Source organism: Mesorhizobium sp. M0664 (assembly GCF_040320565.1).
GTDB lineage: Bacteria > Pseudomonadota > Alphaproteobacteria > Rhizobiales > Rhizobiaceae > Mesorhizobium.
The window spans coordinates 1-55,788 of sequence record NZ_JAMYPW010000031.1 but is presented as its reverse complement, the minus strand read 5'-3'; the positions used below and the strand labels follow the sequence as shown (position 1 = coordinate 55,788).

At 63.4% G+C, this 55,788-nt stretch carries 55 protein-coding genes and 1 tRNA gene (1 of these 56 only partly in view); 37 read left to right on the top strand and 19 right to left on the bottom strand.

All coding sequences use genetic code 11. From position 1 onward, the window contains the following. From NKI39_RS23415 to NKI39_RS23370, 10 genes are all read left to right on the top strand, one after another. A protein-coding gene (locus NKI39_RS23415) for an ABC transporter ATP-binding protein (protein ID WP_352834694.1) crosses the window boundary here: on the top strand, positions 1-475 show its 3' portion. 656 nt of this gene lie to the left of the window's left edge; the window shows 475 of its 1,131 coding nt (coding positions 657-1,131); the start codon falls outside the window, past its left edge; it ends in the stop codon at positions 473-475. Then, positions 456-1,619 (top strand): ABC transporter substrate-binding protein, encoded by a 1,164-nt coding sequence (locus NKI39_RS23410; RefSeq protein ID WP_352470751.1) that lies wholly within the window; start codon positions 456-458, stop codon positions 1,617-1,619. The genes NKI39_RS23415 and NKI39_RS23410 overlap by 20 nt, the downstream gene beginning before the upstream one ends. Positions 1,620-1,695: 76 nt before the next feature. Further along, positions 1,696-2,559: an ABC transporter permease gene (locus NKI39_RS23405; protein ID WP_352834691.1), complete on the top strand. Its 864-nt coding sequence runs from the start codon at positions 1,696-1,698 to the stop codon at positions 2,557-2,559. After that, the gene (locus tag NKI39_RS23400; RefSeq protein ID WP_352834690.1) at positions 2,559-3,371 is read left to right on the top strand and encodes an ABC transporter permease; all 813 of its coding nucleotides are present in this window, start codon (positions 2,559-2,561) and stop codon (positions 3,369-3,371) included. Before NKI39_RS23405 ends, NKI39_RS23400 begins: the two co-directional genes overlap by 1 nt. Positions 3,372-3,383: 12 nt before the next feature. After that, entirely contained in the window at positions 3,384-4,145 is a 762-nt protein-coding gene (locus NKI39_RS23395; protein WP_352834687.1) for an SDR family NAD(P)-dependent oxidoreductase, read from the top strand. 142 nt (positions 4,146-4,287) lie between these two features. Then, a complete protein-coding gene (gene pcaF / locus NKI39_RS23390; protein WP_352772203.1) occupies positions 4,288-5,493 on the top strand; it encodes a 3-oxoadipyl-CoA thiolase in 1,206 nt (401 codons plus the stop codon). A 152-nt stretch (positions 5,494-5,645) separates the two neighbouring features. Further along, positions 5,646-6,677: a BMP family protein gene (locus NKI39_RS23385; protein ID WP_352683733.1), complete on the top strand. Its 1,032-nt coding sequence runs from the start codon at positions 5,646-5,648 to the stop codon at positions 6,675-6,677. 274 nt (positions 6,678-6,951) lie between these two features. Then, a complete protein-coding gene (locus tag NKI39_RS23380; RefSeq protein ID WP_502898597.1) occupies positions 6,952-8,442 on the top strand; it encodes an ABC transporter ATP-binding protein in 1,491 nt (496 codons plus the stop codon). Continuing rightward, positions 8,442-9,497: an ABC transporter permease gene (locus NKI39_RS23375; protein WP_352834684.1), complete on the top strand. Its 1,056-nt coding sequence runs from the start codon at positions 8,442-8,444 to the stop codon at positions 9,495-9,497. Before NKI39_RS23380 ends, NKI39_RS23375 begins: the two co-directional genes overlap by 1 nt. Then, complete coding sequence (locus NKI39_RS23370; RefSeq protein ID WP_352574549.1) at positions 9,494-10,438, top strand: ABC transporter permease; 945 nt, start codon at positions 9,494-9,496, stop codon at positions 10,436-10,438. The genes NKI39_RS23375 and NKI39_RS23370 overlap by 4 nt, the downstream gene beginning before the upstream one ends. Before the next feature lie 14 nt (positions 10,439-10,452). Here the strand turns inward: NKI39_RS23370 and NKI39_RS23365 are convergent, their stop codons facing one another. Beyond that, positions 10,453-11,220, bottom strand: a complete 768-nt coding sequence (locus tag NKI39_RS23365) for an SDR family NAD(P)-dependent oxidoreductase (protein WP_352834681.1) — start codon at positions 11,218-11,220, stop codon at positions 10,453-10,455. A 264-nt stretch (positions 11,221-11,484) separates the two neighbouring features. On the opposite strand from NKI39_RS23365, the gene NKI39_RS23360 reads away from it, so the two are divergent. After that, on the top strand, positions 11,485-11,640 hold the full coding sequence (locus NKI39_RS23360) for a hypothetical protein (protein ID WP_023678176.1): 156 nt from the start codon (positions 11,485-11,487) through the stop codon (positions 11,638-11,640). A 130-nt stretch (positions 11,641-11,770) separates the two neighbouring features. After that, positions 11,771-12,718, top strand: a complete 948-nt coding sequence (locus tag NKI39_RS23355) for an LLM class flavin-dependent oxidoreductase (protein ID WP_352834679.1) — start codon at positions 11,771-11,773, stop codon at positions 12,716-12,718. A gap of 34 nt (positions 12,719-12,752) precedes the next feature. On the opposite strand, the gene NKI39_RS23350 is transcribed toward NKI39_RS23355, so the two are convergent. Genes NKI39_RS23350 through NKI39_RS23340 form a run of 3 tightly spaced genes read right to left on the bottom strand, consistent with a single transcriptional unit; the run spans position 12,753 to position 15,656 of the window. Then, positions 12,753-13,703 (bottom strand): dihydrodipicolinate synthase family protein, encoded by a 951-nt coding sequence (locus tag NKI39_RS23350; RefSeq protein ID WP_352834678.1) that lies wholly within the window; start codon positions 13,701-13,703, stop codon positions 12,753-12,755. After that, complete coding sequence (locus NKI39_RS23345) at positions 13,693-14,688, bottom strand: Gfo/Idh/MocA family protein (protein WP_352834676.1); 996 nt, start codon at positions 14,686-14,688, stop codon at positions 13,693-13,695. Before NKI39_RS23345 ends, NKI39_RS23350 begins: the two co-directional genes overlap by 11 nt. After that, positions 14,685-15,656: a Gfo/Idh/MocA family protein gene (locus tag NKI39_RS23340; RefSeq protein WP_352834673.1), complete on the bottom strand. Its 972-nt coding sequence runs from the start codon at positions 15,654-15,656 to the stop codon at positions 14,685-14,687. Before NKI39_RS23340 ends, NKI39_RS23345 begins: the two co-directional genes overlap by 4 nt. A gap of 97 nt (positions 15,657-15,753) precedes the next feature. On the opposite strand from NKI39_RS23340, the gene NKI39_RS23335 reads away from it, so the two are divergent. The 7 genes from NKI39_RS23335 (at position 15,754) to NKI39_RS23305 (ending at position 22,919) form a co-directional block, all read left to right on the top strand. Continuing rightward, positions 15,754-16,467 carry a FadR/GntR family transcriptional regulator gene (locus NKI39_RS23335; RefSeq protein ID WP_352834670.1) on the top strand — a complete coding sequence of 238 codons (714 nt, stop codon included), beginning with the start codon at positions 15,754-15,756 and terminating at the stop codon, positions 16,465-16,467. A gap of 32 nt (positions 16,468-16,499) precedes the next feature. After that, the gene (locus NKI39_RS23330) at positions 16,500-18,080 is read left to right on the top strand and encodes an ABC transporter substrate-binding protein (protein ID WP_352834668.1); all 1,581 of its coding nucleotides are present in this window, start codon (positions 16,500-16,502) and stop codon (positions 18,078-18,080) included. 66 nt (positions 18,081-18,146) lie between these two features. Further along, complete coding sequence (locus NKI39_RS23325) at positions 18,147-19,106, top strand: ABC transporter permease (protein WP_352681868.1); 960 nt, start codon at positions 18,147-18,149, stop codon at positions 19,104-19,106. Continuing rightward, positions 19,106-20,008, top strand: a complete 903-nt coding sequence (locus NKI39_RS23320) for an ABC transporter permease (protein WP_352681866.1) — start codon at positions 19,106-19,108, stop codon at positions 20,006-20,008. The genes NKI39_RS23325 and NKI39_RS23320 overlap by 1 nt, the downstream gene beginning before the upstream one ends. Before the next feature lie 18 nt (positions 20,009-20,026). Then, positions 20,027-20,944 carry a dihydrodipicolinate synthase family protein gene (locus NKI39_RS23315; protein ID WP_352681864.1) on the top strand — a complete coding sequence of 306 codons (918 nt, stop codon included), beginning with the start codon at positions 20,027-20,029 and terminating at the stop codon, positions 20,942-20,944. Continuing rightward, the gene (locus tag NKI39_RS23310; RefSeq protein ID WP_352681929.1) at positions 20,941-21,951 is read left to right on the top strand and encodes an ABC transporter ATP-binding protein; all 1,011 of its coding nucleotides are present in this window, start codon (positions 20,941-20,943) and stop codon (positions 21,949-21,951) included. Before NKI39_RS23315 ends, NKI39_RS23310 begins: the two co-directional genes overlap by 4 nt. Beyond that, positions 21,951-22,919 carry an ABC transporter ATP-binding protein gene (locus tag NKI39_RS23305; RefSeq protein ID WP_352834664.1) on the top strand — a complete coding sequence of 323 codons (969 nt, stop codon included), beginning with the start codon at positions 21,951-21,953 and terminating at the stop codon, positions 22,917-22,919. The genes NKI39_RS23310 and NKI39_RS23305 overlap by 1 nt, the downstream gene beginning before the upstream one ends. A 16-nt stretch (positions 22,920-22,935) precedes the next feature. On the opposite strand, the gene NKI39_RS23300 is transcribed toward NKI39_RS23305, so the two are convergent. From NKI39_RS23300 to NKI39_RS23290, 3 genes are read right to left on the bottom strand one after another with little or no spacing between them, the layout of a single operon-like run. Then, a complete protein-coding gene (locus NKI39_RS23300) occupies positions 22,936-23,880 on the bottom strand; it encodes a haloacid dehalogenase type II (protein ID WP_352834661.1) in 945 nt (314 codons plus the stop codon). Next, positions 23,822-24,142: a DUF167 family protein gene (locus NKI39_RS23295; protein WP_352834659.1), complete on the bottom strand. Its 321-nt coding sequence runs from the start codon at positions 24,140-24,142 to the stop codon at positions 23,822-23,824. Before NKI39_RS23295 ends, NKI39_RS23300 begins: the two co-directional genes overlap by 59 nt. Positions 24,143-24,155: 13 nt before the next feature. After that, entirely contained in the window at positions 24,156-24,446 is a 291-nt protein-coding gene (locus NKI39_RS23290; protein ID WP_023678162.1) for a YggT family protein, read from the bottom strand. Positions 24,447-24,611: 165 nt separating this feature from the next. On the opposite strand from NKI39_RS23290, the gene NKI39_RS23285 reads away from it, so the two are divergent. The 5 genes from NKI39_RS23285 (at position 24,612) to NKI39_RS23265 (ending at position 30,279) form a co-directional block, all read left to right on the top strand. Beyond that, positions 24,612-24,687: transfer RNA gene (locus NKI39_RS23285), tRNA-Ala, on the top strand. A gap of 243 nt (positions 24,688-24,930) precedes the next feature. Continuing rightward, positions 24,931-25,389 (top strand): hypothetical protein, encoded by a 459-nt coding sequence (locus NKI39_RS23280; protein WP_352683710.1) that lies wholly within the window; start codon positions 24,931-24,933, stop codon positions 25,387-25,389. Between the two features lie 120 nt (positions 25,390-25,509). Further along, a complete protein-coding gene (locus NKI39_RS23275) occupies positions 25,510-26,529 on the top strand; it encodes a winged helix-turn-helix domain-containing protein (RefSeq protein ID WP_352834657.1) in 1,020 nt (339 codons plus the stop codon). Beyond that, a complete protein-coding gene (locus NKI39_RS23270; RefSeq protein WP_352834654.1) occupies positions 26,483-28,717 on the top strand; it encodes an AfsR/SARP family transcriptional regulator in 2,235 nt (744 codons plus the stop codon). Before NKI39_RS23275 ends, NKI39_RS23270 begins: the two co-directional genes overlap by 47 nt. A gap of 224 nt (positions 28,718-28,941) precedes the next feature. Then, a complete protein-coding gene (locus NKI39_RS23265; protein ID WP_352834651.1) occupies positions 28,942-30,279 on the top strand; it encodes an LGFP repeat-containing protein in 1,338 nt (445 codons plus the stop codon). Between the two features lie 380 nt (positions 30,280-30,659). On the opposite strand, the gene NKI39_RS23260 is transcribed toward NKI39_RS23265, so the two are convergent. The 4 genes from NKI39_RS23260 to NKI39_RS23245 all read right to left on the bottom strand — a co-directional run bounded on the left by NKI39_RS23260 (position 30,660) and on the right by NKI39_RS23245 (position 34,601). Next, positions 30,660-32,714, bottom strand: a complete 2,055-nt coding sequence (locus NKI39_RS23260; protein WP_352834708.1) for a M3 family metallopeptidase — start codon at positions 32,712-32,714, stop codon at positions 30,660-30,662. Positions 32,715-32,804: 90 nt separating this feature from the next. Further along, a complete protein-coding gene (locus NKI39_RS23255) occupies positions 32,805-33,215 on the bottom strand; it encodes a nuclear transport factor 2 family protein (protein ID WP_352834649.1) in 411 nt (136 codons plus the stop codon). Between the two features lie 10 nt (positions 33,216-33,225). Further along, positions 33,226-33,870, bottom strand: coding sequence for a carbonic anhydrase (locus NKI39_RS23250; RefSeq protein ID WP_352681849.1), 645 nt, complete (start codon positions 33,868-33,870; stop codon positions 33,226-33,228). Positions 33,871-34,064: 194 nt separating this feature from the next. Then, entirely contained in the window at positions 34,065-34,601 is a 537-nt protein-coding gene (locus NKI39_RS23245) for a TetR/AcrR family transcriptional regulator (protein ID WP_352683701.1), read from the bottom strand. Positions 34,602-34,750: 149 nt separating this feature from the next. On the opposite strand from NKI39_RS23245, the gene NKI39_RS23240 reads away from it, so the two are divergent. Continuing rightward, entirely contained in the window at positions 34,751-36,028 is a 1,278-nt protein-coding gene (locus tag NKI39_RS23240; protein WP_502898596.1) for an efflux RND transporter periplasmic adaptor subunit, read from the top strand. Further along, entirely contained in the window at positions 36,025-39,111 is a 3,087-nt protein-coding gene (locus tag NKI39_RS23235; protein WP_352613219.1) for an efflux RND transporter permease subunit, read from the top strand. Before NKI39_RS23240 ends, NKI39_RS23235 begins: the two co-directional genes overlap by 4 nt. A 47-nt stretch (positions 39,112-39,158) precedes the next feature. Here the strand turns inward: NKI39_RS23235 and NKI39_RS23230 are convergent, their stop codons facing one another. Continuing rightward, complete coding sequence (locus tag NKI39_RS23230; RefSeq protein ID WP_352834647.1) at positions 39,159-39,623, bottom strand: L,D-transpeptidase; 465 nt, start codon at positions 39,621-39,623, stop codon at positions 39,159-39,161. 600 nt (positions 39,624-40,223) lie between these two features. Here NKI39_RS23230 and NKI39_RS23225 point away from each other — a divergent pair. Continuing rightward, positions 40,224-40,391 carry a hypothetical protein gene (locus NKI39_RS23225; RefSeq protein ID WP_023721318.1) on the top strand — a complete coding sequence of 56 codons (168 nt, stop codon included), beginning with the start codon at positions 40,224-40,226 and terminating at the stop codon, positions 40,389-40,391. 76 nt (positions 40,392-40,467) lie between these two features. Here NKI39_RS23225 and NKI39_RS23220 read toward each other — a convergent pair whose 3' ends face one another. Then, positions 40,468-41,154, bottom strand: a complete 687-nt coding sequence (locus tag NKI39_RS23220) for a winged helix-turn-helix domain-containing protein (RefSeq protein ID WP_352834644.1) — start codon at positions 41,152-41,154, stop codon at positions 40,468-40,470. A gap of 46 nt (positions 41,155-41,200) precedes the next feature. Between NKI39_RS23220 and NKI39_RS23215 the strand changes: the two genes are divergently transcribed. Both NKI39_RS23215 and NKI39_RS23210 read left to right on the top strand, forming a co-directional pair. Beyond that, complete coding sequence (locus NKI39_RS23215; protein WP_352492215.1) at positions 41,201-41,980, top strand: response regulator; 780 nt, start codon at positions 41,201-41,203, stop codon at positions 41,978-41,980. A gap of 39 nt (positions 41,981-42,019) precedes the next feature. Beyond that, positions 42,020-44,107 (top strand): PAS domain S-box protein, encoded by a 2,088-nt coding sequence (locus tag NKI39_RS23210; RefSeq protein ID WP_352834642.1) that lies wholly within the window; start codon positions 42,020-42,022, stop codon positions 44,105-44,107. Positions 44,108-44,195: 88 nt separating this feature from the next. On the opposite strand, the gene NKI39_RS23205 is transcribed toward NKI39_RS23210, so the two are convergent. Continuing rightward, entirely contained in the window at positions 44,196-44,600 is a 405-nt protein-coding gene (locus NKI39_RS23205) for a hypothetical protein (RefSeq protein ID WP_023678146.1), read from the bottom strand. A gap of 419 nt (positions 44,601-45,019) precedes the next feature. Between NKI39_RS23205 and NKI39_RS23200 the strand changes: the two genes are divergently transcribed. After that, positions 45,020-46,222 carry an aromatic ring-hydroxylating oxygenase subunit alpha gene (locus NKI39_RS23200; protein WP_352834640.1) on the top strand — a complete coding sequence of 401 codons (1,203 nt, stop codon included), beginning with the start codon at positions 45,020-45,022 and terminating at the stop codon, positions 46,220-46,222. An 11-nt stretch (positions 46,223-46,233) separates the two neighbouring features. Here NKI39_RS23200 and NKI39_RS23195 read toward each other — a convergent pair whose 3' ends face one another. From NKI39_RS23195 to NKI39_RS23185, 3 genes are all read right to left on the bottom strand, one after another. Beyond that, entirely contained in the window at positions 46,234-47,001 is a 768-nt protein-coding gene (locus NKI39_RS23195; RefSeq protein WP_352683763.1) for a DUF429 domain-containing protein, read from the bottom strand. 77 nt (positions 47,002-47,078) lie between these two features. Further along, on the bottom strand, positions 47,079-47,963 hold the full coding sequence (gene pdxY, locus NKI39_RS23190) for a pyridoxal kinase PdxY (RefSeq protein ID WP_352834639.1): 885 nt from the start codon (positions 47,961-47,963) through the stop codon (positions 47,079-47,081). 9 nt (positions 47,964-47,972) lie between these two features. After that, positions 47,973-48,224: a hypothetical protein gene (locus NKI39_RS23185; protein ID WP_023678142.1), complete on the bottom strand. Its 252-nt coding sequence runs from the start codon at positions 48,222-48,224 to the stop codon at positions 47,973-47,975. A 162-nt stretch (positions 48,225-48,386) separates the two neighbouring features. Here NKI39_RS23185 and NKI39_RS23180 point away from each other — a divergent pair, with 162 nt between their 5' ends. The 6 genes from NKI39_RS23180 (at position 48,387) to ppa (ending at position 52,862) form a co-directional block, all read left to right on the top strand. Continuing rightward, entirely contained in the window at positions 48,387-49,025 is a 639-nt protein-coding gene (locus NKI39_RS23180; protein WP_352834637.1) for a LemA family protein, read from the top strand. A 227-nt stretch (positions 49,026-49,252) separates the two neighbouring features. Further along, positions 49,253-50,047, top strand: a complete 795-nt coding sequence (locus NKI39_RS23175) for a TPM domain-containing protein (RefSeq protein WP_352834704.1) — start codon at positions 49,253-49,255, stop codon at positions 50,045-50,047. 52 nt (positions 50,048-50,099) lie between these two features. Beyond that, positions 50,100-50,942 (top strand): TPM domain-containing protein, encoded by an 843-nt coding sequence (locus NKI39_RS23170; RefSeq protein ID WP_352834701.1) that lies wholly within the window; start codon positions 50,100-50,102, stop codon positions 50,940-50,942. Positions 50,943-50,952: 10 nt separating this feature from the next. Next, positions 50,953-51,591, top strand: a complete 639-nt coding sequence (locus tag NKI39_RS23165) for a TPM domain-containing protein (protein WP_352540896.1) — start codon at positions 50,953-50,955, stop codon at positions 51,589-51,591. 117 nt (positions 51,592-51,708) lie between these two features. Next, a complete protein-coding gene (locus NKI39_RS23160; protein ID WP_023678138.1) occupies positions 51,709-52,215 on the top strand; it encodes a GNAT family N-acetyltransferase in 507 nt (168 codons plus the stop codon). A gap of 116 nt (positions 52,216-52,331) precedes the next feature. Next, complete coding sequence (gene ppa, locus NKI39_RS23155) at positions 52,332-52,862, top strand: inorganic diphosphatase (RefSeq protein WP_352451245.1); 531 nt, start codon at positions 52,332-52,334, stop codon at positions 52,860-52,862. Positions 52,863-52,879: 17 nt separating this feature from the next. On the opposite strand, the gene NKI39_RS23150 is transcribed toward ppa, so the two are convergent. Next, positions 52,880-53,470 (bottom strand): hypothetical protein, encoded by a 591-nt coding sequence (locus NKI39_RS23150; RefSeq protein ID WP_352767490.1) that lies wholly within the window; start codon positions 53,468-53,470, stop codon positions 52,880-52,882. A 98-nt stretch (positions 53,471-53,568) separates the two neighbouring features. After that, positions 53,569-54,174: a TetR/AcrR family transcriptional regulator gene (locus NKI39_RS23145; protein WP_352540898.1), complete on the bottom strand. Its 606-nt coding sequence runs from the start codon at positions 54,172-54,174 to the stop codon at positions 53,569-53,571. Positions 54,175-54,256: 82 nt separating this feature from the next. Between NKI39_RS23145 and NKI39_RS23140 the strand changes: the two genes are divergently transcribed. Further along, positions 54,257-55,540 carry an MFS transporter gene (locus NKI39_RS23140; RefSeq protein ID WP_352817462.1) on the top strand — a complete coding sequence of 428 codons (1,284 nt, stop codon included), beginning with the start codon at positions 54,257-54,259 and terminating at the stop codon, positions 55,538-55,540. Positions 55,541-55,788 lie beyond the last annotated feature (248 nt).

The following is a 55,788-nucleotide window of genomic DNA, read 5'->3' as shown; positions in this document are numbered from 1 at the left end:
GCTTGGGCAGCCGAGCGAAATCTACGATGAACCCGCCGACCTCTTCGTCGCCGATTTCGTCGGCAAGACCAATCTCTTGAGCGGCAAGGTCGTCGGGCTCTCGGGCAAGCTCGTCGAGATAGCGCTTGCCGACGGCACCGTCATCGCCGCGCGCAAGCGCACTTCGCTAGCCCAGGGCGAAGCCGTCTCGGTCAGCCTGCGTCCTGAATCCTTAAGTCTCGGCGCGCCCGGAAGCGGCCGGCTGAACGGGCTTGTCCGCAACCGGATCTTTCTCGGTTCCACCGCGGAATATGCAATCGAGGTCCAAGGCATCGGGACACTGCTCGCCAAGGCCGATCATCTGGTTGGCGGTGGAAATCTCTTCAAGCCGGGTGAAGCCGTCGCCGTCGGCTTTACAGCCGGAACGCCGCTGGCGTTTCCGGAGAATAACGGGACCAACCAGAGGGAAAACAAAAATGTCGAAATCGTATCGTGACGGACTGCCGATAAGCCCTGAAAAATTCGTCGACCAGTTGATGCGCCTCAAGCGCGGTTCCATCGGCCGCCGCGAGTTCCTTGGCCTCACCGGCCTAGGCATCGCAACGGCAGTAATGGCCCGCGAACTCGGCATCATGCCGTCGCCAGCCTTCGCCCAGGAGGGGCTTGGCGACCGCATGTCGATTGCCACCTGGCCCAATTATCACGACCCGGCGACGTTCGAGAATTTCAAGGCCGAAACCGGCGTTGCCGTCGAGGTGAACGTGTTCGGGTCAAACGAGGAGATGCTGGCCAAGCTGCAGGCCGGCGCCTCGGGCTGGAGCCTTTTCGTTCCGACCAACTACACGATCTCGACTTACAAGAAGCTTGGCATCATCGAGGCGCTGGATATGGCCAAGCTTGCCAATTATGACGGCTCGCAAGAAGACCCGCGCTTCACTGGGGAAGGCACGATCGATGGCGTGACCTACGCGGTGCCGAAGAATTGGGGCACCACCGGCTTTGCCGTCAACACCAAGAAACTGACCAAGCCGATGACAAGCTGGAAGGAATTCTGGGACACGGCCATGGCGGAGGGCGACGGCCGGACCATGGTTCATGATTACCAGCTGACCACGATCGGCAACGCGCTGAAATATTTCGGCTTCTCGTTCAACTCGCTGAAGCCGGACGAACTCGCCAAGGCGGAGGAATTGCTGCTGAAGGTCAAGCCGCATCTGTTCGCGGTCTCCAGCGACTACCAGCCGTCGATGCGTGCCGGCGACGCCTGGATGACGATGTGCTGGACCAATGACGGGGCGCAGCTCCACCGCGACATCCCCGAAATCGCCTACGTGCTTGGCAAGGAAGGCGGCGAGATCTGGACCGACTTCTACGCAATACCCAAGGATGCGCCGAACAAGCCTGCCGGCTATGCCTTGCTCAACTATTTGATGAACCCGAAAGTCGCGGTCAAGGAGCACCTGGCCAACGGCGCGCCTTCCACCGATGCGCGGGTCAATGCGCTGCTGCCCAAGGAGGTGCTGGACAATCCGATCCTCTATCCGGCGGCGGATCTGCTGAAGCCGCTCGAATTCGGTGCGGCTGCAACGCTAACCGATCCGGGCCGGGCCGAATTGATGGCACGCTTCAAGTCGGCTTGAACCTGGCAGGCCACAGGCTCGTTGCAGGCAACTCCCCGGCGGACAGATGTCCGCCGGCACCGGGGCGGTTTTTTCAATGCGCAGCAATGTCCTTCGTCACAATCTCCTGACCGCCCTGCTGCTCGGTCCAGCAACTGCGTGGCTGGTGGTGTTTTTAGTTTTGCCGTTCGTGGCGATTGCCGTTTTCAGCGTCGGCGAGCGGGCGCCGGAAGGCGGCTATCAGGCCGCTTTCACCTTGGCGCAGTTTGCCAATCTTCCGGCGCGGGCGACCGCCTTCTGGAACACCATGGTGCTGGCGCCGGCGGGCGCACTGGCCTGTCTTCTCGTTGCCTATCCGGTCGCCTATTACCTCGCTTTGCGCGCACCGGAACGGTGGCAGCTGATCCTGCTGGCACTTGTCGTCATCCCGTTCTGGACCAGCCTGCTGATGCGAACCTATGCCTGGATGTATGTGCTTGGCGGGCGCGGCATCCCAGCTCTCCTGGCCTATGTCGGGATGGAGGACGTGCGGCTGATCAACACGCCGGGAGCGGTTCTGCTCGGCATCGTCTATGGTTATCTGCCGCTGATGATCCTGCCGATCTATGTCAGCCTCGAGCGGCTCGACCGCCGGCTGCTGGAGGCCTCCGCCGATCTCGGCGCGACGCCGATCTCGACATTCCTCGGCGTGACGCTGCGGCTGTCGCTGCCAGGTGTGATGACCGGCTTCTCGCTGGTCATGATCCTGCTGCTCGGCGAATATCTGATCCCGACGCTACTCGGCGGCGGCAAGGTCTTCTTCATCGGCAACGCGCTGGTCGATCTGTTCCTGCAATCGCGCAATTGGCCATTCGGATCGGCAATCGCCATCACACTTGTGGCGGTTTCAGTGGTCGTGCTGCTTGCCGCGAACCGCATTTCGACCCGGCTTTCGGGTGCCCGCCGGGTGGACCTGATCTGATGCGTGCCTTCGTCGTTGCGGTCTTTGCCTTTCTCTACCTGCCGATCGCGCTGGTGGTGCTGTTTTCGTTCAACGCCGGCCACCACGCCAGCGAGTTCACTGGCTTCTCGGTGCAATGGTACGGCAAGGCACTGGCAAACCCGTTCCTGGTCGAAGCGCTGAAGAACAGCCTGTTCATCGCCACGACCAGCGCCTTGCTGGCGGCGCTGTGCGGCACGGCCGCCGCGCTTGGCCTGGCGCGTGTCGGCGCGCGGACGCGAGCCGTGTTCGATGCGCTTTTGGGTGCTGCGATCGTCGTTCCTGGTGTCGTCATCGGCATCTCGACGCTGGTCGCGCTGGTCCAGCTATTCGGGGTGGTCAACCCGTTTGTCGCTTCGCTGTGGCCGAACGACCAGCCACCGCGCCTGGCGCTCGGCTATGGCTCGATCATCGCCGCGCACGGGCTGTTTTCGATGGCGCTGGTGGCGATGATTGTCAGCACGCGCCTCGGCAGCCTCGACCGCAATCTGGTCGAGGCCTCGAGCGATCTTTACGCCACCCCGCTGACGACGTTCCGCAGCATCGTGTTGCCGCAGATCATGCCGGCGGTGATCGCCGGCTTCCTGCTCGCCTTCACATTCTCCTTCGACGATTTCATCGTCGCTTTCTTCGTCGCCGGCGCACAGACGACGTTGCCGATCTATGTCTTCGCCTCGATCCGGCGCGGGGTCACGCCGGAGATCAATGCCATCGCGACGATCGTGCTCGTCGCCTCCGTTGTGCTCGTGGTGGTTGCCCAATGGCAACTGCGGCAACGAAAACCATCACACTGAAAGATAAAAAACATGATTCTGAGAGATCGCATCGCCGTGGTGACGGGTGCCGGGTCGGGGATCGGGCGTGCCGGGGCCATGATGATGGCCAGGGAAGGTGCGCTCGTGGTGATCGCCGACAGGGACCAGGCGGCGGGGGAAGCAACCGCTTCCGACGTTCGTGCGGCCGGCGGTCGGGCCGAGGCCGTCGCCACCGACGTCGGCGAGGATGCGGCGGTCGAGCAGCTCATTGCGAGAACGCTGGGCCGGCATCGGCGGATCGACATCCTGCACAATCATGCCGGGATCCAGGTCGGCGGCACGCTGACCGAAGTCGGCGCCGACGGCATGGATGCCTCCTGGCGGATCAATGTGCGGGCGCAGTTCCTGGCGGCCAGGCTGGTCATGCCGTCGATGATCGCGCAAGGCGGCGGGGTGATCCTGAATACCGCCTCAAATTCGGGTGTGTTCTACGACCGCGAAATGATCGCCTACGCAACGTCAAAACATGCAGTGGTGGCGATGACCCGGCAGATGTCGCTCGACTATGCCAAACACAATGTCCGCATCAACGCGCTGTGCCCCGGCTGGGTCGATACGCCCTTCAACGAGCCGTTCATCGCGCAGATGGGCGGGCGGGCGGCGATCGAGAACTATGTCCGCACCAAAATTCCCATGCAGCGCTGGGCCAGCGCGGAGGAAATCGCCGAAGCGATCCTGTTCCTCGTCTCCGACCGCTCGTCCTTCATGACCGGCCAGGCGCTGGTGATCGACGGTGGAGAAAGCATCGGCTGATCCGCCGCTCCCGGCGGGCGGCAGCTGAAATTCTCTTTGGCCTAACGGCCGGCGGCGAGATGTGCTTTCGTCTCAAGGAGAATGCGGCCAACATGGCTGGGTCGGGAGCAGAAATCATCAGCGCAACCGGGAAGGCTGTATAATGGCCGAGGCCTATATCTGCGACTACATCCGCACGCCGATCGGACGCTTCGGCGGTTCGTTGTCGGCGGTCCGTGCCGACGATCTCGGCGCTATACCTCTGAAGGCGCTGGTCGAGCGCAATCCAAACATCGACTGGGCTGCCATCGACGACATCGTCTATGGCTGCGCCAACCAGGCCGGCGAGGACAACCGCAATGTGGCGCGCATGGCGCTGCTGCTGGCCGGCCTGCCGAAGGAGGTTTCGGGCTCGACCGTCAACCGTCTCTGCGGTTCGGGCATGGATGCGGTGATGATTGCTGCCCGCGCCATCAAGGCCGGCGAGGCGGAGCTGATGATATCAGGCGGCGTCGAATCGATGAGCCGCGCTCCGTTCGTGCTGCCGAAGGCAGAGACCGCCTTTTCGCGCAATGCCGAGATTTACGACACCACGATCGGCTGGCGCTTCATCAATCCGCTGATGAAGAAGCAATACGGCGTCGATTCGATGCCGGAGACCGGCGAGAACGTGGCGGAAGAGTTCGCTGTCTCCCGCGCCGACCAGGACGCATTTGCCGTGCGCAGCCAGGACAAGGCTGTAGCCGCACAAGCCAATGGCCGGCTGGCAAAGGAAATCACGCCGGTGACGATCGCGCAGCGCAAGGGCGATCCGGTCGTTGTCGACAGAGATGAGCATCCCCGCGGCGGCACGTCGATCGAAGCGTTGGCCAAGTTGCCGACGCCGTTCCGGCAAGGCGGCACGGTTACGGCCGGCAATGCCTCGGGCGTCAATGACGGCGCCGCGGCGCTGATCGTCGCCTCGGAAGCAGCCGCGAAAAGATACGGGTTGACGCCGATCGCCCGTATCCTCGGCGGTGCCACCGCCGGCGTCGCGCCGCGCATCATGGGCATCGGTCCGGTGCCGGCCACGCAGAAGCTGTGTGCCCGGCTCGGCCTGAAGCCACAACAGTTCGATGTCGTCGAGCTCAACGAGGCCTTTGCCTCGCAAGGCATCGCCGTGCTGCGCCAGCTCGGCATTGCCGAGGATGCGGAGCACGTCAACCCGAATGGCGGTGCCATCGCGCTCGGCCATCCGCTCGGCATGTCCGGCGCGCGCATATCAGGCACGGCGGCGCTGGAGCTGCGCGAACGTAGCGCCCGCTATGCACTTGCCACCATGTGCATCGGGGTCGGCCAGGGGATCGCGGTGGCGCTGGAGAGATTGTGAGCAAGCGTCGATTTGCCGGACCATTTAATGGCGCGTTCCGCCCACTCAAATTTGACCATGTGGACAAAAGCCGGGCACCGTTCCATAGTTCCTTCGCTGATATTCCAGAGAAGAGAGCCGGCTCGACACGGCGCCAATCAGAGGGGCATGCAATGGACAACGGGAAGAGCAGAATCCAATCGAAACGCGAAGAGCTTTCGCGCCGCAACGTGCTGGAGCTGGGCGCGCTCGGCCTGGCGGCGGCGATGCTGCCGGGCAGCGCCTTTGCCAAGACCAAGAAGCTGAAAGTGGCGGCTATCTTCGCCACGCCGATCGAGGAGCCGTGGGACAACCAGATCCACGTTGCCCTGCAGAAGGCCGAGAAGGAACTCGGCATCGAATACAAATGGTCGGAGAAGGTGCAGACGGCCGATTTCAGCCGCGTCATGCGCGAATATGCGCAGGGCGGCTATGAGCTGGTGCTGGGCGATGCCTTCGCCGCCGAGCGCGAATCGCGCAGGACCGCCAAGCAGTTCCCGAAGACCGCCTTCCTGTTCGGCTCCGGCGCCGGGCCGGCCGAGCCGAATTTCGGCGTCTTCGACAACTGGATCCACGAGCCGGCCTATCTGTCCGGCATGATCGCCGGAAAAATGTCGAAATCGGGCACGATCGGCGCCGTCGCGGCGATGGGCATTCCGGAAGTGAACCGGCTGGTCAACGCCTTCTTTGCCGGCGCCAGGGAGGTCAATCCCGACATCAAGAAGAAGGTCGCCTTCATCGGCTCGTTCTTCGATCCGCCAAAGGCAAAGGAAGCGGCGGTCGCCCAGATCGACGCCGGCGTCGACGTCATCTATGCCGAGCGCTTCGGCGTCATCGAAGCGGCGGCGGAGAAGAAGATCCTCGCTATCTCCAACATGTCGGACCAGTCGAGCCTCGGCCCCGACACCGTGATCACCGGGCCGGTCTGGGACATGTATCCGACCGTCGAGCAGGCGATCAAGCTGGTCAAGGCCGGCGTCTTCACCGCGCAGGATTACGGCGATTTCTCGCGCATGGCCAAGGGCGGCTCCTATCTCGCGCCCTACCACAAGTTCGACAAGACGCTGCCGGCCGAGGTCAAGGAACTGGTCGAGAAGAAGAAGGCCGAGATCCTCGACGGCAATTTCCGCGTCGACGTCGATGAGAATACGCCGGTCTCGGACTGAGCGCTGTCTTTTGGGGGTCCGGTGCTTGTCGCACCCCCCTCTGGCCTGCCGGCCATCTCCCCCTCAAGGGGGGAGATTAGCAGCTTCGCCGACAGCACCTCTTCTTCAGCGCTGACGATTTGCGAAAGCCGAAGTGACATCCGATCTCCCCCCTTGAGGGGGAGATGGCCGGCAGGCCAGAGGGGGGTGCAGCGCATTCCCGTCGATCAAACCTGAACCGTAAAGCCAATTCCGATCGGGAGCACCCTTGTCAACGCCTGCCCCTCTCATCGAAATGCGCGGCATCTCCAAGAGCTTTGGCGCCGTCCAGGCGAACGAGGCCGTCGATCTCAGCGTCGCGCCGGGTGAAATCCTCGGGCTGCTCGGCGAAAACGGTGCCGGCAAGACGACGCTGATGAACGTGCTGTTCGGCGCCTATGCGCCCGATGCCGGCGAGATCCTGGTGCAGGGCCGGTCGGTGGCGATCAACAGTTCGGCCGATGCGCTGGCCGTCGGCATCGGCATGGTGCACCAGCATTTTCATCTCGCACCACGGCTTTCGGTGCTGGAGAACCTCTTGATCGGCATTCCCGGCAGATCGGGCCGGATCGACCGCGCCGGCGGGCTGGCGCGGCTCGCCGAGATCGGCCGCCAGCACGGGCTGACGCTCGACCCGGACCTCCCCGTCTCGGCGCTGTCGGTCGGCGAGCAACAGCGGCTCGAAATCGTCAAGGCGCTGTTTCGCGGCGCAAGGCTGCTGATCCTCGACGAGCCGACGGCGGTGTTGGCACCAACCGAGGTCGACGGGCTGTTTTCGGCGCTGCGCTCGATGGCGGCACAAGGGCTCGGCATCATTTTCATCTCGCATAAGCTCAACGAGGTGCGAGCGCTGACGCATCGCTGCGTCGTGCTCCGGCATGGGCGCGTTGCCGGCCGCGTCGATGCGCCGGCCAGCACCACGTCGTCGGAGATGGCGCGGCTGATGTGCGGCCACGAGATCGTGCCTCCGGCCAGAGGACCGTCGATGCCGGGTGCGGCCGTGCTGACCCTCGACGGTATCTCGACATCGCATCATTCCGGCATGGCGCTGCGCGATGTTTCGCTGTCGGTTCGTGGCGGCGAGATCCTCGGCATCGCCGGCGTCTCCGGCAATGGCCAGCGCGCGCTTGCCGAGGTCATCTCCGGCGTGCGTGCGCCCGATGCCGGGAAGATGACCATAGCCGGCAAAACGGTTTCGCGGTTCTCGCCGAGCACAGTGCAGGCGCTCGGCCTTGGCCGCATCCCGGAAGACCGTATGACGACAGGGCTGGTCACCAATCTGCCGCTCGCCGATTCGATGGTGCTGCCGCGCATCGGCACGGCGGCGTTCAGCCGCAACGGCCTGCTCAAGCCGGATGGGATCCGCGCCTTCGCCGAGGCACAGATCAAAGCCTACGATATACGTTGCCCCGGGCCGATGACGCGCGCCGGGGCGCTTTCCGGCGGCAATCTGCAGAAGGCGCTTTTGGCGCGCGAACTCGCCTTCGATCCGAAGGTGCTGATCGTTTCGCAGCCGACTCGCGGCCTCGACATCGGCGCCGCGCGCTTCATCCACGAAAAATTCCTCGACATGCGCGCCAAGCGCTGCGGCATCATTGTCATCGGCGAGGATCTGGAAGAGTTGCTGATGCTCTCGGATCGTATCGCGGTGATGTATGAAGGCCGCATCGTCGGCACGCTGAACAGCGCCGACGCCAGCATCGCCAGACTCGGGTTGATGATGACCGGAGCGGAGGGCCATGCCTGATGTTCCGTCTCGAGGCCCGCACCTCAACGCCCGCCTGGTTCAATCTGGCGCTGCCGCTGCTCGCTATCGGCGCGACGCTGATCCTGTGCAGCGGCCTCATCGCACTGGCCGGCGCCGGCGTCGTCGAGGCTTATGGCGTTATGTTTTCGGCGTCTTTGGGCGACAGCTACGCCATCACCGAAACGCTGGTGCGTGCCGCGCCGATGATCTTCACCGGACTGGCCGTGGCGGTCGCCTTCCGCGCCAAATTCTGGAACATCGGCGCCGAAGGGCAATTGCTGGCTGGTGCGGCGGCGAGCTGTGCCGTCGGTGCAATCCCGATGCCGGGGCCGCTCGCCATGCTGCTGATGGCGCTGGCGGGCGCTGCCGCCGGCGCGGCCGTCGCCCTGATCCCCGCCACGCTGAGGGTAAAATTCAGGGTCGATGACGTGGTCAGCTCACTGCTGCTCAACTCGGTCATTTTCTATGCACTGATGGCGCTGATCGAGGGGCCATGGAAGGACAGTTTCAGCGGCTACCCGATCTCGCCGCCGATCGAGGATACGGCCAATTTTCCGGTGCTGCTCGAAGGCACACGGCTGCATCTCGGCGTCGTCGCGGCGCTGGTCGCGGCACCGGTCATCTGGTTCGTGGTCGCGCGCACCACGCTCGGCTTCCGCATCAGGGTCACCGGCGAAAACCCCGAGGCGGCGCGCTATGGCGGCATCAATGTCGAGCGGGTGCTGATTTCGACGGCGCTGCTGTCTGGCGCATTGGCCGGCCTTGCCGGCGTCGGCGAGGTCGGCGGCGTGCATTTCCAGGTGATGAGCGACATCTCGCCGGGCTATGGCTATTCCGGCATCGTCGTCGCCATGCTGGCGAGGCTCAATCCGCTCGGCGTCGTGCCGGCGGCGATCTTCCTTGCCGCCGTCATGACCGGCGCCGAGGCGATGTCGCGGGCGACCGGCGTTCCGGCCTTCCTCAGCGATGTCATCCAGGGAACGGCGCTGCTCGCCATGCTGGTGGCGCTGCTGTTCACCGCCTATCGCATCCGTCGCGTGGGAATAGCCAAATGAGCGTGGTGCTGGAACAGATCTTCCAGGTCGGCTTCCTGGCCGCCATCATCCGCATCGCCACGCCGCTGGCCTTCGCGACGCTGGGCGAGATGTTCTCCGAGCGCGCGGGGGTGCTCAATCTCGGCATCGAAGGCATCATGCTTTTGTCGGCGATGACCGGCTTCACCGCGGCGAGCCTCAGCGGCAGCCTCTGGCTTGGCGTGCTAGCGGCGGTGCTGACCGGGGCGCTGATGGGCGCCGTGCACGCGCTGTTCACGGTTGCGCTCGGCCTCAGCCAGCATGTCTGCGGCATCGGCGTGACGCTGTTCTCGTCGGGCCTTGCCTATTTCCTCTACCGGCTGATCTTCGGCCAGCAATCGGTGCCACCGAACATCAAGGGGTTCGAGACGCTGCCGATCCCGATCCTGTCCGGCATTCCGGTGCTCGGGCCGGCGGTGTTCAACCAGTTTTCGCTGGTCTACATGGCGATGCTGGCCATTCCCCTGGCCGCCTTCGTGCTCTACCGCACGCCTTGGGGCCTGTCGGTCCGCATGGTCGGCGAAAACCCGCGCGCCGCCGATTCGGCCGGCGTCAGCGTCATTGCAACACGCTTCCAGGCGGTGATCCTCGGCGGTGCCTTGATGGGACTGGCCGGTGCCTTCCTGTCGATGGCGCAATTCAACGCCTTCACCTTCGGCGTGGTTTCGGGGCGTGGCTGGGTGGCAATCGCGCTCGTCGTTTTCGGCCGCTGGGATCCGTGGCGATCGGCAGGCGCGGCACTGCTGTTTGCCTTCGTCGATGCCCTGCAGTTGCGCATGCAGGCGAGCGGGCTTGGCCATATCCCCTACGAGGCCTTCCTGATGCTGCCGTTCATCTTCACCATCGTCGCTATGGCGGTGATGTCGCGCAATGCGGTGGCCCCGTCGGCGCTGCTCAAGCCGTTCCGGCGCGAAGAGCGGTAGCGGCGCTTCGCCTTTCACATCGCGGTGAAGCCGTTATCGACGAACAGATGGGCGCCGTTGACGAAGCTGGCCTCGTCGCTGGCCAGGAACAGGGCTGCCTTCGCGACCTCTTCCGGCTCGCCGATCCGCCCTTGTTGCGCCGCCATTGCCGCGTCGGAGACATCGACGCCGAGTTTGTCGAGATCGGCGACCTCGCGCAGGCCATGCGGTGTCCTGATGAAGCCTGGACAGACCGCATTGCAGCGGATGTTGCGGTCGCGGAACTCGACGGCGATGGCGCGCGCGAACATGTGGCAGGCGCCCTTGGTGGTGTCGTAAAGCACCTCCATCGGCGTCGCCGCCACCGCCGAGATCGACGAGGTGCAGACGATGGAACCACCGCCGGCGGCGATCATGCCGGGCAGCACGGCGCGCGCCATCAGGAACATCGAACGCACATTGACGGCATGCAGCCAGTCCCATTCCTGCAGCGTGGTCTCCAGGAAGGGTTTGATGACGAGGGTGCCGGCGTGGTTGAACAGAACCGTGACCGGGCCGAATTTTTCCGTCGCGCCCTTCACCGCCGCTTCGACCTGTGCCTCATCCGATACGTCGGCGACCCAGTGTTCGGCGACATGGCCGCGTTGCCTGATTGCCGCTGCGGTGGCCGCCGCCGCTTCGCCGTTGCGGTCGACGATCGCCACCTTGGCGCCCTCGGCCGCGAAAAGCTCCGAGGCCGCACCGCCCATTCCTGTCGCGCCACCCGAAATGATGGCGACCTTGCCGGCCAGTCTTGTCCCCATGGTTTGCTCCCTGCTGCCTTGCCGTGACGTCGCGGCTTTCCGCTGAAGCGATGCTATCCCTCATCCATTGGATGGCCAAGGAGCCACAGACACATGGACCTGACGTTTCCTGCCGTCACCCCGGCATGCCGCAAAAGGCAGCGCTAAGCAGTAAAAGCACTAACTTGTCCGCCGTTTGGAGAAAATTGTTCTAAGGATCGCGCGAAAATAGCACTCGACAAAGTCTACTGATTTTATAGATTAAGCGCCGAGACGGAGGTCGATATGTCCTATAGCCAGAACGCTCAGACTGCCCGCAAAGGCCAAAGGCTGGGTTCCGACCAGGTGTGGCGGCCGGCCTATGCCGGTGCTTTCGCCTATCTCGTCTTTGCCCTTGCGTTTGTATTCACCGGGGCAGTGGTACTGGGGCTGATCCCCTGATTGTCAAGGCTCTGATCATCGAGGCTTCCTCGGGATAGCGGCCTGCCGTTTGCAGAAATTCCGGAGTTGATGAACCGAATGCCGGTGTGCATTTGCGCGCCCTGATTCCAACGTGATGGAGGAGATGGCAATGCCGATCGAGTTCACGCATGTTCCCGGTAAGATCCACGCTGCCGACGCCAGCTTTTTCTATGACTTTGTCGAGACCGCGACGAAGCTGTCACTGATCGAGGATGCTGGATTCCAGAGGATCGTCATCGACGACCAGGCCGGGCTGCTGACCAATATGGACCTTGCCGCCCAGACGCTGGACCGGACCTCGTCCCTGGAGGTCGTGCTCACGCATTGGGCAGGCGTGATCGAACCAACCGTGGCGGCGCGGCAGCTCGCTGCCCTCGACGCGAGAAGCGGTGGCCGGCTGTCGCTCAGGATGCTCAGCGAGCCGCTGAGCGACGACGATGCCGAGGCACGTCCGGCCGGCCACACAGTGGTCTGGCAACGCATTGATGAATATCTGGTGCTGCTGAAGCGGTTGTGGTCGAACGACAGGCCGTTCGACCATGAAGGCACCTTTTACAGCATCAAAGGCGGCTATGTGCCGCGCAAGGGGCCGCATGGTGCCGATGTGACCATCCGCATGGGCGGGCAGTCGGGCACTGCGCTCAGGGTCGCGGGCAGGCATGCGGACGTGTTCGAGCTGGCGCCTGGCTCGCTTGCAGAAATTCACCAGTCAATGGAGCGCGTACGCGGCGCTGCTGCCGAACACGGCCGGGCCGGCAAGCTGCGTTTCGCGCTTCCCGTCCGAATCCGTTCGGAAGACAAATCGGCCGCTTCCTGCCAGAAGGCGCTCGAACTTGCCGGGCCGCCGGCGCAGGTCGCGCTGTCGCTGCTTTCCTACGCCGCTTTGGGGATCAAGGAGTTCATGATCGTCGGCGTCGACAGGCCACGCGAGATTGCGACCGCCGGCCGCGAGGCGATCGCGCTCTTGCGCAATTCACTGGCACGGCGCGAGGCCGATGTCCCTCAGCCGGGGGCGTTTGCGTCACGCGCGACACAGGGAGCACGCGCCGGCTGCTGAAGAGCCACCGTCGTCCCGCGCCTTGGTGACGGGTCTACCACCATTCCGGGAAAGCCGCGTAAGCGGCCTTGGCCAGCGTCGGGATCTCCTCGTCGGGAACCGAGTTGTAGGGCCAGAGCAATCGCGGACCGAGCGGCGCCCAGCCGCCGGCCGCCGCCATCGCCTTGTCGAGTGCTGCATCGCTGACATCGTAACGGGTGCGAAACGGTAGAACATGTGCGGCGAGGAACGCCCATATGCGGGCCTCGACCTCGGCAGCTGCGACCATGTCGGTGCGGATCATCTGCCACCACTGCACCGCGCCCTTCGGGTTGAGGCAGGCAACGTTGGAATAGCTGCCATGGGCACCTCCAGCATAGCCTGTTGCCAGCGTGTGGCCGGGGACGAAGACGGAAAATCCGTCCAGTTTGCGGCGCATGTCGGCATACCAGCCGGCGTCGCCGCCCGGCAGCTTGGCGCCGACCAGCGATGGCACGGCCGCACGCAGACTGGCGATGCCGTCGAGCGTCAGGTGGCGCTTGGCGTGCGGCGGATTGTAGAGCACCAGCGGTGTTTCAGGCGCGGCCTCGCACAGGCCGCCGGCAAAGCGCATGACCTCGTCGTCGCTGGGCGGCCACCAGTCGGGCAGCGTGAACTGCACCGCCGCCGGGCGAAGTCCGGCGACCCGCGTCAGTCGCTCGAGCGCGACGCGCGGATTGGACTGGCTGATGCCGATCTGGAAAGGAAGGCGCGCGCGGCCGGCTATGGTTGCGACCAACTCACAAAGCCGGTCGAATTCGGGCTCGGTCTGGCAATGGAATTCGCAGGCCGTGCCATTGGAATAGACGCCGTCGATGCCTGAGGCGCAGAGCCGGGCGATCGTCTCTTCCGTCGCCTGCCAGTCGATCGCTCCGCGATCGTCGATGGCCAGCATCACCGCGCCCCAGATGCCGCGCGGTGCGTGTGCGGGCAAGCGGGCCAGATGGTCGTCGAGGTCAGCGTCCACCGGCGATCTCGTGTTCGCGGCGGGTTTCGTTCGACGCGAAGGCAGCCTCGATAATGGCGACGATCTTGCGCGCATAGATGCCGTCGACCGGCACCGGCGTGTCATCGGCAATGGCATCGCGCATTGCGCTCCATTCGCGCACCAGCGCGTTATGCATCCAGTTCGGCTCAAAGGAACCGGGCAGCTCGGTCCAGACCGTCTCGCGGCCAAGCATGGTGCCGCGGTCCATGTCGATGCGCAGCGTTCCCCGCTCGCAGACCAGATCCATGGCATAGGTGGTGGCGCCGGTGCGATAGCCGACGCTCTGCACCTGGCCGATGCCGCCGCCGGCGAAGCGCAATCCGAGCAGAGCGCTGTCGTCTGCTTCCTGGTCATGGAACTTGGCGCCGAGCATGCCGCTCACCGACACGACATCGTCATCCATCAGCCAGACCAGGCGATCGACCGCGTGGATGCCGGCCGTCAACAGCATGCCGCCGCCGGTCGCCTTGCGCAGATGCCAGTCGCGGCGATTGTGCTCCATCCACAGCTTGATGATCCAGCTCGATCCGGCGAGCGGCCGGCCGAGCTCGCCTTCCTCCAGAATTTGCCTGGCCGCCATGCAGGGCAGGGCGAAATGCATCAGGTGGGCGACCATCAGCTTGACGCCATCCTTGGCCACGGCGGCGTTGATCGCATCGCAGGCAGCCACCGTCGGCGCCATAGGTTTTTCGAGCAGGATATGCTTGCCGGCCTTTGCCGCGCCGATGGCCATTTCGGCATGGAGATGGTGCGGGCTGGCAATGAGGACCGCATCGACCTCCTTGTCGTCCAGCAGCCTTCGCCAGTCCGCGTAGCCGCGGCCGCCATGTTCAGCGGTGAATTGCTGCAGTGCGTCGGCATTTCCTCGAGAGGCGGCGACGAGGCGAATGCCGCCAACCTCACGGATTGCCCGCGCATGGGCTGCGCCGAAATCGCCGGCGCCGATAATTCCTATTCCAATCATGGTCCTGCCTTTTGATAAGCGGCGTCGATCAGCGACATCGCCGCAACATAATCTTCGATGGACACCGGCGGAGGCGCCTTTCTGGCCAGCCGGTCAAGCGTATCGCGTATGAACAGACGGTAGCGCGTTGCCGGCAGTTCGACCGGCAAGTCGACGATTGCCGCGTCGTCGAGCGTTGCGCAGATAACATGGTCGCCATGATCGATGAGGGTGGCATTGGCACTGACGATGCGCCACTCGAAGTCACCGCCGGGGCGCATCGAAGCAAAGGAGTAACCGGCCTCGACGATGAACAGCGCGCCGGCCTCGTCTTCCAGCACCAGAAGTGCGTGATCCTCGACCGGGCCGGGATGGATGCGGTTCGCGATCGAAACGCTTTTCAGGCCGAGTTTGCCGGTTGCGAGGCTGAGTGCCGCGTCGACGCCGTGTATGCCGAGATTCCTCAACGCACCCCCGCCACCAACCGCCGGGTCGAGCACCCAGGCGACACCGTCGGCGATGTAGCGTTGCGGTGGGCCGTTGACCAGCCGGAACTGGCAATGCGCCACGGGGCCGGCGCGACCTTGCCGGCGCAGCCGTTCAAGGCCGGCAACGGCCGGCCCGAAACGGTTGGGCAGGGGAACAGCGACAAAAGCCTGGTACTGCCTGGCAAGGTCGCGCAGCGCCATCAGTTCCCTCGTATGGCTGGCCGCCGGCTTCTCCAGGATCAGCGGTATCCTTGCCGCGATGATCGCACGTGCCCGCGCCGGCACCATCGAAGGGTGCCCCATCAACAGGATCACATCCGGCGGGCTGGAGAGTATCTCCTTGAAATCTTCGATAAACGGCAGGTCGTGGTGCGCGGCGAACGCATGCGCTTGGCCAGGGTTCTCGTCCCAGATACCGGCGATCTCCGCACCGTGAAAGCGTGCGGCGTCGAGGTGCATTTCGGCGTGCCAGTGGCTCGAGCCGGCGAGGATAATCTTCATTCGGAGGCAGCACGTTTGCTATGGGCTTGCAGGATATCCTACAAGTGGCTATACGACAAGCGGCGGGCAAGCTTCAGCGGATGATGAAAGCAGTGGGATGGCGGAACTGAAGTCGATCGAACCGTTGAGCAGACCACCGCTGCTGCACGTCACCGTGCAGGAAAGCCTCAGGGCCTATATCGAAAGCAACCAGCTCAAGGCCGGCGATCCTTTGCCGCCGGAGACGTTCCTGGCGCAGCGGCTCGGCGTCGGCCGCAACTCCGTGCGCGAAGCCATCAAGGCGCTGGAATCGATCGGCATCCTGGAGACGCGACGCGGCATCGGCGTGTTCGTCAAGGAGTTCTCGTTCAAGCCGCTGCTGGACAACCTGGCCTACGGTTTGCAGGATTCGCTGCGCGACGTCGAAGAGCTGCGCGAAATCCGTCGCGTGCTGGAAACCGGCCTCATCGCCAAGACGATCGAGATGATCAGCGCCGAAGATATCGAAGCGCTGCGCCAGTTGACCGAGCGCATGCGGCAACGTGCCGAGCGCCATGAGAGCTTCGCCGAAGAGGACCAGCAATTCCATCAGCTGCTGTTCCGCTGCCAGAACAATCGCATGCTGAGCGCGCTGATCGACATCTTCTGGATGGCGTTCAACAAGGCCTCGAATTTCACCAATCTCGACAATCCGACGCCGCTGGCGACATGGCGCGACCATCACGAGATCGTCGAGGCTGTCGCCGCCAAGGATGTCGACCAGGCGCGTCGGCGGCTCGATGACCATTACCGGGGGATCCAGCGGGTTATCGCCAAAAACCGAGCAAGCTGAAGAACAACCTGACTATGCCAAGGGAGGAAACCATGCGCATCAGGACCATCGCATTCTCAGTCGCCGGGCTGCTGCTCGCCAGCATTGCCCCATTGACCAGTGTCCAGGCACAAAGCGCCAAGACCATTGCGGGCGGCTTCGACGTCGGCCCCGGCGGTTTTCCCAAGAACTTCAACCCGCTGGTCGCGACCGGCGGCTACACCTGGCTCAGCACCTATTTTGAACCGCTGGTCATCTACAATGCCGGGCTGACCGAGATCGAAGGCGACCTCGCCAAGGACTACAAGATCAGCGACGACCAGCTGAGCTATACGTTCAACCTGGTCAACGAGACCTGGCACGACGGCAAGCCGTTCACCTCGAAGGACGTCAAGTTCACCCTCGAGCTTGCCAGGAACAAGGCCTCCGGCAGCCTGTTTGCCGCCCGCCTCGCCGACATCGCCTCGATCGATGCGCCGGATGACCACACCGCAGTGGTGAAGCTATCGAAACCGAACGGCTCGTTTCTATCCATCCTCTCGCAGCTGATGATCCTGCCGGAGCATGCCCTGGCCGCTCTGCCGCCGGAATCGCTGGCGACAAGCACCTGGTGGTCGACCACACCGGTCGGCACCGGCCCGTTCAAGTTCAAGCGCTACGTGACCGACCAATATGTCGAACTGGCAGCCGATGACGATTATCGCGGCGGCAAGCCGAAGGTAGACGTGCTCATCAACCGCTATTTCGAGTCGCCGGCGGCGGCCGTTGCCGCACTCCGTGCCGGCGAAATCCAGTTCACCTATGTCGAGCCCGACGATGCGGCATCGTTCAAGAGCGACAGCAATTTCAAGGTGATCGAAGGTGCCTCGTACGTGGTCAACTATATCGGCCTGAACCAGAAGGTCGACCTGTTTAGGGATATCCGTGTCCGCCAGGCGATCATGTACGCGATCGATCGCAACGCCATCATCGACAGCCTCTACGGCGGTGCCGCCGAGCCAGCCAATTGCGGCTATGTCGCGCCGCATCTCGTTCCCGCAGGCCTCGAACCCTATGCCTACGATCCGGCAAAGGCCAAGGCGCTGCTGAGCGAGGCCGGCTGGGACAAGATCAACGGCGACAAGCCGATCACCTTGCTGACCTATTACGGCTCGCCGCAAGCGGCCAATGTGATGGCCGCTGTCCAGTCGATGCTGGCCGAGGTCGGCATCAATGTGGTGCCGCGGGTCGTCGATACGCCGACCTACAACGGCATCGTCTACAAGCAAGGCACGCCGGACTGGAACGCCTTTCCGATGGTCTATGCCGGCCTGCAGAACGGCCCCAACCCGGCCGGCCTCAATCCCGGCCTCAACAAGTCGCAGATCCCGCCGGCAGGCTTCAACACCATGCGCATCGAGTTCGACGATCTGAGCACCGCATTGGACGCCGCGCTAGGCCAAACCGATCCGGCCAAGCTCGATCAATCCTGGCAGGGGGTCTGCAAGGTGATGAACAAGGAGCTACCCTGGGCGACGTTGTGGGTGGCCAACCGCTATGGCGTAGCCTCCAACAAGCTGCATGACTTCGTCTGGACGCCGGCGCCGGGCGGCGGCCCCTACGCAGCTCACCCCGAGCGCTGGGACATCCAGTAAGAAACCCGCAAGCAAGCGAGCAGGCGGGACCACTTTGCCGCCGCCTGCCACCGCCACGGAAAGCCCATGTTGAGCTTCATCGCCCGCCGCAGCGCCACAGGATTGCTGATGCTGGTCGCGCTCAGCGTCCTCATCTTCATCCTGTTGCGGCTGGCGCCGGGCGATCCGATCGACGCCTATATCAACCCATCGGTCCCCATGTCGGCTTCCGACCTCGAGGGCCTGCGCGAACGGCTCGGGCTCGATCGGCCGCTTCCCGTGCAATATCTCGCCTGGCTGCGCGCGGCGCTGAGCGGTGACTTCGGCTATTCGATCCAGCGCAGCGGCGTTGCCGTGCTGCCACTGGTCATGGAACGCATCGGCCCGACGGCGCTGCTGATGGGTACGGGCCTGGCGATCGCCATCGTGCTCGGCATTTCCGCCGGCATTTTCAGCGCGGTGCGCCGTAACGAACCATCCGACATCGCGCTGTCGGTGCTGTCGTTTATCGGTATCTCCAGCCCGGCTTTTCTGACAGCGCTGCTCGGTCTCTATTTCTTCTCGGTGCTGCTGCGCTGGGCGCCGTCCGGCGGCATGCAGACCGCGGGTGCGCCGTTCTCGGCGACGGATGTGCTTGCGCACCTCGTCCTGCCCGCCTGCCTGCTGTCCGTCGGCCATGCCGCGGTGATCATGCGTTACATGCGCGCCTCGCTGCTGGAAGTGCTCAACCAGGATTACGTGCGGACGGCGCGTGCCAAGGGCGTGCGCGAGTTCTGGGTGATCATCAAGCACGCGACCCGCAATGCGCTCTTGCCGGTCATTACCTTGATCGGCTCGACTGTCGGCATCGCCATCGGCGGCGCCATCTTCCTGGAAAGCGTGTTCAACTGGCCGGGCATGGGACTGCTTCTGGTCAACGCCGTCGGCACCCGCGATTACCCGGTGATCATGGGCGCTACCCTGGTGATCGGCGTTTGCGTCATCCTGGTCAACCTGTTGACCGACGTCGTCTATGCCGTCGTCGACCCGCGCATTCAGGTGGCATGATGGCAATCACGGCGCCAGATCCTACAGTTGACCCGACAGCCGTGCCGCAAACCAAAGGCCCGCTTCGCCGCGCGCTCGACCGCTTTTTTGAAAACCGCGCGGCGCGTGCCGGGCTTTTGGTCGTCATCCCGATCCTGCTGGCGGTTTCGACGTATCCTTTGTGGTGGGCGTTCGGTCCTAACACCATCGACCTCCGAGCAATGAACAAGGCGCCGTCGGCCATTCATTGGCTGGGCAGCGACGGCGTCGGGCGCGACGTCATGGCCCGGTTGCTGCAAGGCGGGCGGATCTCATTGCTGGTTGCCGTCAGCTCGGTCGCCATCTCCACCGTCATCGGCTTCCTGGTCGGTGCCGTCGCCAGCTTTGGCGGGCGTCTTGTCGACGGCACGGTGATGCGCCTGGTCGACCTGGCGATGACGCTGCCGCCGGTGATCTTCCTGCTGGTGCTGGCTTCGATCGCCGGCACCGGCATCGCCCCGACCATCCTGGTGATCTCGCTGCTCTCCTGGCCGGTGCTGTCGCGCATGGTGCGTGCCCGGCTGCTCGAACTGCGCGAGCGCGACTTTGTCGTCGCCGCCCGCGGCATGGGGGCAGGGCTGCCGCATCTCTTGTTCCGGCACGGCCTGCCCAATTGCATCGATATCCTGGTCGTCTACGCCACCTTACAGATCGCCAACGCCATCCTGCTCGAGGCCGGCCTGTCCTTCCTCGGCCTCGGCATCGCACCGCCCGAAGCCAGCTGGGGCAACATGCTCAATCTCGCCCGCTCCACCGTCGTGCTTGAAAATTACCCCTGGCAATGGATGTTCCCGGGCGCCGCACTGGTGCTCACCGTGCTCGCCATCAACTTCATCGGCGACGGCCTGCGCGATGCATTCGACCCCCGCTCCGATCTCAACTGACCTCAAAGGTTCATCAAAATGCCCCTGTTTACCGGCGTCGTGCCACCTGTCGTCACCCCGCTCAATGCCGATTTCAGCATCGACTTCCCGTCGTTCACCCGCACTATCGAGAACCTGCTCGACGGTGGTGTTCACGGGCTGTTTGTGCTCGGCTCGACCAGCGAGGTGGTCTTCCACGACGAGGCGGGCCGCAGGGCCATCCTCGAGCACGCGGTCAAGGTCAATAACGGCCGGGTTCCGATCTTCGCTGGGGTCATCGACCCGACTACCGACCGCGTCATCAACCACGCCCGGATCGCCAGATCGGCCGGCGCCGACGCCATCGTCGTCACCGCGCCGTTTTATACCCGCACCAGCCAGCCGGAGATCGGCGACCACTTCCGCTATATCAAGGATGCGATCGACATTCCGGTCATCGCCTACGATATCCCGGTCTGCGTTCACATCAAGCTGGAGCGCAAGACCACGGTCGGCCTCGCCAGGGAAGGCGCCATCGCGGGCATCAAGGATTCCAGCGGCGATGACGGCAATCTGCGTTACGTGCTCAAGGACATGGCCGACGATCCCAGTTTTTTCGGCATGACCGGTTCCGAGATCCTGGTCGACAGTGTGCTGGCGATGGGTGCGCATGGCGTCGTGCCGGGCCTCGCCAATGTCGACCCGCATGGTTATGTCAGGCTGTGGAAGCTGACGCAGGCGGGCCAGCATGCCGAAGCCCGCCTGGAGCAGGAGCGGTTGTTGAAACTGTTCGAGATCGTCTGGATCTCGCTCGGCAGGACCAGCGCCGGCTCGGCCGGCGTCGGCGCCTTCAAGGCGGCGATGAAGAGCCTCGGCATCATCGCCTCGAACACCATGGCGCGGCCGCAACGCAGCCTGAACGAGGAGGAAACCGCGAAGGTCGACGCGATCCTTCGCGATGTGGGGCTGCTCCGCTGAGCGTCGCGCCGATCCTCTCGATTTCCGGCCTGCGCTCGGTGTTCCGCATCGCGGGCCGCGACATCGCGGCGGTAAGGGATGTCGACCTGACGATCGGTGCCGGCGAGACGGTGGCGCTCGTCGGCGAATCCGGATCCGGCAAATCCGTCACCAGCCTGTCGATCATCGGCCTGTTGCCGAAAAGGGTCGGACATATCGCAGAGGGGTCGATCGCGCTGCGGCGCAAGAACGGCACGGTCACCGAGCTGACCAGCCTCGATGCCGAGTCGCTGCGCAAGATACGCGGCAACGAGATCGGCATGGTGTTCCAGGAGCCGATGACCAGCCTAAACCCGGTCTACACGATTGGCGAGCAGATCGCCGAACCGATCCGCATCCATCTCGGCAAATCGCACCGCGAGGCAGAAGCAGACGCGGTGCGGCTGCTGGAACAGGTCGGCATTCCCGATCCGAAGCGGCGGGCGCGGCAATATCCACACGAACTTTCGGGCGGGATGCGCCAGCGTGCTACCATAGCCATGGCCCTGTCCTGCGATCCAGGCTTGCTGATCGCCGACGAGCCGACGACCGCGCTGGACGTCACCATACAGGCCCAGATCCTCGATCTTTTGGCCGAACTGCAGGCGCAGCGCGGCATGGGCATCCTGTTCGTCACCCACAATCTCGGAGTCGTCGCCGAAATCGCCGACCGGGTGGCGGTGATGTATGCCGGGCGTATCGTCGAATCGGGTCCGGTGAGCGAGGTGTTCACCCGTCCGCGCCATCCCTATACCGCAGGGTTGATGCGCTCGGTGCCGCGGCTCGGCCAGGCCACGGCGCTGAAGGCGGCGGGAACGCCGCTGCCGACCATTGCCGGAAATGTTCCGTCGCTCGCCTTGCTGCCCAAGGGCTGTTCCTTCGCGCCGCGTTGCCCGATGGCTATCGCTGCCTGCCGCGCCGCGGTCCCGCCATTGTTTGGGGCGACGCCGACCCAGCAAAGCCGCTGCCTGCGTTGGGAGGAGCTCTGATGGCCGACGCCCCTTTCCTCGCTGTCAAAAACCTGACCAAGCATTTTGCGCCGACAGCGTTCTCGCGCGGACCCGTCGTAAGGGCGTTGGAGGATATTTCTTTCGATATCGGGCGTGGCCAGGTGGTCGGTCTGGTCGGCGAATCCGGCTCCGGCAAGACGACGATCGGCCGCTCGGTGCTGCGTCTGATCGAGCCGACATCCGGCCAAATCAGCTATGACGGCACCGACATCACCAGGCTGGGTGCCGCCCAGTTGCGCCGCCAGCGCCGCAAGATGCAGTATATTTTCCAGGATCCCTTCGCCAGCCTGTCGCCGCGCATGACGATCGGGCAGATCCTCACCGAAGGCCTGGACATTCAAGGCATCGGCAAGAAGTCCGAGCGGCGGGTGAAGGCCGAGAAGGCACTTGCCGCGGTCGAGTTGCCGGTCGACGCCTATGACCGCTACGCCCATGAATTTTCGGGCGGCCAGCGCCAGCGCATCGGCATCGCCCGGGCGCTGACGCTCGAGCCGGAATTCATCGTTGCCGACGAGCCGGTCTCGGCACTCGACGTCTCGATCCAGGCGCAAATCATCAATCTGTTGCGCGACCTGCAGCTCCGGCTCGGCCTGACCATGCTGTTCATTTCGCACGATCTGGCTGTCGTCGAGTACATCTGCGACACGGTCATCGTGCTCTATCTCGGGCGCATCATGGAGGTTGCGCCGGCGGCCGAGCTTTATGCCCGTCCCCAGCATCCCTACACGCGCGCGCTGCTGTCAGCCATTCCGTCGCTCGATCCGCTGGCCAGGCAAAGCCGGCAGGTGCTCAAAGGCGATATTCCAAGCCCGGCAAACCCGCCGTCGGGCTGCGTTTTCCGAACCCGTTGCCCGTTCGCGCTGGAAGCTTGCGCCGGGGCTGTACCGCCGCTGAGGGCGACAGCCGAGGGCCATCTGAACGCCTGCATCCGCGACGACATCGCTTAGGTTTTCTGCCCTCGGCCTACGGGAGAACTTGGGCGAGATGGACAAGGTCGTCGGCCACAAAGTCCCAGCTCTCAAGAGGCGAGAGATCGGTCGTCTGCGTCGGGCCATGCTCTTTTGGCCGAGCAACAAAGGCGGTTCCGATACCGCATTTTCGTGCCGCGGCCAGGTCGTCATTGTGCGCGGCGATTAACACGGCCTCCGCAGGTCGCACCCCCAGGATCTCCACTGCGCGGAGATAAGCCTGCGGCGCAGGCTTGTAGGTGCCGAACACATCCGAGCCAAGGACGGTGTCCCAAGGCAGGCCGGCGCGCTTGGCCATATCCAGCAACAGCCGGGTATTGGCCCCTGATAAGGGCACGATGATGAAGCGTTCCTTCAGCCTCGCAAGGCCTTTCAGCGAATCGGGCCACGGCTCCAGCCGGTGCCAGGCGAGGTTGAGTTCCTCAAGTTCGGCGGTCGGCAGCTCGGATGGGGCCAGCCCGAACTGGACGAGGGTGGCGTCCAGATTCTCCCTGTTGATTACGTCAAGTGACACGAAAGGCCGCTGCCCCGTCCGCATCGCCTCGGTCGAGGCGTCATAGCGCGACGCCCACGCATCGGCGAATTCACCGGGATCGACCTGCTCTGCACCAACTCGCGCGAGGAAGGCGCCGGCCTCCCTTGCGATACCGCTGCGCCAATCAACGACGGTTCCCAGAACATCGAAGAATAGGACTCGAGTAGTGGTCATTGAGCTTTCCTCCGACCTCATTGAAACGTCGCCGACGCCAACCCATATGCAATGCGCGTCGGATGTTTCCTCCCATTCGTCCGGCGCGTTCCCCTCTGAAGGTTTTCGACCTTCACATCTGGCCGGGCTTTGCAGCCCGGCCTTTTTTTGCGGGTAAGTGAGCCAGCCGAGATCATGGCGCAGGTGTGCCCAGCGTATCGATGCGTTTCGCCAGCGCCGCGGGATCGCCAAGCACGCGCAGCGCCTTCAGCCGAGCTGTGCCGCCGGCAGCGATCGAGACGCCCGATGCCGGCACCCCAAGCGCCTTGGCTACCAGCCTTTCCAGCGCTCGATTGGCGGCTCCGTTTTCCGGCACGGCGCGGACGCGAGCCTTCAGATGGCTTCGTCCATCCGCCGATGTTTCGATGCCTTCCAGCCTGTCCATCGCTGATTTCGGCGTCAGCCGGACAAACAGGTCGATGCCGTCGGCGCGCGTGCGGAACGGCGCACTCATCGACGCTCTGGGCTCAGACGACCAGCGAAAGCACGGTGGTGAGCAGGAACTGCCGGATGAAGAACAGGATCAGCAGCAGGATGATCGGCGAGATGTCGATGCCGCCGAGGTCGGGCATGAAGCGGCGGATCGGCCGCAGCGCCGGCTCGGTCAGCCGATAGAGCATGTTGCTGATGGTGTCGACGAACTGGTTGCGGGAGTTGACGACGTTGAAGGCGTAGAGCCAGGAAAATATCGCCGAGGCGATGATGATCCACCAGTAAAGGTCAAGCGCCATGACAATGGTCTGAATGAGGGCGATCATGCCGGTCTCCGATTGTTGCCGACATGTAGCCACTGTAGGTGAAAGCGGCAAGAGCCGCCTTCTGCCGCATGGGCGAGGGCGCACGAACGGCCGAGCGGCATTTCGGCAGCAAGCGCAGCCTTGACAGGAAACCGCAGCGGCCGATAAAAGCCCCATCCGCTGGACGGGGCTGTAGCTCAGCTGGGAGAGCGCGTCGTTCGCAATGACGAGGTCAGGAGTTCGATCCTCCTCAGCTCCACCAGCGGATTTTTTCCGACCCTTTGCCTGGATGAATTCCAAGGAAGTCCTCCTTGGATTCACGGCGTCTCTCAGACGAAGCTCGCGAACGCATTGCAGGCCTGCTGGCGGCTTGGCACTATCGTTGCCGGGTGGATTCACATCGGCGACGTAAAGACCCTCTACAGCAGTAGCGTATGCGGCCTATTGCCACTGCGCCTCGTCCTTGCCAGACTTGGTCCGTCTTCAAAACCGAGGGGAATTCACCATGACCAGCACGACAAGGCGTGATTTTGTAGGTCTTACAGGAATGGCAGCGACTGCCCTGGCCGGTGCTGTTGCAACACGAGCTACCGCCGCGGAAAGCGATGTAGCGCCATCGTTCGATGAGGTTCTTCAAGAGTACAACCAAAACAACACAGAAAGGACTAGATCAAAGCTGGCGATCTATGTGGTGCTTTCTCATCTGCACGCCAGTCTCGAGGAGGAATTTAGCGACCTTGGGTTAGAGCTGCCTTTAGGGAAAAAGGCCTTGCCATCGAACCTGCCGGCCAATTTCGCCGACGCGCAGGTTGCACCCCTTCCTTGGCTCTTTAAGCCCTCGGAAGTTACCGACCACGAACGAAACGGCTATGCGGCGATTGCAATGCGAATGAACGCAGTGATGGCAAGACACACCGCCGACGTGAGTGTCGGGGTTTCGCATATCATGTCGCACAAGGGATAACCGCGACCTTGCCGGCGAGAACGGCACGTCAGGCGAGCACAACGCCGGCCGGCGATTTGTTGTTGCGGGCGAACCGATTACCTGTTTTGGCGAGGCGACTGCGCTGCGAGAGTCCTCACAATGGATAAATACTTCCGGGACGCGCCGCGCGAGATAGCAAAGCTCTCGGCACCCCGGCCAGTGGGAATTGTCAGCCGTCCGCGCGTAGTGGCGCTGCTTTCGCAGGCCCTCGACAGCGGTGCATGCTGGCTGGCGGCGCCTGGTGGATACGGCAAGACCACCGCGGTGATCGACTTTCTGGAACACGGCGGGCTGGAACAAGGCGGGCTGAAGCAAGGCGAATCGGCGTACAACTGGTATCGGGTCGACACCGAGGACCAGGACGTTGCGCGCCTTTTCCACTATCTGACGCTGTCGCTCGACGGCAGGCATGCCGGCATGCCGGTCTTTGGTCCGGAATATGCCGACAATTCCGACGATTTCGCGCGGCTGTTCTTCCGCACCTATTTCTCGCGGCTTGATCCGGGCACGATCCTGGTCCTCGACGATCTGCATCGTGCCGATGCGCCAGGCTTTCGCCGGACGCTGGCGATCCTGTTGCGCGAACGCCCCAACACTGTCCGCTGCATCTGCACATCGCGGATGCTGCCCGAGGGCGACGTCGCCGACCTCGTGCTGTCGGGACAGTTGCCGGTGCTCAACCAAACGCTGCTGGAGTTTTCGCCTGGGGAGGCTCGCAACCTCGTCACCGCCCGCTCGCAATCGCCGTCCGAGGTCGGCGACATTTCGGAGGCGCGCGGCTGGGCGGTGGGCCTTCTCCTGCTGGCCAACGCCGGAATGTACTACCCGCTTTCGCAGACCGGCCTTGCCGGGGGAGCCGGCCTTCGGGAGATTGTCGGACGTTATTTCCTGCGCGACATCGCGCCGGAGGACCAGGATCTGCTTATCAGGCTCAACGTTCTGCCGGAGATCAGCACGGAGCTTGCCGATGCGTTCCTGGGCTCGCCGCAGGCTGCTCGCCTGCTGGTGCGGCTGCAGCATCGCCAGCTGCTGATCACGCGCGACGGTCCGGGCGGCGCCGCCTTCCAGCTGCATGACTGTTGCGCGAATACCTTGCCGGCCTACTGGACCGGCGCGTGACGGAAGCGGACCGTTCCAGGCTGCGCAGGCAGCAAAGGTCCTGCACGAGGCAGACAAAACCGACGCGGCAATCGTGCTGGCGTTGCAGGCGGGCGCCTGGCCGCTGGCACGCCAGCTCATTCTGGAGTGCGCTAACGGCGTTCTCACGCAAGGGCGCAGGGCCAGCTTCGTCGAATGGTGCAACAGGCTGCCCCCCGACCAGATGGACGGGTGGGTCCATTATTGGCTGGGCGTCGCCTTCGCATCGGACGATGCGAAGGCCGAACCGCACTTCTCCAAGGCATGGCAAGCATTCGAGAACACCGACATGCGCGGCCAATGCCTGACGGTGGCGCGGGCGGTCGTAGTCAAGACCGCCAGCTGGCGTACGCATGAGGGGCTGGCGGATTGGACGCGCCGAGCCTCACAGGTTCTTGCCAAGGGATTGCCGGAGTTGGATCCGGAGGAACTCATGATGGTCAGGCTCGGCATCCTGCGGGCCGTCGATTTCGCCGAACCTGGCGAATTCGACGCCCATGACGCGAAGCGCCTCGTGAATGATATCCAGCAGCGCCTGACACATCTGCCGATCGAGGATTCGGTCGAGTTGCGCCTGCTGGCAAGCGAAGCGCTCATCGACTACGCGACCTCGTCGGGGCAGCGCGACATTTTTGCCAATGCCGTGGACAGCGTTGCCGCCGATCTCGAACATCCGGATATCCCGCCGTTGGTGCTCGGCATGTGGCTGGTGTCCTTTGGCTCGGCCAGCGGCCGTTACTTCCCCTATTCGCGGCGCGGTTTTGTCTATGCCTCGGCCGAGGATGCGTTGCGACGCGCAACGGCGATAGGCGAGCAGCACGCCTTACGGGGCGTCGAGTTCAGCGCGCTCTATCAGCTTCAATTGCTGATGAAGCTTCACAACAGGTTCTCGGAATTCAATGCGCTCGTCTCCCGGCTGGGCGAGATCGCGGACAGCAGGTTCACAACCCAGGTCGCTGTAGTCGCCGACTGCCACGCGGCGATGCACACGCGCAACGGCGACTTCGTCAAGGCTTATCTCGACTGCGATGCCTTCATGGATGCGATCGAGCGGGCGAATGAGCCGATGATCGAACGCTGGCCGCATTACGTCACCAAATACCAGGTCCTGCTGGCCGATCGGCGTCCAGCGGAGGCCATTGCGCTACTCCAGGAGATCGTCGAAAGGCTGAGCGGCGGCCCTCGCCAGCGCGTCGAACTCAACATTCTGGCCGCTCGGGCCCTGGAGCAGAAGTGGAACGGCGGCGCGTCCTATGGCAGTCGTCTGGCTGAATTCATGGAGGCGTTGCGCCAGGTCAACCCCTCCGCAATCCTGCTCAACCTGCCGGACCTATTGGCCGATCTTGTCGCCGATGCGCTGGAGCGAAAGATCGACGTCGATCTCTGCCGCCGTGTCGTTCGGGCGCGATATCTGGTCCCGCCCGCTGGCCGACCCGTCCAGTGGCCTTGGCCGCTCAGGATCCACTTGATGGGAGGCTTCCGCCTCGAAATCGATGGTGCCGAGGTCGCGCCCGGTGCCAAACCTACCCGCGCGCTCGACATATTGCGCATTATCTGCCTGTCGAGGGACCAGGTCTGTTCGGTGGAAACCCTGCAGGATTGGCTCTGGCCCGACCTCGACGGCGACCAGGCCAAAGCGGCCTTGGAGCAGGCGCTGCATCGTCTGCGCAAATTGCTCGGGCAAGGCGAACTCGTAACGCTGAGAGAAGGCCGTTTGCGGCTCGCTGCCGACAAGGTCTGGATCGATCTGCAGGATTGGGAAGACCGGCTGAAACCCGTTCTGTCGGGCCAAAGAGACTGCGCAATCGAGGAGCAGGAGATGCTGCTGGAAGGCTTTGTCGGCCCGCTTTTCTCGAATGCCCCGATGCCCGCCTGGTCGAATGCCGCGGCCGACCGGGTGCGGGATGGGTTTGTGGAGCTTGCCGTGCGGATCGCCAAACACTGGCAGAGTCAAGGCAATGCGGATCGGGCACGCCAGGCGTGCCGGCGTGCGCTCGATTTCTACCCGGAATCGGCCAAACTCCATGGCACGCTCATCCAGGAGAGCCTCTCCAGGAACGATCATGCCGGCGCCATCGAGGATTACCGGCGCTATGAACGCGCGCTCGCTTCGACCGGCGATGACGAGCCCTCGCCTTTGCTGCGTTCGCTCGTGCGCCCGTTTCTCTAAACCGGTTCATCGTTTCACGGAAACGCCGAACCGCTCTATCTCTTTATTTTTGCGCAATTCCGGACGGAAAACCGTTCCACACTTTTCCTGGAATTACTCTGGCGCAGCTCGGAACTCTGTAAGCCGTCCGTAAGTCGCGGTCTGGGAACCTCGGCTCGTCGATCAAAACCGATCGCCGGAGGCCTGAAGCCCCCGATACCAACACTCACAGGAAGGAAAAGGTCATGCCGTATACTGCCAGAGCAACTTCGAGAGTGCGTGCCGGCACCATCCGCGCTGGAGCCACAAGACTTTCCGACCAGCTCAGGATCGGGCCTTGGTCGCTCCTCTCGCCCGAAGCTGTCATACAGCAAAAGTACAACTCCCTTGGAGGCGCCGGCTTCGCCGAGATCGACAGGAAGGACACTGGAAAAGCCTGGTATCTCAAGAACGGCTCATGCATTTGTTACAACGATGCCATGCACGACGCCTTTGAGATCCATGGCGAAATCTACAGGAAGTGGATTGCGCTTGGCGGTCTCGCGTGGGGCATTCCCTGCACCGACGAAACCGGAACTCCCGACGGCGTCGGCCGATACAATCACTTCAACAACAATACCGCTTCGATCTACTGGACACCGAACACCGGTGCTCAAGCGATTTGGGGGGCAATTCGCGGCAAATGGGCAGCAATGGGCTGGGAGCGCTCGGTTCTCGGCTATCCGGTCACCGACGAAACCGGAACTCCCGACGGCGTCGGGCGCTACAACCATTTTGCCAATGCCGGCTCGATCTACTGGACACCGAACACAGGAGCCAACGTGGTGTACGGTGACATCCGCAAGAAGTGGGAGAGCCTGGGCTGGGAACAGTCATATCTGGGATATCCCACGACCGACCAGACCGAATTTGCCGATGGTGGCCGTGCCAATCTGTTTGAAAACGGCGGCATATACTGGTGGCCCGACACCGGCGCGATCGACCTTCGAGACGTCGTCGTCCACTATACCGGCCTCCATTGCTTCGGCGAGACCGACTGGGATCAGGGATCGAGTGCGGACGAACCCTATGTCATCGTCAGCGTGACAACGCCGCAGATCGCCGACACCAGGCGCAGCCAGGTCTATGGCGACGTCGATGCCGGAGATACGAGACCCGACCTTATGGAAATCTATCGAGGCAAGCCCTACGGCATCAATATCGGCACGGTGCTGATGGAAAACGATTTTGGCGACCCCAACAAATACAAGGACGAGGTGCAGAAGATCGTCATGGGCGTCCATACGGCGGGCACGCTGGCTTTGGGCCTCATTCCGGTGGCAGGACCTATCATTGCCGCGATAGCCGGCCCCGCCCTGGGATCCTTGATGCCATCGATCGGCGGCGCCATCAGCGATCTCTTCGATTGGGGCGATGACAGGATCGGGAGCGCGACAGTGACCATCTCCGCAAAGCAGATGGTGTTGCTCGCGGCACGTACGAACAATACCACCTTCAGCGGGATTGGGTTCAAAGTGGAAACGCCCCTGATTTCCGGCGAGGGGGCTTCCTACAAAGCCTATTTTGGCTTTGTGCCTGCCTAGGCCAATCGCCTCGGCAAAAACCTTCGCCGAGACAATCAAACTTACCAGCCCGGCCTTCCATTGGCGGGGCTGCCACTTCGCGACTGAGAGTTTCCGTAGCGGTCGTCGCAAGGCGCGGTCCGGATGCGGCAGCGGCCGATCAGCATAGCGGGCAAGCTGTCGTTGCCTAACCCCGCACAGCCCGTAGCGCCGCCATGAACGCGGCTCCTTCGGCCGGAACGATGGAGACCGCATTAAGTGCGGTCACCTCAACGACGCGGCCGCAGCCAACGAGGCCGAACGGGACCGGCGGAAACCGGATCAGGCGGTGCGCAACCCGCCGCCATGACAGCCGAGATCAATCAGGATGGAAAGAGAACGGTGACAAGAGCGGGCATGCATCACACCAGCCCGCGCTTGGCCATCATCGCTTCCGGGGAAGGCATCTTGCCGCGGAAGGCGGTGTAGAGTTCTTCCGGGTCCTTTGAACCGCCGGCGGCGTAGATGTTCTTGCGCAGCCGCTCGGCCAGCGCCGGATTGAAGGGATCGCCTGTTTCCTCGAAGGCGGCGAACGCGTCGGCGTCGAGCACTTCCGACCACATGTAGGAGTAATAGCCGGCAGAATAGCCATCGCCGGCGAAGATATGGCCGAAATGCGGGGTGCGGTGACGCATGGCAATGGTGTCAGGCATGTCGAGCTTTTCGAGCGTCTCGGCTTCGAAACGAAGCGCCTGTTCCGGTGCATCCGGCCGGGCGTGGTAGGCCATGTCGACCAAGGCCGAGGCGGTGAACTCGACGGTGGCGAAGCCGGCGCCGAAGGTGCGCGCCGCCAGCATCTTGTCGACCAGCGCCTTTGGCATCGGCTTGCCGGTCTTAATATGCAGCGCATGCTTTTCCAGTACCGCCGGCACCGTCAGCCAGTGTTCGTAGAGCTGCGAGGGCAGCTCGACGAAATCGCGGCTGACCGAGGTGCCAGCGACCGATGGCCAGGTAACGTCGGTCAGCATGCCGTGCAGCGCGTGACCGAATTCGTGGAACAGGGTCTTGGCCTCGTCGACCGACAGCAAGGCTGCCTCGCCGGCCGGCGGCTTGGCGAAATTCATGATGTTGTAGATGACCGGCTTGGAGCCATCGCCAAGCTTGTAGCCGGATTTCAGCGCGCTCATCCAGGCGCCGGAGCGCTTCGAAGGCCGCGCGAAATAGTCGGCGAGGAACAGGCCGCGCTCGCTGCCGTCGGCATTCTTCACGACGAAAACGCGAGCGTCCGGATGCCAGGTGGCAATGCCCTTCTTTTCTTCGAAAGAGATGCCGAACAATCGTGTTGCCACGTCGAAACAGGCGTCGATGATGCGGTCTAGCTGCAGATACGGCTTCAGCTCGGCCTCGTCGAAGGCGAATTTCTCTGCACGCAGCTTCTCCTGATAGAAGCGCCAGTCCCAGGCAGCGAATTTCTCGTTGCTGCCGGCCTCGACCGCCAGCCGCTGCAATTCGGCCTGGTCGCTTGCGGCCTTTTCCACCGCCTTTTCCCAGACCGGATCGAGCAGCGCGTGCACCGCCTCCGGCGTCTTGGCCATGGTGTCGTCGAGCTTCAATGCGGCGTAGGAAGCATAGCCGAGCAGCTTCGCCTTCTCGGCGCGCAGGCGCAGCATGTCGCGCACCACTTCCGTGTTGTCGGTAGCGCCGCCATTCTGACCACGCATGATGAAGGCGCGGGACGCCGTCTCGCGCAGGTCGCGGCGTTCTGAGAAGGTCGAGAACGGCTCGTAGATCGAACGCGACAAAGTGACGGCGTAGCGGCCCTTCTGGCCGCGCATCTCGGCGGCTTCCGCCATCGAGCTTTTCAGGAATTCCGGCAGGCCGGCCAGGTCGGCCTCGTCGAGGAACAACGCCCAGTCGCGCTCGTCGGCAAGCACGTTCTGGCCGAAATTGGTGCCGAGCGACGACAATTCCTCGTTGATCGAGGCCAGCCGCTTCTTGCCTTCGGCGTCGAGCCTGGCGCCGGAGCGGACGAAGTTTTTCCAGGTCTTTTCCAGCACCCGCAGCGTTTCGGCATCGAGCTTCAAAGCCTCGCGGCGCTGATAGAGATCGTCGATGCGGGCAAACAGTCGCTCGTTCATCGAAATCGCCGAGTAATGCCGCGACATCTTTGGCGAGATGTCGCGCTCCAGCGCCTGGATCGCCTCATTGGTGTGGGCGCCGGCGCGGCACCAGAAGATCGAGGAGACATGGTCGAGCGCCTCGCCGGCAAGCTCGAGCGAGGCAAGCGTGTTTTCGATCGTCGGCGTCCCGGTGTTGCCGGCAATCGCCTCGATCTCGGCCTCATGCGCCCTCAGGGCCGCGTCGAAGACCGGAGAAAAATCGCCGTCGCCGATGCGCGTGAAATCGGGCAGGCCGAACGGCCCTTGCCATGCGGTCAGCGGATGGGCGGCGAGGTCGACGGTTGACGGCATGGGCAAACTTTCGCTGGGTGGGCGGGAGAAGCGGATCGTCACCGATGTAAGGCGCCGGCCCGTTGCGCGCAACAGCGGGTCCCGTTCATGGTTCCGTCAGTAGCCGTCGCAATTTTCGGCGATCGCGGCTTGCGAACTGGCGGTGATCTGGTCGTTGGCGACCGCAAAGGTCTCCTGCATCAGCATGTCGTTGCTGGGAAAATCATAGCAGGCGATGACAGTGGTGACGCCGCCCTCCGATTTCTCGATCCGATGGCGGATTTCGGCCCCGGCGACGGCGCCTTGCCACTCGGCGATCGAGGCGATGAATTCCTGCTTGCTTTGCACGACGCCGAGGTCGTCGAGCTTGATGCGGACGTTGTCGGCAAGCAGGTCCGACAATTCGCCGCGGTCGGCGACGAGGAGTGCCGAATACCAGCGATCGATGATCGCGCTATCGTCGGCACGGGCGAAATCTGCCGAGCACAGCAGTGCCGCAGCCGCGAACGCGTCCCGAAGTCGCGTCATGCCTTGTCTCCTACTCCATCTCCGGCCGCTCGAAATCGCCGGTGTCCTTGTTCATCACCCAAAGCTCGCCGGTCGAAATATCGAACCAGGCACCGTGCAGCGACAGCCGCCCCTTGCCTTCGAGGATCGAGACGCAAGGGAAGGTACGCAGATTGGCGATGGAATAGCGGATCGAGATGCGCTCCAGCGCCGTCTGGCGCTCGGTCGCGGTCATGAAGGTGCTGGACGATACGGTCTCGGCCGCGGGCGCGATCAGGCTCATCCACTTGCCGATGAAATCGCCCGGCGACAAGGGTGCGGCCGTGGTGTCGAGTGCCGCGCGGATGCCGCCGCAGCGGCCGTGGCCCATCACCACGATGTTCTTGACCTTGAGGCTCTGCACCGCAAATTCGAGCGCCGCCGATGTCGAGTGGAACTGATCGTCTGGCGCATAGGGTGGCACCAGATTGCCGACATTGCGCAGCACGAACAGCTCGCCCGGCCCGGCATCGAAGATCGCTTCGGGCGCGGCCCGCGAATCGCAGCAGGCGACGATCATCGTTTCCGGTGCCTGGCCCTCCCGCGCCAGCGAGCGATAACGGCCGCTTTCGGTGAGATAGCGGCCGCTCATGAAACTGCGGTAGCCGGTGAGAAGATGCTCGGGAAGATGGGGCATGGGCAGCGGTGGGAGCCTTTCCGGGTTGAAGGCAGCTCGGTTCAATCCCGAAAGGCTCTAGCGCATCGGCCCGAAAATCGGAACCGATTTTCGGAAAGCGGGATGGCGTGGTTTCGACGTGCTAGCCCGTATTTTGACACAGGTGAACGAACGCCGCCATTAATCGGGTTCAGAACCGCAGATTGGCGGTTCGACTATTCCGCGATGTCCAGCAGGGTCGATATCAGCAGCCGGCGCTCTTCGGCGGAGAGAATGTCCGAATCGAACAGGTTCATGCTGCGAAGCCCTTCGATGGCGAGATAGCAGACCAGCAGCGCCTTGAGGTTCGGCGTCTCCTGCTTCAGCCGCTCGAATAGCTGCCGCCTGAACGATTTTATCGGCGTCAGGAAATCGGGATCCTCGGCAATCGCCGAAAATATCCAGGATGCCGACGGTTTCGATTCCTCGGCATGCTCGGCCGACAGCTTGATGTAAGTTGCAAGCGGGCTTTCGCCGTTGACGCCGGCCGTGCGGGCGGACTCCAGGGCCTGCTCGAAGGCGCGCAGGTAATCCTCCACCAGCGCCTGCATCAATTTCGCCTTGGTCGGGAAATTGTAGAGAAGACCGCCCTTCGACACGCCGGCACGGCTGGCGACCGCATCCAGCGACAGGCTGCCAGGACCCGTCTCGCGCGCCACGGCGGCGGCGGCGGCGAGGATCTTCTCGCGCGAATTTGCTCTGCGGGCCTTCATCAAGCGTTCCCCATTCATTAGCTTAGGCGGAATTGACAAGACCGTCCAGACGGTACAGTAAGATCGCCGTCATTTGAAATTGGGACCAGGCACAGGTATGTGTTCCGGTCATCCGACCGTTATGCTGGGCCGTGGCCGAGGGACTGTTCGTGATCAAGCGCTTCATCATCGCCTTCATTCTGCTCGTGCTGGTGTGCGGCGGCATCGTCGGCTTCAACCTGTTTCGCGACAATGCGATCAAACAGTTCTTCGCCACCATGAAGCCGCCGGCCGCGACCGTGTCGACGGTCATCGTCAAACCGATGTCATGGACGCCCGGCATCGAGGCGATCGGCACTGTCAGTGCCGTACGCGGCGTCGACCTGACGGTCGAAACCGCGGGCATCGTCAAGGACATCCTGTTCCATGCCAATCAGAAGGTCGCCGCCAACGCCGTGCTGCTGCAGCTCGACGATGAAGTCGAGCGAGCCGACCTCGTGGCATCGAAGGCGCAAGCCACCTCCGACCAGACGACGCTGATGCGCGCTCTTGAGCTGCAGAAGCGCGGGGTGGGCACCGATGCCACGCTCGACACGGCGCAGGCAGCAGCATCGGTCTCCGCCGCGCAGGTAAACAAGCTGCAAGCGGTGCTCGACCAAAAGCAGTTGACGGCCCCTTTCAAGGGTACCGTCGGTATTCCGAAAATCGACCTTGGCCAGTATCTCACACCCGGCACCGCCGTGGTGACCTTGCAGGACATGGATACGATGCGTGTCGATTTCACCGTGCCGGAGCAGCAGCTTCCGCAGCTGAAGATCGGACAGACGGTGCGGTTGGGCGTCGGCGGCGGCGACATGCCGTTCACCGGCAGCATCCGCGGCATCGATCCGAAGATCGACCCGACCAGCCGGCTGGTGACCGTGAGGGCGGAGGTCGGCAATCCCGAAGGCAAGCTGACGCCCGGCCAGTTCGTCCAGGTGCGCGTCGAACTGCCCGAGGAGAACGACGTGCTGGCGCTGCCGCAGACGGCGCTGACTTCCAGCCTGTACGGCGACTTCGTCTTCGTGGTGCGCCCGGCCAAATCCGCCGAAGCCAACGGCGCGGCGCCCGAGGCAAAGCCGGAAGAAAAGCCGGCTGCAGATGCTGCCAAGCCCGCGGCCGAAGCACCCGCGGCAAAACCCGACGAAAAGCCGGCTGCTACCCCAGCCAAACCGGCAGAGGAAGCCAAGCCGGCAGCGGAAAAACAGAAGCCGCAGCTCGTGCTAGCCCAGGTGTTCGTCAAGCCAGGCCGCCGCAACGCCGGCCTGGTCGAGATTCTGGAGGGCATCGCGCCCGGCGACGAAGTCGTTACCGCCGGCCAGAACCGGCTCTCCAACGGAATGTCCGTTGCCGTCGACAACACGATCGATCCGGGCAAGCCAGGGAACCAGCAGGCAGCCCAGCAATGAGCTTTTCCGACCTCTTCATCCGCCGCCCGGTCCTTTCGACCGTGCTTGCCTGCATGATCCTGCTTCTGGGTTTTCAGGGAATCTTCAACCTTTCGATCCGGCAGTATCCAGAGGTTGAAGAAACGGCCATCACCATCACCACGGCCTATCCCGGCGCCAGTGCCGACCTGATCCAGGGGTTCATTTCCGCGCCGATCGCGCGTGCCGTCGCTTCGACCGAAAACATCGATTATGTCACGTCGTCGAGCCGGCCGTCCTCCAGCACCGTGACAGTGCAGATGAAGCTCGGCTCCGACCCCGACGTCGCGCTGAACGAAGTCTTGTCGAAGGTTCAGAGCGTTCGCGGCGATCTACCGGACGAAACCAAAGACCCGGTGATCGTCAAGGGCACCGGCCAGCAGTTCGCGATGATGTACATCTCGATGCAGAACCCGAACATGACGCCGGAACAGCTCACCGAATATATCGAGCGCGTCGTGCGGCCGCGTATCTCGACGGTCGAAGGCGTCGCCGACGTGCAGATCTTCGGCGCAGCCGAATATTCGATGCGGGTCTGGATCGACCCGATCAAACTGGCGGCGCGCGGCGTGACCGCGGCGGAAGTGCTGGCCGCCATCAACGAATCGAATTTCCTTTCCGCGCCCGGCGACACCGAAAACGAATATGTGGTTTCTTCGATCACCGTTCGCTCTACGCTGCAGACCCCGGAGGCTTTCGCCGCCCTTCCACTCCGGTCGAAGGACGGCAATGTGGTGAGATTGCGCGACGTGGCCCGCGTCGAACTCGCCGCGGCGAACACCGACACCAGGGTCAGCTTCAACGGCAAGCCCGGCATCTTTCTCGCTATCTTTCCGACGCCGGCCGCCAATCCGCTGACCACCGCGGCGGCAATCCACAAGATTGTGCCGACCATCCAGGAGACGCTGCCGCTCGGCATGACGATGGAGATCGTCTACGATTCAACCGAGCAGATCAGTGCGTCGATCGAGGAGGTGTTCAAGACCATCGGCGAGGCGGTCGCCATCGTCATCGTTGTTATCCTGCTCTTCCTCGGCTCGTTCCGCTCGGTGCTGATGCCGATCGTGACCATTCCGCTGTCGCTGATCGGCGTCTGTTTCCTGCTGTTTTCGGTGGGCTATTCGATCAATCTTTTGTCGCTGCTGGCCATGGTGCTGGCGATCGGACTTGTCGTCGACGATGCCATCGTGGTGGTGGAAAACATCCACCGCCACATGGAGGAAGACGGCTTGTCGCCGATGCAGGCGGCGTTCAACGGCATGCGCGAGATCTCGTCCGCCGTCGTCGCCATGACGATAACATTGGCCGCCGTGTTCGCGCCGCTGGCCTTCACCGGCGGCCTGACAGGCGCACTATTTCGCGAATTCGCGGTGACGCTTGCCGGCTCGGTGGTGCTTTCGGGTGTCGTCGCCCTCACCATCACACCGATGATGTCGGCACGTATCCTGAGGTCCGGCTCGCACAGCCGCTTCCAGCGCATTGTCGACAATACGTTCGGGCGCGTCGAACACATCTATGAGCGGCTCGTCACCGGTTCGTTGAACTATCGCCCGGTGACGCTGATGATCGTCCTCGCGCTGGTCGCCACGACCGGTTTCATGTTCACCAAGACCGCGAGCGAACTGGCGCCGGAAGAGGACCAGGGTTTCCTGCTTTCGCTGGTGACCGCGCCGCGGTACGCGACGTCGGACTATACCGAAACCTACGTCAATCAGATACTCGGCCTGGTCAAGGATCTGCCTGAGACGCGGGCACAGTTCTCGGCGGTCGCCTTCGGTGGTGGCCAGACGAACAGCGCTTTCGTCGGCTTTGCGTTCAAGGACTGGGCTGACCGCACGCGCAACTCGAAGGAAATCCAGCAAGACATTACGGGCCGCCTGAGCAAGGTGGCGGGCGTCGAAGCTTTCGTCTTCGCGCCGCCGACGCTGCCCGGCTCCGGCGGCGGCCTGCCGATAACGATGGTCGTGCGCTCGACCGGCGACGCCTCGCAGGTGTACGAGGCGGCCGAAGACATCAAGAACAAGGCGCAGGCCTCCGGCCGCTTCATCGTCGTGCAGAATTCGATGACCTTCGACGCGCCGCAAGTGACGGTGACGATCGACCGCGACCGCGCCGCCGCGCTCAACCTGCCGATAGCCGACATCGGCCGGACGCTGACGCTCCTGGTCGGTGGCGCCGAAGTGGCGCAATTCGACCGCGAATCCAACAGCTACGACATCATCCCGCAGGTGCCGCAGAGCTTTCGCGACAACCCTGAAAAACTGGGCGAGTATTTCGTGCGCAGCGTATCGGGCGAGATGGTGCCGCTCTCGGCGGTGGTGAAGATCTCGACCAACGCGTCGCCGGCCGCCATCGAGCAGTTCAACCAGCTCAACTCGGCGACGATCTCTGCCTTGCCGCGGCCCGGCATCACCACCGGGGATGGGCTACAGGCGATCGAGGACATTGCCAAGCAAAGCCTGCCCGACACCTTCTTCATCGACTATACCGGTCAATCGCGGCAGGAGAAGGAACAGGGCTACACGATCATCATCGCCTTCGCGGCGGCGGTGCTCGTCATCTATCTGGTGCTGGCGGCGCAATTCGAAAGTTTCCGCGATCCGCTGATCATCATGATGGCGGTGCCGCTGTCGATCTTCGGCGCGATCGTGCCGCTTAATGTCGGGCTTGGCACGCTCAACATCTACACCCAGGTCGGCTTGATCACGCTGATCGGCCTGATCACCAAGCACGGCATCCTTCTGGTCGAGTTCGCCAACCAGCAGCGTGAAATGCACGGCATGCGGCGGCGCGATGCGATCATCGCGTCGGCCAGGGTGCGGCTGCGGCCGATCCTGATGACGACGGCGGCGATGGCGCTCGGCGTGGTGCCGCTGATCATCTCCAGCGGCGCTGGTGCCGCGGCACGCTATTCGATGGGCCTGGTGATCTTCACCGGCATCCTGGTCGGAACCATGTTCACGCTGTTCGTGGTGCCGATGTTCTACACCTTTGTCGCCAGCAAGGACCTGCCGCATCACGCCGAAAAGCCGGATCCGAAGCTGATGCCGGTAATGCCGGATTAGATTGCGGTAATATCCGGCCCTTGCCTGGGAGCGACGAGAAGCATCGCTCATTTAACGATGACGATGCTGGTGTTGGCCGGGCCGAAGACCTCGACGAGCTGGTAGAAATCGGCGGCGTTGTCCGGATGCAGACGCACGCAGCCATGCGAGGCTGGCTGGCCGAGGCGCTTGATGGCGCTTGTCGCATGTACGGCGTAGCCGCCGCTGAAGAATACCGAATGCGGCATCGGGGCGTTGTCGTATTTCTTCGAATACCAAATTTCATGCATGCGGGTCGGCTTGAACGAACCGGTCGGCGTGACGTGCGTCCTGTCGCCGGTCGAGACTTTCCAGGCGAATGTCGGCCGGCCGTCGACCAGGATTTCCATGGTCTGCTGCGATAGCGACACACGCGCGACGATCTTGTTGGCGGCGGCGTGGGCTGCGCCGTTGCCGGCACTGACAAGCAAGGCAGTACCGGTGATGACGGCGGCGGCGATGTTGATGAGCTTGGCGGAAATGGCAGTGCACATGATGTCTCCCCTATTCTGCCGGTCGGGACCGGCTCAATTCGATGACCGGCTTATCGGGGCGTCATGTTTCAAGCCGATTTCGCTAGATGCTCGTTTGTGTTTCGATTCTGTTTCCCCTGGTTAACAGAAAAGGTCCGCGCAAAGCAGCTTGCAGTTGCACGACGTCGTCATGACGGTGGCGTGTTTGCCTAGGCGGATCGGCCAAACCGCGGCGCGAATACGCGATTGCCTTTCGTTTGATAGGAAGTCACCTGACTCCGAAACCGAGCTGCAGCAAAGCGCAGCCTCGGCGGCATGATCCGGATACAGCGAACAGGCAAAGTTGACCTGACGAAAACAGCGGTCAACGAACGATCGGAAGCCAACACTGTTTTCGCTACGGTCTGGATTGGTCTGGACAGTTTCCAGCCTGCGCGTCGACCGGCTCAAGCCCCTCTGGCGGGGGCGGCTTAGGGCCGTTGAGGATGCGCGGCGCCTCCGGCAACTTGCAGCCGAGAGGACCGAAGGCCCGCGCCGCAACGGGGGGCTCCGCTGGCGGCGCGGGCGCTTCGGGGGTTCCCCTGAAGTGCCCGTAAATTCCAATTTTGAGGAACGAACAGGATGAAAACGAAATTCGCCGCTTCGGTGCTTTCCGCGCTGCTTTACGTCCAGGGGCTGCTCGGCATTGCCGGCCTCGCCACCGTGCTGCTGAAGGAACGTGCCCATGCCGGCGAGGTCAGCACGAACAGTGACATGCCGTCCGGCCCGTCGCTTCTCGTGGTGCGCTGAAGAGCATCGGACCCCAAGGTGGAAACCGGTTGTGGGAAAATCCGATGCTCAAGACAAAAGGGTGGCCGTCCTGCCTTCAATCGGCGAATTGCGTCGGCGGATCGAACCGGTAGCCCGCACCCCGTATGGTGGTGATGGTTTCGGTATCGAGCTTGCGGCGCAGCCGCACGATGCGCGAATCGATCGACCGATCGAAGGCTTCGGCATTTTCGGCGGGCGCGGCGGCGATGATGTCGTCCCGCGTCAGCACCTTGCGCGGGCTGGCCAGGAACAGCCTGAGCAGCGCCACCTGCCCGGGGGACAGCTGTTCTTCCGTGCCCGAGCGGTGCATGACGATGGCCGATCGGAGATCGACGGTCGCGTTCTCCAGCACGATCAGTTCCCCGGCGCTCCTGCCGCGCCGAGCCAGAAGGCCGCCTACGCGAGCGGCAAGCTCCCTGACATTGAGCGGGCTTTCGACGACGTCGGCGGCGCCGAGTTCGAGCGCCAGAACCTTGTCGACCAGATCGGCCGGGCGGCAGATCAGGATGAAATCCGGTCCACCTTCGCCGCCATGTCGCCTGAGCAGGTCGCGCCCCTCTGCCTGGCTGACGCTGTCGCCGACAACCACGACATCGATACCCTTTGCCGAAAGCAGCGATTCGGCCTCCCACGGCTGTCGCGCCGCGCGGACTTCATGACCGCGCCGCTCGAGATGATCGGCGAGATCGGTCGCAATTACTTCAGCGACGGAAACAAGCGCGATAACGGATCGTGCAGCCATGTTTTTCTACCCCGCATACGGCAACCCAAGAAGAGTGCTGGACATCATGTTTATACCCAATCTACTTTCCGCTGAAAGCGGGAGCGAAAGCATCGTGCGGGCACGAATTGTCATTGTCGAGGACGAGCCCGACCTGAGGGATGCGGTCGCCGAGTATCTCGGCGCCAGCGGCTATGATGTGGCCACGGCCGAAAGTGCGGCGGCGGCGCGCGACCTTTTGGAAACCCAGTCCTTCCATCTGGCCATTCTCGACATCGCCATGCCGGGCGAGGACGGCCTGTCGCTCGGCCGCTGGATGCGGTCGAAAATGCCGATCGGCATCATCTATGCGACGGCCGCCGGTACCGCGCTCGACCGCATCGTCGGACTGGAGCTCGGCGCTGACGATTACATCGTCAAGCCTTACGAATTGCGCGAAGTGCTGGCCAGGGTGCGCAGCGTGCTGCGTCGCGTTCCTGAGCCGACCGAGCCACAAAAGGCCAAGGCTGAAACATCCGGCGGCCGCCGGTCCGTGAGCTTCGGACCCTTTCACGCAGATCTCGACGGCAGGCTCGTCACCGGCGCCAACGGCGCGGTCATCGACATGGCCAAGAGCGAGTTCGACGTGCTGGAGGTGTTCCTGACGCGCGCCAACCGGCTGTTGACGCGGGCGGCGATCTCCGAGGCGATCGGTTTCGTCGAGGACCCGGAATCGTCCCGCGCGGTCGACATCCGCATCATGCGGCTGAGAAAGAAGATCGAAGCGGACCCGGCCAACCCGAAATTCCTGCGCACGGTGCGCGGCGAAGGCTATATCTTCTCGCTGCCGGCCGGTGAAAATAACTGAGGCCTGGCGGCTTGAGCAAGCCAAGGCCAGGAAATGACCATGACGGCTGAAACAGCACGCGCGGACACGCAGGGCGCCAGGCAGGGCGCGGCGATGGTGGCCGTGCATGTGGTTCGCCGGCTGCGCGAAGCCGGCGATTGGCAGCGCGAGATGGAAGGTATCCTCCAGACGCTTTGCGAAGCCATGGATTGTCACCGCGGCATCCTGTTTCGCCTGCGCGAACTGCCCGGCCAGGGTTTCGCCCAGTCGGTCGCCGCTTATTGGATCGCCCCCCGGTTTGGCGGTGAGCTGGCGTCACCTACCGTCATCGTGCAGTCGGTCGTCGATTCGGACCCATTGCTGGAACGGCTGGCAGAGGACGAGCGTCAAGGCAAGATCTTCGCCGGGCACACACGCGATCTCGAAGGCTTTCTGCGGACCGATTTCGAAAAGCAGAACATCAAGTCGTTCCTGTCGGTGTCGGTCTTTTCGCACGGCAATTTGTGGGGCACGCTGGCGGTCAACGATTGCGTCAACGAACGCGAATGGACCGACCAGGAAGAGGCGGCGCTGCACATGGTGGCACTCGCCATCGGCGATGCCATCGAACGATCGCCCTCCGACGCGCATGCCAGCGACGTCATTCGCCGCACCATGCTGCAGGCCTCGCTCGACGCCATCATCGTCATCGACGAGACCGGCTCGATCATCGAATTCAATCCGGCCGCCGAGAAGATGTTCGGCTATCGGCGCAGCGATATCCTCGGCAAGGACCTGCTCGACACGGTCGTGCCGGAATATTACCGCAAGGGCTATGCGTCCGGCGCCGAATATATGTCGGGCCGCGGCGCGCCGATGGTCGGCCAGCGGCTCGAAACGGTCACCCAGAACGCCGCCGGCGAGGTTTTTCCGATCGAGCTGACGGCAACCGAGATGCGGGTCGCCGATCGCCAGCTGATCTTCGGCTCTATCCGCGACCTGCGCGACAGATTGCGCGCCGAGGAGGAAATCAACCGCCAGCGCGAAAAACTGCACCAGAACGAGAAAATGGCGGCGATGGGCTCGCTGCTTGCCGGCGTTTCGCACGAGCTCAACAACCCGCTGGCCGTGGTCGTCGCCCAGTCGACGCTGCTGCATGAATTCGCCGCCGATCCGCAGACCAAGGTGCGCGCCGAAAAGGTGCGCGCCGCTGCCGAGCGCTGCGGCCGTATCGTCAAGAGCTTCCTGTCGATGGTCCGCCTGCACCCGGCCGCACAGGCCGAAACCGACCTCAACCAGGTGATCCGCGCCGCACTCGAAGTGACCGCCTATGGCGCACGGTCGAGCGGCATCATCATCGACACCGATTTCGCCAGCGGCCCGTTGCTGGCCATGGCAGATGCCGACCACGTGACGCAAGTGGCCGCCAACTTCCTCATCAACAGTCAGCACGCCTTGGCCGGCGTTGCCGGCGACCGCCGGATCAAGGTCCGGACGTTTCGCAGCGACCGCGGCAATCCCGGATTCTCGGTCGAGGACAACGGACCAGGCGTGCCGGAAGCGATACGCTCACGCATATTCGAATCCTATTTCACCACCAAGCCGGTCGGTGTCGGTACCGGCATCGGCCTGTCGATCTCGAAATCGATCATCGAGCGGCACAATGGCGATATCTGGTTCGAGGAGGTTTCGCCGAGAGGTGTGCGTTTTGTCGTGCAGCTGCCGGCGATCGCTGCTGGCGCGGCCGCCGCTAGCGACAGTCCGTCGCGGTCGAGCGGCTTGCGTCACGCGCTGATCATAGACGATGAGCCGGATGTCGCGGCGTCGCTGTCCGACATTCTGGAGTTGATGGGCATCAAGTCGCGGATCGTGCCGGCCTGGGTCTCGGCCGCCGCGACGCTGAGCGGCCATGTCCCGCCGGACATCGTGTTTTCCGATTTGCGCATGCCCGGCACCAGCGGCATAGCCGCCTATCGCGAGCTACTCGCCGAAATGCCGGGTCTGGCGCGGCGCTTCGTGCTTGTCACCGGCGATCTGATCGGCGCGAAAGGCGAGATCGAGGCGCTGCCGGCGCCGCAGCGGCCGCCAATCCTCGAAAAACCGTTCAGCACGCTGGATGTGCGCGGCGTGCTCTCGGCCATTGCCGAGCAGGCCGGTCTGGGCGGCTAACTCCGCGATCTCTCCCGGAAGAAAAAGGCTCCCGGCCGACATTGCGGCGGGAGCCTGACTGGAGTGCTGGAGGGCGCTCGCAAAAAAATCAAAAAACGTTCGGCGTATCAGCCAGCGGGGCGGCATTGGCGATCATGCGGACCGGTCGTGCCTTGCCCGACTGGGCAGCGATGACGCGCAGGCAATCCAGGCTCTCGGCGCCCCAGGCCTGCCCCTTGCAGGCAAAATCGATCTCCGGCATCGGCAGGCGCGCCGTCTTGGTGGTGGTTGTCGCGCCGTCGATGAGGTTGGCCGGCGGGTTCAGTGAGGCGAAGGCCGGACCGACGGTAGGCGTCAACGCCATGCCGGCAAATGCGGCAGCCGCCAGCAGCATGAACATCGCCATCGGATGATCACTGGCGCGCTGGCGCAGCGCCAGCTTCGGGCGCCGGTCGTTACGCTGGGGACCCTGCTGGCGAAGGTCGGTATCGGTGATCTGGATTTTCGTACGCATCGTCGTTTCCTTCGGTCTTCTTCTTTTCTCTGTTGAAACGAACCTAATCGCACCTTGTAACCGGCCAACGATGATGAATTAACGATTGTGTAACCGGCATGAAACCAAGCCCGCGGCCATTCCTGGGCAAACCGATCCGGCGTAGCTGGCAGCACCGGTGGCATTCTCTGCTCGTTTTGCGCTACCCACGGCACCAGATCCGCGTCGCCTTTCCAGGCCCACGGAGCGTCGGGCGCTCAACAAGTGTAAGGGGATTAACGTCTGGAATTCCCGGGATTTTCCCGGCTTCGATCGTTCGGACTGGGCTCTCGAATCCCGTTCGATTTCCCGTCAAGACTTAGTCCCATTTTTCCAAGCCATTGCATTTCAATGGAAAATATGCTTTTATTGAACGACCATTCAATAAATAAAGAGCCTTTATGAACCCGCATCTGCGTGACGTGGCAATCCCCAACGATTGGGATCGGCGGGGGCTGCCGGGCTGGAGCTATCATTCCGACGCCTTGCTCGAACTCGAGAAAGAGCACGTCTTCCGCAACCATTGGCAGATCGCCGGCCATGTCTGCGACGTGCCGAACGCCGGCGACTATCTGACGATGGATGTGGTCGGCGAGCGGGCGCTGATCGTGCGCGGCAAGGATGGCGTTGTGCGCGCCTTCAACAATATGTGCCGCCACCGCGGCAGTCGCGTCGTTGCCGACAGCCAGGGCACTTGCAAGAATGCGCTGGTCTGCCCCTTTCATGGCTGGGTCTACAATCTCGACGGCACGCTGCGCGGTGCTGCCCGCCCCCGTTCATTCCCCGACCTCGACAAGACCGATTTCGGCCTGATGCCGCTCGAGCTCGAAATCTGGATGGGCTTCATCTTCATCCGTTTCCGCAAGGGTGGGCCGCAGCCATCGGTGGCCGAGCTGTTGAAGCCGATCGAAGCCGAGATTGCCCATTACGGCGTCGCCGAGATGGTGCCGTCCTGGGGCATCCGGACCCAAAGGACGCCGGTCAACTGGAAGTCGGTGCGCGATGTCGACAATGAAGGCTACCACGTCGCCATGGCGCATCCGGCGCTGCAGGACCTTTACGGTGCGACCTATTTCGACGAGCCGTTCGTCAACGGCGTGTCGCGCTCGTTCGCCACCTACAATCCGCATGCCGGACGGCGCTGGAGCGTCGCGCAGTACATCAAGCTCGCACCCGAGGCGAAGCACCTGCCGGAACACCTGCGCAAGGCCTGGATCTACTACGGCATCTTCCCGAACAACGTGCTGTCGCTCATGCCGGAATCGGTGCAGTTCTATCAGGAATTTCCGCTGTCGACGGGTGAGACGCTGCTGCGCGGCGCCATCTACCGCTATCGCGACGAGACCAGGGAACAGGCGGCAGCCCGCTACCTATCCTACCGCATCGACCGCGACACGCTGGCCGAGGATGTACAGCTTTCGATATGGTCCAACGAATCCATGCTGTCCGAAGCCTTCGGAGGTTTTTACCTCTCCGATCTCGAATATGGCGTGCGCACCCACCACGACCATTTGCGTAAGCAAGTTCCCGTGCTCGGATTGGAGACCGCGCCCGAGGAGAAGGATATGTGGGCACTCAACGAGGCGCTCAGATCACGCTCCTGACGCCCCGGTCCTCAGGCCCAAATGGCGACCGGAATGCCGAAACGATCGGCGAGCGGCGGATCCGGAAACGGCATTGCCTCGCCTCTGACGATGCGTCCGGCAACCACCATCATCGCCGCGGCGTCGAGGAAATCGTCGGCGGCCGCGCCGCGCGGCGGCGTCTGGTCGAGAAAATCCTGGCTATAACCATGCTGGGCAAGCAGCGCCTTGCGTTCGGCCATGCCGGCCGGATTGATGTTGCCCCTGATCTTCTTCGGCAAGCGCATAGCGCGGTCGCCGTTTAGTTTGCAGAAGGCAACTTCCGGATGCGATTCGAAGACGCGGCTGCGCAGTTCGGGCCGCGCGATCAGCAGCGAATCGATCTCGCGGATCTTGGCGAAGATACCGAAGGCCTGGATCGAGACACCGCGCGGCGGATCTGATGTCGTCCTGGCCACCTCGCTTGCCTTGCGATGTGCGGCGTACCAGGCATCGACCGTGGTGAAGGCTTCGACCTCGGCGTAAAGCGCGGCGCGGGAGGGGATGGCAAAGACACTGGACTGCCGGGCCCCGAGCAGCGGCCGCACCAGCGCCTCCGGGCCGCGACCGCCTCTTTGCGAGAAATCGGGCAGGCCGATTGGCATATCGACCGCTACCAACGAGTCGGCGGGCAGTCGGTCGAGCAACGCCGCGAAGCTCGGGAAAACGGCTGTCGACGGTGCCGCACCGGGATCGCGGCGGACGGCTATCCAGCCGGCCTTGCAACCGTCGACGCCGACAAGCACAACACCCCAGGGCATAACATCGTCGGGCGCAACGTCGTCGGGCGCAACATCCTCGGGCGCATCATCCTGGGGCACGGCGTCTTCGGCCTGCGTCACGCCCGGCGGTCCCGTTCCGGATGCAGGAGATGGCGAAGTTGCACCATCGCCATCGGGTGCGACAGGCTCTGGGCATCGGTCTCGAGCTGCAACTCGTCGCCGCCGCGCTTGGCGGTCCGCGCCAGGATCTCGTAGACCGCCGCCGTGGTCGATTGCAGCGCCTTGGCGGCCGGCTGGCCGGACAGGATCCGCGCCAGGTAGACGGCAGCCGTCAGGTCGCCGAGCCCATTCGGCGGCTTGTCGATGAGCCGGTGTTCGGCAAGCAGTGCCTCTCTGTCGGCGAGCAGTAAATTGCCGGTGCCGCCGGCCATCATCGCCGGCGCCGATGTGACCAGCATGGCCGGTGGGCCGGCCTGCAGGGCTGCAGCCATTGCCGATTTAAGGTCTGGCAGCGGCGCTCCGGCCATCCATTCCAGCTCGTAGCGGTTGGGCGTGGCGATATCGGCGATCGGCATCAGCCGGTCGCGCATGGCGATTGCGGTCGGCTCAGGTACGTAGAGCCCGCCCGAATCGCCCATCACCGGATCGCAGATATAGAGGGCGTCCGGCGTCTTCGCCTTGACCGCGCCGACCAGCGAAGCGACGGCTTCGGCCTGGCCAGCCTCGCCGAGATAGCCGGACAGCACGGCGCCGACCTCGCCCAGCCACGGCGCGCCCTCGAGGTCGGCCATCAGCGCCTTGAACTGGTCCAGCGGCGGCACAATGCGGGTGGCCCGGCCATGGCCCGGATGCCAGGGCAGGATGACGGTCGGTACCGCCCAAACCGGAAAGCCGAGCGTCTCCAGCGCAAAGACAGCGGCACGGTTGCCGACTGAGCCACGGGCGACATGACTGGAGACGACGATGACCGCGCGGGGCGCGTCGGTTTTTTCGGCACTCATTGATTTTTCCTAACTGCCCCTGGTGACGAAAAGCACGAGCCAGATCAACAGGCCGATGGCAATAAGCAAGCCCGCTGCCCGACCGATGCGGGTGCCCCAATATTCGATCGGGTCCGACCGGTCGGCATCGGCCGCGGTGACGTGGTCGCGCGCGCCTTTGGTGGTTCGTGCAAGGAACGAGGTGCCCCCCGGGTCGGTCTCGCGCGCCACCCGTTCGATGATGCGGCGCGATTCCGCGTCGCTGTCGTGGCGTTTCGCCATGGTGATGTCCCGTTCTATGCCAGAGCTTAACCCGTTCGCCTCGTCTGTCACAGGGCCCGACGGCGAATGGCAGAAACCAGTAACACTTCTCGGCCGAAGTCATTTTCTTACGCAAGGATTGTGCTAATGCTTCGCCTGCCAATGCTATTGAGGGGACTTATCATGCTTGCCCAGCGCCTTTCTTCGCCGCCAACCTTCCGTAATTTAGCTGCGTTCCTGGTTATGGCCGTCATGCTGCCGCTGCTTGCCGGCTGCGGCTACAACACCATTCCGACGGCTGAGGAAAACGCCAAGGCCGCATGGAGCGAGGTGTTGAATCAATACCAGCGCCGCGCCGATCTCATCCCCAATCTGGTCAACACGGTCAAGGGCTACGCCGCGCACGAGAAGGACACGCTCGATGCCGTGGTCGAAGCGCGCGCCAAGGCGACGCAGGTGACCGTGACGCCGGAAACGCTGAACAATCCGGAAGCCTTCAAGAAATTCCAGGACAGCCAGGCCGGCCTGACCAGCGCGCTGTCGCGCCTGCTGGCGGTGGTGGAGAACTATCCCGATCTCAAGGCCAACCAGAACTTTCTGGCGCTGCAAGCACAACTCGAAGGCACCGAGAACCGGATCACGGTCGCCCGCCGCGACTATATCCAGGCAGTGAGAGAGTACAATCTGACGCTGAGGACCTTCCCGTCGGTGATCTGGGCGACCTTGTGGTTCCGCGGCAACCAGCCGTTTGCGAATTTCACCATCGAGGAGGATAAGATGCAGCCGCCGAAGGTCGATTTCGGCACGCAGCAGGGCGGGTGAAGAACAGCCGGTGAGCGTGGTCCCTATTGGCCTTGCACTCCGTAGCGCCCCCCTCTGCCCTACCGGGCATCTCCCCCTCAAGGGGGGAGATTGGCAGCTTTGGCCTCACCGCCCATCCTGCAACGTTGGAGATTGGCGAAAGCGGTCGCGATAGTCGATCTTCCCCCAAGTGGGGGAGATGTCCGGCAGGACAGAGGGGGGCGCGACGAAGTGCAAACCACACGCTTCTGAGCGTCACTTTGCTTCTTCTTTGCCTTGGTCTGTTCCTCCCGCTCACCGCCCTTGCCGCCGCACTGCCGGCGCTGACCGGACGGGTCGTCGACAACGCCGGCATCATCGACGCCGCGACCGAGGCGGCGCTGACGCAGAAGCTTGCCGAGTTCGAGACCAAAGGGTCCGACCAGATCGTCGTCGCGACCATCCCCAGCCTCGACGGCGAGGAGATCGAGCCTTACGCCAACCGGCTGTTCCGCGCCTGGAAACTGGGCCAGGCGAAGGAGAACAACGGCGTGCTTTTGCTGGTGGCGCCGAACGACCGCAAGATGCGCATCGAGGTCGGCTATGGGCTTGAAGGCACGCTGACCGACCTGCACACCAAGCTGATCATCGAAAACGACATGGTGCCGGCCTTCCGTGCCGGCGATTTCTCAGGCGGCATCAGCAAGGCCGTCGACGACATGATCCTGGTGCTGGAAGGCAATCCCGAAGAGCTGGAGGCGCGCGGCGAACGCAACCAGCAGCCGCCGTTCAACAGCGACGATCTGTTCTTCACGATCTTCATAGCCATCTGGGCAATCATCTTTTTCGGCGGCCTCGCAGCCTCCATCCTGCCGCCGATCTTCGGCCAGAAGATCGGTCCCGGCCGCTATCGCTGGCTGGGCATGACCTTCGAGCCAAACCGGCGGTCCTCCGGCGGCTGGTCGGGAGGTTCCGGCGGGGGATGGTCGTCGGGTTCAAGCGGTGGCGGGTTTTCCGGCGGCGGCGGTTCGTCCGGCGGCGGCGGCTCCTCGGGAAGTTGGTGACGAGATGACAAGACACGCCATCAGCCCGGTGGAATCCGGCCGTTTCACCAAAATGATCGGCACCGCGCTGTTGGCCATGGCGGTGCTGCTGGTCGGCTTCGCGGCCTTCGCCGCCGCACTGCCGGCGCTGACCGGACGGGTCGTCGACAATGCCGGCATCATCGATGCCGCGACCGAGGCGGCGCTGACGCAGAAGCTTGCCGAGTTCGAGACCAAAGGGTCCGACCAGATCGTCGTCGCGACCATTCCCAGCCTCGACGGCGAGGAGATCGAGCCTTACGCCAACCGGCTGTTCCGCGCCTGGAAACTGGGCCAGGCGAAGGAGAACAACGGCGTCCTGCTTCTGGTGGCGCCGAACGACCGCAAGATGCGCATCGAAGTCGGCTATGGGCTGGAAGGCACGCTGACCGACCTGCACACCAAGCTGATCATCGAAAACGACATGGTGCCGGCCTTCCGTGCCGGCGATTTCTCAGGCGGCATCAGCAAGGCCGTCGACGACATGATCATGGTGCTGGAAGGCAATCCCGAAGAACTGGAGGCGCGCGGCAAGCGCAATCCGGCGAATGACAATCCTGTCGATCCCATCTTCATGCTGTTCATCGTCCTGTGGGCGACGATGTTCTTCGGCGGCTTGGCAATGGCGTTCCTGCCGCCGATCTTCGGCACGAAGCTGTCGCCGGGCGTGTACAAGTGGCTGGGCATGACGTTCCGCTACGGCCGTGGGCCAGCTTCGTCATCTTCCGGCGGCGGTAGCTGGACATCCGGGACCTCGTCAGGCAGTGGCTGGTCGTCTGGAAGTTCCGGCAGCGGTTGGTCGTCCGGAAGTTCGGGCGGCGGGTTTTCAGGCGGCGGCGGCTCGTCCGGCGGCGGCGGTTCTTCAGGAAGCTGGTGAGACATCAATCATGGCAACACGACCGATCAGCCCCGAGGATCATGAGCGCATCGCCGATGCGATCCGCGCTGCCGAATCAAAGACCGACGGCGAGATCTACTGCGTCGTGGCGCATGCCAGCGACAGCTATTTCTTCCCGGCCGCTTTCATGGCGATGCTCAGCATGCTCGTCGTCAGCCTCGCCGTCGGTTACGGGCTGGAAGCCTGGTGGCTGTCGATCCGCTTGCCGCATTTCGTCATCGCCGAGCTTCTGGCGCTTGCCAGTGTGCTCATCCTGTTGTGGGCATTGCCGGCACTGCGCATCCATTTGGTGCCGAGGCGGCTGCGCTACCAGGCCGCCCACGCCAATGCGATGAAGCAGTTCCTCGCCCGCAACGTCCACCGCACCACGGCGCGCACTGGCGTGCTGGTGTTCGTCTCGATTGCCGAGCGCTACGCCGAGGTGGTCGCCGACAGCGGCATCGATTCTCGTGTCGGCCAGCATGTCTGGGACGGTGTCGTCCGCGACCTTACGGCGCATGCCGGCGACGATCGGCTTGCCGAGGGGTTCGTCAAGGCGATCCAAGCAGTCGGTGGGGTACTGGCCGAGCATTTTCCGGTCTCGACCGGCGACAGCAACGAACTGGACGACCATCTGGTCGAGATTTGATCTCGCCAAAAGCGGTTTCGCAGCGTCTCAAGGACGCACCGTCCGGCTGTGTGAAAGCATCGCGGCGGTTGACCGGACTCTTGCAATCGGGCGCGGCGGGTTTATGGTTAACCAATCATGAATACGCTGAGCATCGACATCAGGAAAGCCGAACCGCGCGATGCAGCCGCCATCGCCGACGTGCATCTCGAGGCCTGGCGCGGCGCCTATTCAGGCATCATCCCGCACCGCACGCTGACATCGATGATCAACCGCCGCGGCGCCGACTGGTGGGCGAATGCCATTCGCCGCGCTGCCACCGTCCTGGTCGTCGAAATCGGCGGCAAAATTGCCGGCTATGCGACGATCGGCAAGAACCGCGCCCGCGAACTCAGGCAGCAGGGCGAGATCTACGAACTTTACCTGCGGCCGGAATATCAAGGCATCGGGCTCGGCAGCCGGCTGTTCTCGGCCGCGCGGGCACGGCTGGCCGACCATGGCCTGAAAGGCATGGTGGTCTGGGCGCTGGAAGACAATCAGAACGCACTTGCCTTCTATGCCGGCGCCGGTGGCCGCGATGTTGCCGAAGGCGTCGAGATCTTCGAGCAGAAGGCGCTGAAGAAGGTCGCTTTCGTCTGGGAATGACGGCCAGCGCATGATCCGGCCGGTTTTCGGTTAGGACGGTCTCCCCGTACCATTCGCCGCATTGCACCATTCGCCGTCGCCCGCTATCGATCTGCAATCGAGAGAGGGATAAAGCGATGCGTATCGAAGCGATTGCCAGCGGAAAGAACCCGCCCGAGGACGTCAACGTCATAATCGAGGTGCCGATCGGCGGCGAGCCGATCAAGTACGAGATGGACAAGGAGGCCGGCACGCTGTTCGTCGACCGCTTCCTGCACACTTCGATGCGCTATCCCGGCAATTACGGTTTCGTACCACACACGCTGTCGGGCGACGGTGACCCGATCGACGTATTGGTCTGCAACACGCGCGCGCTGGTGCCAGGCTGCGTCATCAATGTGCGGCCGATCGGCGTGCTGGTGATGGAGGACAATGCGGGCCAGGACGAGAAGGTCATCGCTGTGCCTTCGCCCAAGCTGACCTTGCGCTACGAGGACGTCCACGAATACACGCAATTGCCCGACATCACCCGCCAGCAAGTGCAGCACTTTTTCGAGCACTACAAGGATCTCGAACCCGGCAAATGGGTCAAGATCGAAGGCTGGTACGATGCGGCCTATGCCAAGAAGATGATCGTCGAGGCAATCGAGCGGGCCAGGCGCAAGTAATTATCGGGCGCAAATAATCAGTTGTCGACGCGGCCGAAAGCGGGCGCGTCGCCCAGCACCTCACGCTTGTCCTTGCCGCAGGCGAAGGTGCGTGCCTTCTCGTCGGCAAGCTTGCGCGCCTGATCGTTGGCGGCGGGATTGCCGGTGGCGAGCACAAGGCCGATCGTGCAGCCTTCGTGGGCGTCAGGCTGGGCAACCTTGGCCACAATCAGCACTTCCGTCGACTTGTTCTCGCCCTCGGTATCGCTGATCGAGCGACGATGAATGACGGCGAACGGAATGGCAGTTTTGCCGTTGGTTTCGATCCGCCACTCGACCTTGGGTCCAGCCGAATTGAGGCCGGAAAAGCTTTCCCAGACCGTGGTCATATCGCCAGGTGGAAAGCCGTAGAACAGCGATTCCCGCGCATCGTCGTAGGAAACCAGCACCGGGTAGCCGCGGTAGCCCGAACAGGCGAGATCGGCCCAGTCGCCGTTGCCTTCTTCCGCTTGGGCATAGGTGACGCAGTCCTTCTCCCAATCGAGATCGGTATAGACGCTGGATATGTCGCCGGCCCGGGCCGCCTGGCAGAAACCGGCGAGGGCAAGCGGGATCAAGAGAGCGCGCATGGCGGAACAACTCAGTTCAGGGGGCGCAGCGTACCGTCAAATTTAGCAGCAGCCTAGAGGAAGTCAGGCTGCGCACAGTGGTCTGGCAAAACGGAACACTATTTCTTCAAACTTGCCTCTATCAGAAGATCGGCGTTGCGGGCCACCGACTGCGCCGGTCCGCCGGCACCGAACAGCTGGCCGCTAATATAGGCGCCCTCGATCAGCAGCAGCAGCCCGTCGCCCAGCGTCTCGGCGTCGCCGGCGCCCATCGCCGCCGCCATGGCGCGCAGGCGGCGGCGCAGTTCCTGCTTATTGGCCTCACTCACGACGCGGGCCGGATGGCCATGTTCGGGATATTCGACCGCGGCATTGGTCATGCCGCAGCCGCGATAGTCGGGCCTTTGCGTACGCTTGCCGACACGCGTCAGGAAGGCGACGATCTGCGCGCGCGGATCGCCGGGATGGGCATCCACCGCCTCGTCGAAACGCTCCCAGAATTCGAGGTCATAGTGCCGGAGGTAGGATGCGGCCAGCTCGTCCTTGGACGGAAAGCTGCGGTAGAGGCTGGGCTTGGTGACGCCGGCACGCCGCACGATCTCGTCGACGCCGATCGCCCTGATGCCTTGCCGGTAGAACAGATCGCGCGCCACCTGGAGAATCCGTTCGGCGGCGCGAGGCGGCGGTGCGTCATTCGCCTTGATCGTTGGTTCAATGCTTTTCATGCCTGGTCTGCCGATTAGCTGGTTGACAATGTTACAGGTCGGTACGTATGTTTCGCGCTCCTGCAACGTACCGGTCAGTAACATGATAGCTCAATCCCGCCCGTTTGGCCAGCGCTACGCTTTCGTCGTGGTCGCCGTCATCTTCCTTTGCCTGCTGATCGCAGCGGGCCTGCGTTCGGCGCCGGCAGTCATGATGCTGCCGCTGGAGAACAGTTTCGGCTGGCGGCGCGACGTGGTGTCGCTGGCGGCGGCCACCGGCATCTTCCTCTATGGCCTGACCGGGCCGTTTGCCGCGGCGCTGATGGAGCGGATCGGGCTGCGCCGCACCTTGCTTGCCGCGCTGCTGTTGATGTCGGGATCGACCGCGCTCAGCCTGTTGATGACCAAACCGTGGCATCTGCTCCTCACCTGGGGCGTGTTTTCCGGCGTCAGCTCGGGCGCCGTCGCCACCGTGCTCGGCGCGACCATCGTCAACCGCTGGTTCAAGACCAATCGCGGCTTGGTGATGGGACTGATGTCGGCGTCCAGTGCCACCGGGCTGCTGGTCTTCCTGCCGCTGCTCGCCTCGCTCGCCCAGTCGGGCGGCTGGAAGCCGGTCGCCATCGCCATTGCCGTGGCCACCGCCTGCCTGGTGCCGCTGGTCTATATGCTGGTGCCGGAGCGCCCGGCGTCGATCGGCATGGTCCGCTATGGCGCCGATGCCGACGACGTGCCGCCGGTGCCGCCAGCCTCGCAAGGCAATTTCCTTTCGCATACATTGAGCACGCTGCGCCGCGCCGCCGGCACGCGCGTCTTCTGGTATCTGTTCGCCACCTTCTTCGTTTGCGGCTTCACCACCAACGGGTTGGTCGGCACGCATCTGATCGCCTTTTGCGGCGATATGGGCATCGGCGAAGTGCAGGCCGCAGGCCTGCTCTCGATGATGGGCATCTTCGACCTTATCGGCACGACGCTGTCGGGCTGGCTCACCGACCGTTTCGACCCGCGCAAGCTGCTCGGCGTCTATTATGGCATTCGCGGCCTGTCGCTGATCTATCTGCCCTATTCCGGCTTCTCGGCGACCAGCCTGATCATCTTCGCGGTGCTTTACGGACTGGACTGGATCGCCACCGTGCCGCCGACGCTCAGGCTTTCCAACGAGGCGTTCGGCGACCGCAGCGGGCCGATCGTCTTCGGCTGGATCGTCGCCGGCCATCAGGTGGGTGCGGCAACGGCGGCCTTTTTCGGCGGCACCATGCGCGAGCTGCAAGGCAATTACGAGCTTGCCTTTCTGATTGCCGGCATGACGGCAATAGCCGCTGCCTGCATCTCGCTGCTGATCAACACCACCCGCCCGGCCTTTGATCCGGAACCGCAGGCGGCGTAGGGCGCAATCGGCCGTGCTAATCTCCCCCCTTGAGGGGGAGATGGCCGCGAAGCGGCCAGAGGGGGTCGGTCCAACCGGGCTCGGCCCCTTATCGCAGGCGCAAGAGGTCGGTGCTCCATCCGAGACGACCCCCTCTGTCGCCTTCGGCGACATCTCCCCCTCGAGGGCAGGGGAATCGCATATGGCGATTTTGGGGTTGAGTTTAGGCTGAGAAAGGATTCTTTGGAGAGGCAGTTGAGCGAAGGAGC

What these genes read in the sequence shown, in the direction of transcription:
- NKI39_RS23410 (WP_352470751.1), top strand. Translation starts at nt 456, where the DNA reads ATGTCGAAATCGTATCGTGACGGACTGCCGATAAGCCCTGAAAAATTC.
- NKI39_RS23405 (WP_352834691.1), top strand. Translation starts at nt 1,696, where the DNA reads ATGCGCAGCAATGTCCTTCGTCACAATCTCCTGACCGCCCTGCTGCTC.
- NKI39_RS23400 (WP_352834690.1), top strand. Translation starts at nt 2,559, where the DNA reads ATGCGTGCCTTCGTCGTTGCGGTCTTTGCCTTTCTCTACCTGCCGATC.
- NKI39_RS23395 (WP_352834687.1), top strand. Translation starts at nt 3,384, where the DNA reads ATGATTCTGAGAGATCGCATCGCCGTGGTGACGGGTGCCGGGTCGGGG.
- pcaF (WP_352772203.1), top strand. Translation starts at nt 4,288, where the DNA reads ATGGCCGAGGCCTATATCTGCGACTACATCCGCACGCCGATCGGACGC.
- NKI39_RS23385 (WP_352683733.1), top strand. Translation starts at nt 5,646, where the DNA reads ATGGACAACGGGAAGAGCAGAATCCAATCGAAACGCGAAGAGCTTTCG.
- NKI39_RS23380 (WP_502898597.1), top strand. Translation starts at nt 6,952, where the DNA reads ATGCGCGGCATCTCCAAGAGCTTTGGCGCCGTCCAGGCGAACGAGGCC.
- NKI39_RS23375 (WP_352834684.1), top strand. Translation starts at nt 8,442, where the DNA reads ATGTTCCGTCTCGAGGCCCGCACCTCAACGCCCGCCTGGTTCAATCTG.
- NKI39_RS23370 (WP_352574549.1), top strand. Translation starts at nt 9,494, where the DNA reads ATGAGCGTGGTGCTGGAACAGATCTTCCAGGTCGGCTTCCTGGCCGCC.
- NKI39_RS23365 (WP_352834681.1), bottom strand. Translation starts at nt 11,220, where the DNA reads ATGGGGACAAGACTGGCCGGCAAGGTCGCCATCATTTCGGGTGGCGCG.
- NKI39_RS23360 (WP_023678176.1), top strand. Translation starts at nt 11,485, where the DNA reads ATGTCCTATAGCCAGAACGCTCAGACTGCCCGCAAAGGCCAAAGGCTG.
- NKI39_RS23355 (WP_352834679.1), top strand. Translation starts at nt 11,771, where the DNA reads ATGCCGATCGAGTTCACGCATGTTCCCGGTAAGATCCACGCTGCCGAC.
- NKI39_RS23345 (WP_352834676.1), bottom strand. Translation starts at nt 14,688, where the DNA reads ATGATTGGAATAGGAATTATCGGCGCCGGCGATTTCGGCGCAGCCCAT.
- NKI39_RS23340 (WP_352834673.1), bottom strand. Translation starts at nt 15,656, where the DNA reads ATGAAGATTATCCTCGCCGGCTCGAGCCACTGGCACGCCGAAATGCAC.
- NKI39_RS23335 (WP_352834670.1), top strand. Translation starts at nt 15,754, where the DNA reads ATGGCGGAACTGAAGTCGATCGAACCGTTGAGCAGACCACCGCTGCTG.
- NKI39_RS23330 (WP_352834668.1), top strand. Translation starts at nt 16,500, where the DNA reads ATGCGCATCAGGACCATCGCATTCTCAGTCGCCGGGCTGCTGCTCGCC.
- NKI39_RS23325 (WP_352681868.1), top strand. Translation starts at nt 18,147, where the DNA reads ATGTTGAGCTTCATCGCCCGCCGCAGCGCCACAGGATTGCTGATGCTG.
- NKI39_RS23320 (WP_352681866.1), top strand. Translation starts at nt 19,106, where the DNA reads ATGGCAATCACGGCGCCAGATCCTACAGTTGACCCGACAGCCGTGCCG.
- NKI39_RS23315 (WP_352681864.1), top strand. Translation starts at nt 20,027, where the DNA reads ATGCCCCTGTTTACCGGCGTCGTGCCACCTGTCGTCACCCCGCTCAAT.
- NKI39_RS23305 (WP_352834664.1), top strand. Translation starts at nt 21,951, where the DNA reads ATGGCCGACGCCCCTTTCCTCGCTGTCAAAAACCTGACCAAGCATTTT.
- NKI39_RS23295 (WP_352834659.1), bottom strand. Translation starts at nt 24,142, where the DNA reads ATGAGTGCGCCGTTCCGCACGCGCGCCGACGGCATCGACCTGTTTGTC.
- NKI39_RS23290 (WP_023678162.1), bottom strand. Translation starts at nt 24,446, where the DNA reads ATGATCGCCCTCATTCAGACCATTGTCATGGCGCTTGACCTTTACTGG.
- NKI39_RS23280 (WP_352683710.1), top strand. Translation starts at nt 24,931, where the DNA reads ATGACCAGCACGACAAGGCGTGATTTTGTAGGTCTTACAGGAATGGCA.
- NKI39_RS23275 (WP_352834657.1), top strand. Translation starts at nt 25,510, where the DNA reads ATGGATAAATACTTCCGGGACGCGCCGCGCGAGATAGCAAAGCTCTCG.
- NKI39_RS23270 (WP_352834654.1), top strand. Translation starts at nt 26,483, where the DNA reads ATGACTGTTGCGCGAATACCTTGCCGGCCTACTGGACCGGCGCGTGAC.
- NKI39_RS23265 (WP_352834651.1), top strand. Translation starts at nt 28,942, where the DNA reads ATGCCGTATACTGCCAGAGCAACTTCGAGAGTGCGTGCCGGCACCATC.
- NKI39_RS23255 (WP_352834649.1), bottom strand. Translation starts at nt 33,215, where the DNA reads ATGACGCGACTTCGGGACGCGTTCGCGGCTGCGGCACTGCTGTGCTCG.
- NKI39_RS23250 (WP_352681849.1), bottom strand. Translation starts at nt 33,870, where the DNA reads ATGCCCCATCTTCCCGAGCATCTTCTCACCGGCTACCGCAGTTTCATG.
- NKI39_RS23245 (WP_352683701.1), bottom strand. Translation starts at nt 34,601, where the DNA reads ATGAAGGCCCGCAGAGCAAATTCGCGCGAGAAGATCCTCGCCGCCGCC.
- NKI39_RS23235 (WP_352613219.1), top strand. Translation starts at nt 36,025, where the DNA reads ATGAGCTTTTCCGACCTCTTCATCCGCCGCCCGGTCCTTTCGACCGTG.
- NKI39_RS23230 (WP_352834647.1), bottom strand. Translation starts at nt 39,623, where the DNA reads ATGTGCACTGCCATTTCCGCCAAGCTCATCAACATCGCCGCCGCCGTC.
- NKI39_RS23225 (WP_023721318.1), top strand. Translation starts at nt 40,224, where the DNA reads ATGAAAACGAAATTCGCCGCTTCGGTGCTTTCCGCGCTGCTTTACGTC.
- NKI39_RS23220 (WP_352834644.1), bottom strand. Translation starts at nt 41,154, where the DNA reads ATGGCTGCACGATCCGTTATCGCGCTTGTTTCCGTCGCTGAAGTAATT.
- NKI39_RS23215 (WP_352492215.1), top strand. Translation starts at nt 41,201, where the DNA reads ATGTTTATACCCAATCTACTTTCCGCTGAAAGCGGGAGCGAAAGCATC.
- NKI39_RS23210 (WP_352834642.1), top strand. Translation starts at nt 42,020, where the DNA reads ATGACGGCTGAAACAGCACGCGCGGACACGCAGGGCGCCAGGCAGGGC.
- NKI39_RS23205 (WP_023678146.1), bottom strand. Translation starts at nt 44,600, where the DNA reads ATGCGTACGAAAATCCAGATCACCGATACCGACCTTCGCCAGCAGGGT.
- NKI39_RS23200 (WP_352834640.1), top strand. Translation starts at nt 45,020, where the DNA reads ATGAACCCGCATCTGCGTGACGTGGCAATCCCCAACGATTGGGATCGG.
- NKI39_RS23195 (WP_352683763.1), bottom strand. Translation starts at nt 47,001, where the DNA reads ATGCCCTGGGGTGTTGTGCTTGTCGGCGTCGACGGTTGCAAGGCCGGC.
- pdxY (WP_352834639.1), bottom strand. Translation starts at nt 47,963, where the DNA reads ATGAGTGCCGAAAAAACCGACGCGCCCCGCGCGGTCATCGTCGTCTCC.
- NKI39_RS23185 (WP_023678142.1), bottom strand. Translation starts at nt 48,224, where the DNA reads ATGGCGAAACGCCACGACAGCGACGCGGAATCGCGCCGCATCATCGAA.
- NKI39_RS23180 (WP_352834637.1), top strand. Translation starts at nt 48,387, where the DNA reads ATGCTTGCCCAGCGCCTTTCTTCGCCGCCAACCTTCCGTAATTTAGCT.
- NKI39_RS23170 (WP_352834701.1), top strand. Translation starts at nt 50,100, where the DNA reads ATGATCGGCACCGCGCTGTTGGCCATGGCGGTGCTGCTGGTCGGCTTC.
- NKI39_RS23165 (WP_352540896.1), top strand. Translation starts at nt 50,953, where the DNA reads ATGGCAACACGACCGATCAGCCCCGAGGATCATGAGCGCATCGCCGAT.
- NKI39_RS23160 (WP_023678138.1), top strand. Translation starts at nt 51,709, where the DNA reads ATGAATACGCTGAGCATCGACATCAGGAAAGCCGAACCGCGCGATGCA.
- ppa (WP_352451245.1), top strand. Translation starts at nt 52,332, where the DNA reads ATGCGTATCGAAGCGATTGCCAGCGGAAAGAACCCGCCCGAGGACGTC.
- NKI39_RS23150 (WP_352767490.1), bottom strand. Translation starts at nt 53,470, where the DNA reads ATGCGCGCTCTCTTGATCCCGCTTGCCCTCGCCGGTTTCTGCCAGGCG.
- NKI39_RS23145 (WP_352540898.1), bottom strand. Translation starts at nt 54,174, where the DNA reads ATGAAAAGCATTGAACCAACGATCAAGGCGAATGACGCACCGCCGCCT.
- NKI39_RS23140 (WP_352817462.1), top strand. Translation starts at nt 54,257, where the DNA reads ATGATAGCTCAATCCCGCCCGTTTGGCCAGCGCTACGCTTTCGTCGTG.